The following is a 53,255-nucleotide window of genomic DNA, read 5'->3' as shown; positions in this document are numbered from 1 at the left end:
GTCGACGAGGAGTCCGACATCACATACTTCGCGGCCGAGGGCGGCGCGGTCGACGGCGCGACCGACTACGAGCCCCCCGCCGACCTGAGCGGCGTCCTCCTCGCCGACCGCGTCGTCGTCTGGGACGCCCCCGAGGGGCTGTACGAGCGCGGCTTCTACGGCCGCCCGCTCACCGGACGGGCCGCAGACGTCGAGGGCGCGCTCCAGCTCTCCCTCGTCGAGGCCGCGTCGCTGGTCGCGGACGGCCGGCTGGCGCTGTCCACGTCGGTCGGAGACGAGGGGGGTGTTGCCGGCGACGACGCCGCCCGGATCGTTGCCCGCGGCCGCGAGGTGGAGGGGGACCGCTTCGACCGCCGGCTCGCGGTGTACGAGCGCCTCCGCGGTGCCGACGCGGTGCCGAAGACCGGCTTCAAGTTCGGCGCCGACTTCCGGACGTACCTCGACGTGGAGACGGTCGAGGACCTGCCCCACTCCGAACACCTGGTGCGCGTCGTCGAGGCCGACCACCGGTTCTCGCCGCGCGAGCTCTCGCTCGACGTGCGGCTCGCCGGCGGCGTCCGCAAGGAGATGGTGTTCGCGGTGACGTCGGTCGGCGGCGGACGCGGCGCGCGCGCGGCGGACTGGGTCCGCGCCGCCGACGTGGAGTGGGTCTCGGTCGACCGACTGACGCCGTAGCCGACCGGCACCGGAGTTGAGGGATACCGCAGCCGACCGTCTCGCGGCCGACCGATCACCGCCCCGTGGCCGACCGGTCACCGCTCCGCGGGCCGTTCACGACACCGTCACAGTGTCGTCGAACAGCGCGGCGAACAGCTTGTTTTCGGCCGCGCGGAGGTGCTGCGTGAACGTCGTCTGCGAGATATCCATCATCGACGCCACCTCCTCTCCGGTGTGCTCGCGGGGCCACTCGAAGAACCCGGCGAAGTGCGCGGTGCGCACCGCTTCGCGCTGCCGGTCGGTCAGCTCGGACCGGTCGCGCAGAACACGCTCACCGACCTCTTCGAGGACGTGTCGTGGGGGCAGCTCGACTACCTCGTGGTGGACCTGCCGCCGGGGACGGGCGACGTCCAGTTGACGGTGCTTCAGAACCTCCCCGTGACGGGGACGGTCGTCGTCACGACGCCGCAGTCCGTCGCCGTGGGCGACACCCGTCGAGGCGTTCAGATGTTCGGGGAGTACCGGACGAACGTGTTGGGCGTCGTCGAGAACATGAGCGGGTTCGTCTGCCCGAGCTGCGGGGACAGACACGAGATATTCGGCGAGGACGGGGGGGCGGACGCTCGCCGAGTCGGTCGACGTCCCGTACCTCAAATCGCTGCCGCTGGACCCGGCCGTCCGCGCGGGAGGCGACGACGGTGAGCCGATCGTCTCCGACGGCGACGGCGAGGCCGCGGCGGCGTTCCGGGACCTGGCGGCCGCGGTCGCGAACAAGGTCGGCGTCCTCCGGCGTCACCACCGACAGCGGAAGAGCGAGGAGGCGGTCTGAGCGGCGCGCGCCGCCGTTCACGCCTCGATCTCGAAGGGGATCACGTAGGTCCTGTTGTTCGACCCGAGCGAGAAGACGTACTCGCCCGGCCGGTCGAGCACCGCGTCGCGCCGGTCGGACGCGTCCGACGCGGTCGGGTCGTAGCGGAGCGTCCACGTCCGCGTCTCGTCGGGGGCCAGTTCGATCACGGTCAGATTGTACGTTCCCGCCGGCGCGTTCGCCGCCGCCCGCCACTCGGGCGCCCCCGAGTCGGCGGCGTTCCGGAAGACGACCCACCGGTCCGGATTGATCGGGACCGGCTCGTCGCCCACGTTCGTGGCGACGACGCGGACGGTCTCCCCGTCCCGATCGAGGGACAGCGAGAGCCCGCCCGTCCGCTGGTCGGGACACACCGGATCGTCGACCCGTTCGCCGTCCGGTCCTATCGCGGGGCAGCCCGGAGCGCCGCCCGACAGGCAGCCGGCGAGGACGACGAGACACGCGACCGCGACGAGGGCGAGTCGAGACATTACCGTCACGACGGTGCGCCGTTTCAAAGGGGGTCTCGGAGGCTACGACGATCGCTTGAGCTACCGACCGGCCGCGGGCGCCGCGGAGAGAGCAGGAAGCTTTTTCCGGCGGTGACGCGCGTCGACACCCATGGTCGACCCCTCCACGTTCCCCGCCGAGTCGAGCGCGTACGACATCTCAACGGTGGACCTCAGCGACGACCGATACGAGGTCACGCAGTCGCTGGTCCGCAACAAGTACGCCGTCACCGACAGCGCCGGCGATGTCGTCCTGCGCGGGAAACAGAAGATGTTCAAGCTGAAAGAGGAGTTCCCGTTCGTCACGGCCGACGGCGAGGACGCCTTCTCGGTGAAGGCCGGCGGCATCATGGACGTCGCGGGCAACTACGCGATCACCGACGCGGGCACCGGCGAGGAGGTCGTCGTCTTGGACGAGGACCTCTCGCTTCTCGTCGAGAACTGGACGATTCGCGACCCCGACACCGGCGAGGCGCTGGCGACGATCCGGTCGAAAAACAAGGTGCTGTCCGCGCTCCGGCACCTCGTCGGCCCCGCGAACCTGATCCCGAACAAGTACGAGATATTCGACGCCGACGGCGGCCACGTCGGCGACATCGCGGGGCAGTTCTCGATGCGCGACGCCTACACGGTCACCATCGACGACGCGAGCGGCGTGCCGAAGGAGGCGGTGATCGCCGCCGCGTGTATCCTCGACGCCCTAGAGAACAAGTAGCGGCCGCGACCGAGGGGACGGCGCCGGCTACTCCCCGCCCAGCTTCGACTCGCCGACCGCGTCGTGACCGTCGATGACCTCGGTGCCGCCCATGTACGGGCGGAGCGCCTCCGGGACGGTGACGGTGCCGTCGTCGTTCTGGTAGTACTCTAGGATCGCGACGACAATCCGCGGGACCGCGAGCCCCGAGCCGTTCAGGGTGTGGAGGTACTCCGCCGACTCGTGGTGCTCCTCGCGGTACTGGATCCCAGCGCGGCGCGCCTGAAAATCCTCGAAGTTGGAGACCGAGGAGACCTCCAGCCAGCGGCCTCCCTGCTCCGGGCCCTCGTCCATGTCGTCCGCGGGTGCCCACACCTCGACGTCGTACTTTTTCGCCTGCGTGAACCCGAGGTCGCCGGTACACATCTCGAGGATGCGGTAGGGCAGTTCCAGGCGGCGGAGCACCTCCTCGGCCTCGTCGACGAGCCCCTCGAAGCGCTCGTCGCTCTCCTCGGGCCGGACGAAGTTCACCATCTCCACCTTGTTGAACTGGTGGACGCGGACGATACCGCGCGTCTCGGTGCCGTGTTCGCCCGCCTCCTGTCGGAAGTTGGGCGTGTACGCCTGGTACTTCAGCGGGAGGTCCTCGCCGAGGAGGATCTCGTCGCGGTGGAGGTTCGTGACCGGCACCTCCGCGGTCGGGAGCAGCCAGAGGTCGTCGTCGTCGTAGTCGTCCTCGTTCGACCCTTCGACGCGGTAGGCGTCCTCGGTGAACTTCGGGAGTTGCCCGGTGCCGCGCATCGACTCGGAGTTGACGGGGATCGGCGGGAACACGTCCTCGTACCCCTGCTCGCGGTGGACGTCGAGCATGAACTGGATCAGGGCGTGTTCGAGGCGCGCGCCGTCGCCCTTCGCGACGTAGAACCCGCCGCCGGCGACCTTCGCGCCGCGCTCGAAGTCGAGGATCTCGAGGTCCTCACCGAGGTCGTAGTGCGGCTCCACGTCGGCGGGGACCTCGCGGTGGTCGTCGAACCCCTCGCGGCGCACCTCGACGTTCTCCGACTCGTCCGCGCCGACCGGCACGGAGTCTTGGGGGATCTGGGGCAGTTCGAGCAGCGACGCCTCCAGTTCGCGCTCCAGTTCGTCGGCGCGCGCCTCGACCTCCTGGAGCTCCGACTTGAGCTCCTGGGAGCGCTCGATCGCCTCCTGGGCCGCCTCCTCCTCGCCGGCGGCTTTCAGCTCGCCGATCGTCGAGGAGACCTCGTTGCGCTCGTGGCGCAGGTCGTCGCCGCGCTGTTTCAGCTTTCGCCACTCCTCGTCGACGTCGAGTATCCGGTCGAGGTCGACGTCGACGCCCTTGTTGTCGAGCGCCTCGCGGACGACCTCGGGGTTCTCCCGGACGAACTGTCGAGACAGCATTTGTCGGGAGTTCCGCGGGGCGACCCAAAACCGTATCGGAGCGTCGTCACCGCGTGACAAGGATTCGGGCCGGAGCGCGGAACCGCGGGCCTCAGGGGATGAACGAGAACGTACCGAACGCCATCAGGAGGGCGAGCGCGGCGACGACGACGCCCATCACGCGCATCATCAGGATCCGCGTGTCGCTCGGTTCGATCCGCCCCGTCGATCCGTCTGGCGAGCGGGTCTGCCAGCTCGTCATCTTTCGCGGGAACGCCGCCATCGCCAGCGCGCCGGCGCTAACGAGGAGGGGGACGGCAACGAAGAACAGCCGGAATGGTGCGGGGAGCATGCGCGGGGGAGTCTCGACGCGAGGCAACAAAGTGTTATGGAATCGGGAGGTCCCGCGGAGTCGGGGCGCCCGGTTCGCGCGTCGCCGTCAGTACCCGCCCGGTAACGCCATCCCGACGGCGAGCGCGGCGAGCGGCACGGCGGCGACGACCGCGTACCAGAGGCCGGCGGCGCCGAGGAGGAGCCACGTCCCGACGCCGTATCCCGTCGGGTCCCAGTCGACCCCGAACCGCGGCAGCCCGGCGACCGCGGCCGCGGGGGCGACGAGGCCGACGAGGACGCCGCCGAGAAGCGCCGTTGAGAGGAACCCCGAACTCCACGCGGGCCCCGCCTCGCCGGCGCGCGCCACCGTGAGGCCGACCCCGACGAGGTACGGGACGGAGAGCCCGACCGCGACCGCAAGGTACGAGGGGAGGACCCGCCCCGCCGGGGGAAGCGCCTCGAACAGCGCCCGGAGGCGCGACGCCGCGAGGAACGGCGCGCACAGTCCCGCGGCGACGAGCCCGGGGAAGCCCAGCAGCGCGAGCGTCCACAGCCAGCCGACGACCGAATCGACGACCGCGGGAGCGAGGGAGGTCGGAACCGACGGAGCGGGGACGGGCGAGACCATGCGCGAGACGAGCCGCCGCGGGCGGCAAACCTCTTGTGGTGACCTGCGAGGCGTCGCCGTCGCGGTCGGCCGGCGGCCGCCCGGAACCACCAGCGTTTATCCCGCTCGCCGCGACCGGCCGACAACGATGCTCATCACGGGCGCGACGCTGGCCGACGGCCGGGTGCGAGACGTGCGTATCGGCGACGACGGACGGATCGACGCGGTCGCCGAGGGGCTCGGCGCCGACGGCGGCGAGCGCGTCCTCGAAGCCCGCGGGAGGCACCTCCTGCCGGGCGCTGTCGATGTCCACGTCCACTTCCGGGAGCCCGGCGGGGGGCACAAGGAGACGTGGACCTCCGGGTCCGAGAGCGCGGCCGCCGGCGGGGTCACGACCGTCGTCGACCAGCCGAACACCTCGCCCCCGACGGTCGACGGCGCGGCGTTCGACGAGAAGTCCGCGCTCGCGGCCGACTCGCTCGTCGACTACGGGATCAACGGCGGCGTGACCCCCGACTGGGACCCCGAGGAGCTGTTCGATCGGCGCCTCTTCGCGCTCGGCGAGGTGTTCCTCGCGGACTCGACCGGCGACATGGGGATCGACGCCGACCTGTTCGCCGACGCGCTCGACGAGGCGAGCGCCCGCGACGTGCCGGTCACGGTCCACGCCGAGGACGCGACGCTGTTCGACGACGGCGCGCTCAACGGCGACCTCGGCGGGGTCGGCACGGCCGCGACCGCCAACGCGTGGTCCGCCTATCGGACGGCCGACGCCGAGGTCGCCGCGGTCGAGCGCGCGCTCGCGACGGCCGCGGAGCGCGACGCCCAGCTCCACGTCGCGCACACCTCGACGCCGGAGGCGGTCGACGCCGTCGTCGAGGCCCGCGAAAGCGAGTCGGGAGAGGGCGACGGCGACGCTAGTACCGACGCCGCACGCGTCACCTGCGAGGTGACGCCGCACCACCTCTACCTCTCCCGCGAGCGGGCGCGGTCGCTCGGCACGTTCGGGCGGATGAACCCGCCGCTACGGTCCGAGGAGCGCCGCGAGGCGCTGTTCGCCCGCCTCGCCGCGGGCGACGTCGACGTGGTCGCGACCGACCACGCGCCTCACACGGTCGAGGAGAAGCGGCGGGGACTCGTCGACGCGCCGAGCGGCGTGCCGGGCGTGGAGACGCTGTACCCCCTGCTCCTGGAGTCGGCGCGGACGGGCGAACTGTCGCTCGAACGCGTCCGGAACGTGGTCGCCGCGAACCCGGCCGAGATATTCGGCCTCGACCGGAAGGGGCGGGTCGCGGCGGGGCGCGACGCCGACCTCGTCCTCGTCGACATCGCCGACCCCCGCGAGATCGAGGCCGCCGCGCTCCACAGCGCCCCCGCGTGGACCCCATTCGAGGGGCTCCGCGGGGTCTTCCCCGAGGTGACGCTCGTCCGCGGCGAGGTCGTCTACGAACGCGACCCGGCGACGGGGGCGGCGTCGTTCGGCGAGCCCGTCGGGCGGAACGTCAGGGAGTCGTAATCGCGGGGAACCGAAGGGAATCGCGGAGCGCTGTGCGGAAACCGCGCGTCCGGGCGATCGACGGCCGAGACGCCGAAATCGGCCGCGACGACGGATCGGGGGCGGCGGAACGCATATGCCGTTGCTCGCCTTAGCCGGTGTATATCGATGACCACGGGGAGCATTCGCACGGTCGCCTCGGGGCGGGAGCCCGACCCGGACGAGGTCGGCCGGACATGACCGACCCCGGAGAGTCGGGGCCGGTCGGGACGGGTCCCGCGGGGTCGGCCGACGCGGAATCGAGCGACGCCGAGGCCGCGGGAGCGACGACCAGGGCCGGCGCGGGGAGCGGACCGGAGACCCCCGCGGACGTCGCCACGCTCGCGGACCGCATCGTCGAGGAGGTCGAGGACGTGATCGTCGGCAAGCGAGGCGCGGTCGAACACGTCCTCGTCACCGTGCTGGCGCGCGGCCACCTGCTCGTGGAGGACGTGCCGGGCGTCGGGAAAACGACGCTCGCGAAGTCGGTCGCGCGCTCGATCGACGGCTCGTTCAAGCGCGTCCAGTTCACCCCCGACCTCCTTCCCTCCGACGTCACCGGCGTCAACGTGTTCAACCGCCGCACCGACGAGTTCGACTTCCAGCCCGGTCCGGTGTTCGCGAACGTCGTGCTGGGCGACGAGATCAACCGCGCCCCGCCGAAGACGCAGTCGGCGCTCTTGGAGGCGATGGAGGAGAACCAGGTGACGACCGACGGGACCACCCGCGAGCTGCCGGACCCGTTCTGCGTGATCGCGACCCAGAACGACGTGGAGCCGGGACAGACGTACGAGCTTCCGGTCGCGGAGGTCGACCGGTTCACGAAGAAGATCCGGCTCGGCTACCCGGACACCGAGGAGGAGGCCGCGATCCTCGGGCGGCTCACCGGCGACCACCCGGTCGACTCGGTCGAGCCGGTCGCGACGATCGCGGACGTGCGGGCGGCCCGCCGGGTCGTCGGCGAGGTCGAGGCCTCGGAGGCGGTCCGGGAGTACGTGGCCCGGCTCGCGGTGTTCACCCGGCGGAACGCGAAGCTCGGGGCGAGCCCGCGCGGGAGCCTCGCGCTGATCCGCGCGTCGCAGGCCCGCGCCGCGCTCGACGGCCGCGGGTACGTGATCCCGGACGACGTTCAGACCGAGGCGCCGACGGTGCTCTCGCATCGGGTCCGGACCGAGTCGGGCGGGACCGACGGCGCGGACGTCGTCAGCGACGCGCTCGACCGGATTCGCGTGGAGTGACCCGCCCATGACGCCCCCCTCGCGCCGATGACGCCAGCGCTCACCCGACGAGGGCGCGTCGCCGGCGTCGTCGGCCTCGTCGCAGCCGCCAGCGCGTTCGCAGCAGGCGGCCGCGCCTTAGACGCGATCGTGATCCCGGTCGCCATCGCGCTCGCGGCCGGCTACGTCCAAGTGTTGCGGGTCGACGTGCCCGCGGTCCGCCACGTGGCGCCCGCCGACGGATTCGTCGGGGAGACGCGGGAGGTCCGCCTGGAGTTCGGACCCGACGCGGTCGGGGGCGGCGACGCCTCCCCGTCGTTCCTCGCCGACGTGTCTGTCCGGGTAGACGAGGGGCTCGACGGGCCGACGGCGCCGATCCGAGCGTCCGTCGGCACTGAGCCGGTGTCGTACCGCGTGACGTACCGCGAGCGCGGCGAGCGGACCCTCGGACCGATCGACCTCACCGTGACCGACGTGTTCGGCCTCTTCGAGCGCGAACTGGTCGTCGACGAGACCGACGCCGTGACGGTGTACCCGCCCCGCGACCCGATACCGACGCGGTTCCGGCGGGCGCTGTACGCGGCCGACGCGGTCGACGTGAGCCGGCAACGGGAGGAGTTCGACCGGCTCCGCGAGTACACCCGTGGCGACGCGGTCCGCGACGTCCACTGGGCGACGACCGCCAAGCGAGACGAGATCGTCGTCAAGGAGTTCGCGGCCGAGACCGCGCGGAACCGGGTGACGATCGCGGGCGGGACAGACGTCGGCAGCGGGAAGGAACGACCGGTGTTTGCCGGTATCGACCACGGCGACACCGACCGGGCCGCGAGCGCGGTCGCGGCCGACGAGCTCGCCCGGGCGACGGTGAGTCTCGCGCTGGCGCTGCTCGACGACGGGGTCCCGGTCGACGTGCGGCTCCCCGGCGGTCGCGTCTCGGCGGCACCGGGCGGCCGCGGTCGACGAGAGGTGCTGGAGCTGGCGGCGGTGACCAGCCCGGGAGCTGTGGCCGACGACGAGGCCGACGTGACGGTCGTCGCCGGGGCGGACGGCGCCCGGTTCCGCACGGGCGACCGGGCGGTCTCCTTCGCGGACCTGCGCCGCGAGGCCGAGGAGGAGGGCACGCCGACCGGAGCCCACGGCCCGCGCCGAGCCGAGAGCGCGGCGGACCCCGGGGAGGTGGCGTCGCCGTGAGCCGCGGTTCGTCGCTCCGGGAACCCCGTTCACCGGGCGAGCCGACCGACGGCGACGGGCGGCTCGCCGACCCGGCGGTCGTCGGCGTCGCGGTCGTCACCGCGGCGTACCTCGCCGTGTTCTTCCAAATAACGAACGTCGTCGGCGGGACGGGACGGACCGCCGGCGTCGTCGCGCTCGCCGGCCTCGGCGGCGTCGCGCTGGCGCGGGCCGTCGGCGAGCGGACCGCGCTGTGGCTGGCCGGCCTCCTCCTCGCCGCGGGGCTCGCCGCCTACGTCCTCGCGATCCCCGAGAGCCGGCGAGCGCTGTTCACGGCGCGGAGCGTCGCCTTGGACCTCCTCGCGCTGTCGACCGGGCTCTCCGTGTTGCGGCTGGCGCTCGCGGACGTCTGGGTGCTCGCGGTGGCGCCGGTGCCGACGTTCCTCGTCGGCTACTTCGCCGGGCGCGGGCGACACGTCGCGGCCGCGTCGGTCGCGGGAGGGACGCTCGGCTTCCTCGTGTTGACCGGCGACGCCGAGACGGGAGCCGCGGTCGCCGGGGTCGTCGGCCTGGCGCTCGCCGTCGGCCTCGCGACGCTCTCGACGCCGAGCCGGCGCCGCGGCCACGCGGGGACGTTCGCCGTGGTGGTCGCCGCGATGGTCGTCGCGAGCGCGACCGTCACCGTGATCCCGGCGGGGGCGGCGGCCCCGCTGGGGCTCGACCGCGGGACGACGACGTTAGAGTCGAGCCTGAGCGGCGACGACGAGCTGGACGTCGTCGGATCGACGCGGCTCTCGCCGGAGGTGCGGTACACGATCGAGAGCCCGGTCGAGCGGAACTGGCACACCGGCGCGTACGACACCTACACCGGCGATGGGTGGGTGCGGAGCGGCGAGCGGTCAGCGGTCAACGGCTCGCTGTCGGGCCCGCCGGGCGCGAGCGACCTCGTCGAGACGCGGATCACCTCGGAGGCCGAGTCGACCGCGCTGCCGGCGCCGTGGAAGCCGGTCTCGGCTCTGGGCGGCGGCGCGGTCGAGGTCGACGAGCGGGGGAGCCTCCGGCTCGCGGAGCCGCTCGAACCGGGCGACGGGGCGGTCGTCCGGAGCCGCGTGCTCGACGCAGACCCCGCGGCGCTCCGGAACGCCAGCGACGACTACCCGACGGCCATCGAGGAGCGGTACACGCAGCTGCCCGAGAGCACGCCCGGGCGGGTCGGCGACCGAACAGAGGAGATCGTCGCTGCCGCGGGCGCGGAGTCGCCGTACGAACAGGCGGCCGCGGTCGAGGCGTACCTCCGCTCGGAGTACGAGTACACGCTGACCGTCGAGGAGCCCGAGGGAGACGTGGCGGACGCGTTCCTCTTCGAGATGGACGCCGGGTACTGCGTGTACTTCGCGACGACGATGGCGGCGATGCTCCGGTCGCAGGGGATCCCGACGCGCTTCGAGACCGGCTACACCCCGGGCCAGCGGGTGGGCGACGACGAGTACGTCGTCCGGGGACAGAACGCCCACGCGTGGGTGTCGATCTACGTGCCGGACCACGGCTGGGTGGCGTTCGACCCGACCCCGTCCGGGCCGCGCGACGAGACGCGGGCGACCCGGCTCGCGGAGGCGCGCGCCGACGGGGCGGAGAACGTCGACACGGACGCGTCCGTCCCGGACCGGACGCCGGACCCCGAACCGAACCAGACCGACGCGGAGACGACCGACGACGCGCCGAGCGGGGGGACGAACGACTCGACGGTCGGGAACGCGAGCGGCGGCGGCGCGGTCGGTCCCACCGACATCGCGCGGCTCGACGGGACCCGGACCGGAACCATTCCGGCGGCGGCCACGCGGTCGGCGAGGGGATCCGAGGCGGACGGGAGCGACGGCGGCCCGCTCGGGTCGCTCCCCGACCCGGAGACCGCGCTCTACTGGCTGCTCGTCGCGGGGCTCGGCGTCGCGGGGGTCCGCCGGACGGGGCTCGCGGGACGAGTTCACCGTCGGATCGGTCCGGCGCTCCCGCGGCGGCGGCGCGATCCGAGGGCGGACGCCGAGCGCGCGTTCGGGGACCTCGAACGGCTGTTGGCCGGGCGCTACCGCGAGCGGCGCCCGGGGGAGACGCCGCGGAGCTACGTCGACGCGGTCCGGACGCTCGGCGCGGACGAGCGCGTCGAGACCGTCGCCGCCGCGTACGAGCGCGCCGCGTACGCCGGGTCGGTGACGCGCGCCGAGGCCGACGAGGCCCGGCGGGCCGTGCGCCGGCTCGCGCTCGAACGGCTGCCGCTCGTCGGGCGGTTCGTCCGCTGAACGGGGGGCTTCCCGACACTATTTAATATGGGCATCCTGTAGACTCAGGCTGTAATGTCGGAAGTCTGCTCGACGTGCGGACTGCCCCAGGAACTCTGCGTCTGCGAGGACGTCGCGAAAGAGTCCCAGCAGATCAGCATCCGCATCGACGAGCGCAGGTACGGTAAGGAGGTAACGGTCATCGAAGGATTCGACCCGAAGGACGTGGACCTGAGTTCCCTCTCGTCGGATCTCAAGTCGAAGTTCGCCTGCGGGGGCACCGTCGAAGACGGCGCCATCGAACTCCAGGGGAACCACTCGGGTCGCGTGGAGGACTTCCTCCGCGACAAGGGCTTCAACGTCGCGTGACCGTCACCTGACCGTCCGCCGTCGAGCGTCGGTTCGAACCGCAGTCGGCTCTCGTTTTTACCATGAGTCGCGTCCGGGAGCGACGGCACCGTCGACTCACGCGGCCGGAACGGACCGTCTCAGGCGACTACCGCGGCGCGGCCGACGACGAACGCCACCGCCGCGAGGAAGGTTCCGTACTTAAATCGGCGCTGCGCGGCGGCCGGGTCGGCGAAGCCCTCGTAGGCGGCGTACAGCATGACCGCGTCGGCGACCGCAACGACCGCGAGGTACGCCGCGCCGAGCGTCCCGGAGAGGTACGGTAGCGGGCTGACGGTCACGGCAACGCCGAGCGCGGCCGCGCCGATCCACAGCGCGCGGCGCTCGCCGACCGCGATGGGGAGCGTCGCGAGCCCCTCCTCGCGGTCGCCCGCCACGTCCTCGACGTCTTTGATCACCTCGCGGGTGAACGTCGAGAGACCGGCGAGCGCGGCGAGGACAAGGACCGCGCGCGGGTTCCCGACCGCGGCGCCGCCGAACAGGAACGTCGAGCCGACGAGGTAGGCGACCAGAGCGTTGCCGAGCCCGGGCGTACCCTTGAAGACGCTCGTGTAGGTGACGAGCGCGACGAGGTTCACCGCGGCGATGCCGATCGCGAGGGTCGGGAGTCGGACCGCGAACGCGACCGCGACCGCGAACCAGAGCGCGGCGGTCGCCAGCGCGGTCCGCGGCGAGACGGCGCCGCGGGGGATCGGCCGGCCGGGGCTGTTGACGGCGTCGATCTCGCGGTCGAAGTAGTCGTTGATCGCGTTGCCCGCGGCGACCGCGAAGACGGTCGTCGCGGCCGCCAGCGCGGTCGGGAGGACGGCGCCGCCCGCGCCCGCGACGAACGCGCCGGTGGCCGTGAGCCCCCCGGCGGCGACGCAGTTGCCGAGGCGCGCGAGCTCGACGATACCGCGGAGCGCGTCTCGCACGTCGTCCGCCTACTCCCGCCCGCGAGGAATAAACGGTGCGGGATCGGTCGCGCTGCGCCGCCGGCCCGGCTCGGGTCGTCCAACCGGTCCGCGGGAATCCGCCGAAAAGTAAAACCGGCGCTGCCCGTACCGGCTGTCATGTCCGACGCCGCCGTCAGCGGGGACCGCCGCCTGCGGGTCGACCTCGACGTCGACCTCGTCGACGACAGCGGGTGTCCGATCGTCACCGAAGCCACCGAGGCCGCCGGGGTGGCTGTCAACGCCGTCGGCGAGGAGTGCGTCGTCGACGTGACGACGCCCGACGGCGACGTGCGCCGTGGGACAGGCGAAGTGGGCGAGGATTGCCTCTGTCACGCCTTCTCCCGGCTCGGCTACGCCCCGCACTTCCGGCGCGTCGAGGACGGGACGATCCTCGTGACCGCGTACGTCGACGACCGCGACGCCGTCCGCCGACTGGTCGAGGAGCTCCGCGAGGTCGTCGACCGGGTGCGGCTCGTCCGGCTCGCGGTCGTGGAGGGCCCCGACGCGACCGAGCAGGTCACCTTCGACCTCTCCGCGCTGACGCCGAAACAGCGCCGCGGCCTCGAACTCGCGGTCGTCCGCGGCTACTTCGACGACGACCGCGACGTGCGCCTGAGCGACCTCGCGGACGAGCTCGGGATCAGCAAGTCGGCGCTCTCACAGCGGCTCCGCACCGCGCAGGCGAAGCTGGTGACCGACGTCTTCGACGGCGTCGAAGGGTGAGCGCGGTCCTCTTGAAGGGATACACACGTGAAGCGGGACGCGGAGGTGGCGTCGACGCGTCGGGCCGGGTATGACCGACGACGAGCCGCCGGTTCCCGAACCGGCCCGAGACGACGCCACCGTCGAACTCGTGCGCGACGCCATCGGCGTCGCGCGCGGCGAGGTGCCCGCGGAGCGGTTCTCGACGAAGTACGGCACGGGGATCGAGTCGGACGGCGGCCCGGAGTGAGGCCCGCCGCCGGACGGCGACTCAGTCGTCCGCGGGCGCGGACCGGTCGGGGCCGTCGATCCGTGCGAGGGCCTCCTCGCCGGCGCGCTCCGACTCCGTGAGGTAGCACTTCGGGTCGGGCGCGAACGGGTCGCCGTGCGCGGAGAGCGCCCGGAGCCGCGAGCCGCCGCGACAGATCGACTGGTACGCGCAGTCGGCGCACCGCCCGGAGAGGTGTTCCTCCCGCTCGCGGAGCCCGGAGAGGAGCGGGTTCGACTCGTCGGACCAGATCGCGCCGAACGAGCGGTCACGGACGTTCCCGGGCGAGTACCCCTGCCAGAACTGCGTCAGGTGGACGTTGCCGACGGGGTCGACGTCGGCGACGCGCTCGCCGGTCGGGTCGCCCCCGTTGCGTTCGAGGTACCGGTAGATGAGCCGGGCGCGATCCTCCCCCATCTCGCGGTCGGCGTACTCGACCAGGTGGCCCGCATCGGCGTAGTTGCCGACGAGCAGGGTCTCTATCTCCTCGCCTCGGTCGTGGTACTCGCGGGTGAGGTCACAGAGGTCGGTGACCGCCTTCCGAGTGGCCTCCGGGGAGAGGTCGACGTCGGAGATGTCGGCGCCGCGGCCGCCGTAATCGAGGTGGTAGAAGCAGAAGCGGTCGACGCCCACGTCGGCGAGCAGGTCGACGACGCCCGCGAGGTCGTCGACGTTGTGCTCGGTGATCGTGTACCGCAGTCCGGTCTTGAGCCCCACGTCGAGGCAGGCCTCGATCCCGCGCACGGCGGCGTCGAACGCGCCCTCCTCGCCCCGGATGCGGTCGTTGCGCTCGGGGAGTCCGTCGACCGAGACGCCGGCGTACTTGAGGCCGGCCTCCTTCAGTTCGCGGGCGCGCTCCCGGGTGAAGAGCGTGCCGTTCGTCGAGAGCACCGGCCGGATTCCGCTGTTGTCGGCGTACGCGACCAGCTCGGTGAGGTCCTCGCGGACGAGGGGCTCGCCGCCGGAGAAGAGGAGGACCGGGACGCCGAACTCGGCGAGGTCGTCGACGAGCGCCTTCCCCTCCGCGGTGGAGAGCTCGTTCGGCGCGCCCGCCTCGTCGGCGCCGGCGTAGCAGTGCTCGCAGTAGAGGTTACACCGCTTCGTGGTGTTCCAGACGACGACCGGACGCTGCTGTACCTCCTCGGTGATCTGCGGCTTCTTCGAGCCGTCGGCCGCGTCGTAGCGGAGCCCGTCGCTCTCGGCGTCGAGCCCGCAGAGCAGCTTGCTGACGGATATCATCGCTGGTCCCCCGCGTCGTCGGCGTCGACCGCGTCGGCCGGGGGCGCGCCGCCGCAGGAGACGGTCGGCGTCCCCTCCGTCTCCTCGTAAACGCGCGGTTCGTCGGCGTCCCCGTCGCCATCGTCGCTCTCTCCGGCCTCCGTCCCGTCGTCCGCGAGCGACCCGGCGGAAAACCGGGAAACCTCTGCGGCCGGGCACACCCACACGTCGCGGGCGTACCACGCGAAGAGCTTGCTCGCCTCCTCGTGGGCGGCGTCCGGCGTCGGGGCGGCGACGGTTCCGACGTGGCGGAGCGGGTCCGACTCCGCCTCGCGGACGAACACCTCGAAGCGGCGACCGTCGGCCGACCGCGGCCCGTTCGCGCCCTCGCTTCGGTCCGGCTTCTCGACCATACCCCACCGTACGGACGGTTCCCCGAACGGGGTTTCGCGCGTTCCCACGGCCGCGAAATTCGACCGAACGGGTTCGGGCGAGACGGTAACGCGGAGGGGTCGCCGTCCGAGTCGAGCGACGGCGGCAGACCTGCCGCTCCCGGCTCCGAGAGGATCGAGGACCGCGTACGCCGCGATCCCGTGTGAGAGCGGCCGTTACCGAAGGAGAAACCCGATCAGATGACGCGGTTCTGCAGGTAGTCGAGGTGTTTCGCGTTGTAGACGATCTTGACCTCGTCGGTGGCCGGGCTCCCGATACAGGTGAGCCGGACGTTCTTCTCCTCGACCTCCTCGTCGGAGAGGATCTGCTGCATGTCCATCTCGATGTCACCTTCCTTGACGATGGACGCGCAGTTCGCGCACGCGCCGGCGCGGCACGAGAAGGGCCAGTCGTAGCCCTGCGCCTCGGCCGATTCGAGGATGTATTCGCCCTGGTTCACTTCGAGGGTGCCGTAGTCCTCTTCGTCGAGGCCGGCGTCTGCGGCCTCCTCGAAGAGATTATCGTCGTCCATCGACCAGCCGTGGTCGTCGAGCACTTCGTAGTTGAGGTATTCTACTGTGGGCATCACCTGACGGTTTGGTGCCCACCTCATTAGGCTTTGCTGTTCCCCGTCCGCCGCCGCCGAGACGAGAGCCCGACGACCGAACGAGTTCGCTTCCGCGGCCGAACGAGTTCGGCACGTTCCGTCGCCTCGTCCGGGGATCGGGGCGTCGTCGATCGGCCGGGTTCCTCACCGCCGGCGACCTCCGTCCGATCGCGTGACTGCGCGTTATCGCGACTGATACGAGGTGAGTAACAATAAATAGCGTACGACGCGCAGGACGTACCGATGGAGGAGTCCGTCGTCGCCGACTTCGTGGGCCGCGTTCACGCGGCGAGCCTGTCCGCCGACGAGCCGGCGACCGGTCGCGTCCTGTTGAGCCAGCGACGGCTGGTCCTCGCGACCGACGACGGCAAGGAGACGATCCCCCTCTCGCGGGTGTTCGACGTCGTCGTCGGGAGCGTCCCCGGCGACCTGCGCTCGTTCTTCAACGACAGCGTCACCGTCGCGTACGAGCGCGACGGGTCGCGGCGCTCGGCGCTCGTGGAAGGCGAACCCGACGACATGGACAAGTTCGTCAGGCTGCTGTTCACGTCCCTGTTGCGGAACGTCACCGTGACGGTGCGACACCCAGCGAAGGTCGGCGGCCGCGTCACGGACGCGACCGACCACCGCGCCTCGGTGTCGGTGTCGCCGGGCGAGATACGGTTCAACAACTGTCCGGACCCGTTCACGGTCGACCTCTCTTCGGTGATCGACTACGAGCGGACGGACCGCACCCTCGGCGGGAAGAAGCGCCCCGCGCTCGTCTTCGAACACGTCGTCGACGACCAGACGGTCACGTCGATCACGACCGTGCCGAACGAGCGCGCGCTCAACATCCTCGGCCGGTACATCAAGATCGAGTACGACGAGGCGATGGAGGACTTGGAGTCCTTCGACCCGACCGAAGAGCAGCTGGAGATCCTCGTCTCTATCTACTCCGCGGGCGGCGAGGCGAACATCGCGGACGTCGTCACCGGAGACGTCGCCCAGACGTCGATGATCCTCGACACGCTCCGAGAGGAGGACCTCGTCGCCGACGGCGACAGCGGGACCACGCTCACCCGCAAGGGACAGATGATCGTGAGCTCGTACCTCGAATCCGTCAACGCCTGAGCGCCGCACGCGGAGTTTGGGCCGGACGCGGCGCGCGCTCGGGGGAAGTTTCATAGTCGTGTACCCGTAGATATCTCTCATGCGAGACAGCAACCACCCCGGCGGCGAGTCGCCGCTCGACGCCGTGGTCCGCGAACGGGGACTCGACGCGCCCGACGGGGCGGGGAAGCCCGATCCGACCGGGGACTCGACGTGTCCGGGCGACGCCGGCGGTTCGGGGCCGCGAGTCGCCCGCGTGCCGGAGAGCCACACCCACGACACGTTCTCTGTCGAGGGGATCGAGACCGACCGCCGCGAGGGGTTACTGGAGACGGTCCTGCGCGACGTCGACGGCGTCAGCGCCGCCTCGGCAACGCGGCGCAACGGGACCGTCGGCGTCCACCACGACCCGTCGCTCTCGCGGGACGCGCTCCGCGGGGAGCTCGAATCCTGCGGCCTCGTCGTCGCGCCCGGCGACGAGGCGTTCGAGTCCCGGCGCGCCTCGCAGTTCGCGTCGGCGCGCGTCGCGGTCGCGACCCTGTTCGGCCTGATGGTCGCGACGCCGTACATCGCGGTGCTGTACCCGACCCGGGTCGAGTGGCTGTTCTACGACCCGGTGACCGTCCAGTACCTTCAGTCGATCCTCGACTCGCAGATGACGACGCACTTCTTCATCAACCTCGGCGCGCTCTCGGGGCTCGCGTTCCTCGTCGCCTGCGGCCCGACGATCCGTCGCGCGGCCGCGGCGGTGCGCGACGGTGAGTTCACCAACGAGGTCGCGTTCGTCGGGGGGGTCGCCGCCCTCTACGGCTACAGCACGCTCACCGCGTTCACCGGGCTGGAGGGCGCGGTCCACTACGACCTGGTCGCGTACGCGGTCGTCGTCGCGACCTTCTGGACGCAGTTCGGCGTCACGGACACCGCGGTCGATCCCGCGTCGCGCGGCGAGTCCGCCGCGGAGCCGGCCGACGCCGACGCGGACGAACCGGTCGCGATGACCGACGGCGGGCGCTGACGCGTCACGGCGGTCGTCACTTTTACCCTCGCGCGCTGATCCCGCTCTCGACCGTTTCCGATTCCGCTCGCTGACCCGCCCGCTCGCCTTTTACCGTTCGTGCGTCGCTTCCGGAGAGTCACTCCGCCGCGTCCGCGCCCGCGACGGGCGTCCCGCTCTCGTCGACGGTCACGACGCCGTCGACGGTGACCTCGTCGCCGACGGCGAGGACGTCGCCCCACGATCGCTCCTCGACGACGGTGTTGACCATCAGCCGGAAGTCGTGGTCGAAGCGGTCGCTCGCGGTCCACTCGGGCAGCGTCTCGCGGCGCTTCCGGACGAACCGCTCGCGGAACCCGTCGATCTCGGCCCCCGTGTCCGGGTCGCGAGAGGGGACGACGCAGCGCTGACACGGGTTGACGCCGATCAGCGCCGTGTCGCCGACCGCGACGCGGACGCCCTCCCCGTGGTCGGCGAACAGCCGGTCCTCGAAGAACGCCGGGCAGTCGTCCAACACGACGTTCGGGCGGAGCCGCCGGCGCATCTCCGTCGCGTCCGCCACGTCCTCGAACCACGAGGCGACGGTCGCCAGCGTCGCCCGCGAAACCACCGTCGGCCCGCGCGCGGCGCGGTCGTCGGGGAAGCCGCCCGCGTCGTCTCGCACGAGGTCGACCGCGTACCCGAGGTACTCGCCGACCCAGTCGGCCAGCGCGTCGCCTTCGTCGGGGAGCGGGAAGGTGCGCTCGTCGGCCGGGGCGCGTTCCGTCGCCGGTCGCGAGAGCGTCACGGCCGTCGGCGTGGCGTCGGGCGGGCCGGCGAGTTCGTACTCGGCGCTGAGCCCGTGGATCGCCGGCTCGCTCTTCCCGTTAACGTAGCCGCCGCCACCGCTGACGGAGGCGCGCTCCGGGTCGACGCCGGCTTCGACGAGCGCGTACGTGCGGTCGCCGCGGAGCGCGCCCTCGGGGCCGATCGCGGCGCGGTCGACGGCGACGCCGTCACAGGACTTCAGGGGATACGCGAGGAGTTCGGCGACGCGTGTCATACCGCGAGTTCGACGGGCCGGATAAAAAGCGATCGGCCGACGGGGGCGTCCCCGCCGGACGGTGGTCGCGCGCGACGACGGGTCAGAACAGCCCGGCGATGAACCCGACGCCCATGACGACGAGGACCGCCGCGGAGAACGCGGGCAGGTACGGGGTGTACCGCTCGACGCGCTCCCGAGAGCGGTGGTAGCCGGCGATCAGCAGCAACGTGAGTCCGACGATACCCGCGATGACGGTGAGCGCGTAGGCGCTCATCAGTTCGAGACAGTAGTTCGACCCGGCACAGAGCGCGATGATCTCGAACTCCTCCTCGTGGGCGAACCCGAGGACGAACGCGAACCACGCGATTCCGAGCAGGCCGCGGTCGGCCCCCTCGTCGAAGCCGCCGTGCGAGTGGCCGCCGACGAACGGGAGAAGCCGCTTCAATCGAGCGAGGCGTCCGTCGTCGTCATCGTGGTCGTGGCTGTGGTCGTGGTCGTGGCTGTGGTCGCGATCGTGGCCGTGGGCGTGAGCGTCGTGATCGTCCGACGCCTCAAGAGAGCCGTGAGAGTGCCCGTGGACGTACTCGCGGACGCCGAGCCCGATCAGCAGCGCGCCGGCGACGAGGCTGACCGGCCCACCGATCTGGACGCCGCCGAGCACCGTGATCGGCTCGTTGACCTGCGTGAGATCGAAGTAGCTCTTCGCGTAGAAGAAGACGACGACCATCGCGATGCTGCTCACGAGGTGGCCGAGGCCGATGATGGCGCTCGCCGCGAACCCGTACAGCCACTTGTTGGTCTGGTCGAGGGCGTAGGAGGCGGCGACCGGCCAGCCGTGGCCCGGTTCGACGCCGTGGACCGCGCCGAGGAGGACCGCGCCCGCGAGCGGCCCGAACAGTTCACTTGAGAGCATACGCGGCGCTCCGAGCGGGCGGGGTTTAGCGGTTGTTAGTACCGAACCGGGTGAATCGTCATAACGAACCTCTTGTACTCGCGGGATCCACGACGGCACAATGCGAACGAGCTTCAACGTCCCGGACGACCTCGTCGACGAGTTCGATCGGACGTGGCGGGAGGAGGAGATCGAGAACCGGTCGCGGGCGGTCCGCGAGGCGATGCGCGAGTTCGTGGAGTCGCACTCGCGGCTCGAAGACACGACCGGCGAGGTGGTCGCGCTCGTCGGCTTCGACTACCGCCACCACGAGGTCATCCGGGAGCTCCACGGCGCGCAACACGAGTATCAGGACGTGATCCTCAACACGAGTCACACCCACCAGGGCGAGTGGTGTCTGGAGTCGCTGTTCTGCCGCGGCGACGCCGAGCGCGTCCGACAGCTCACGTACCGGCTCCGCGACTTCGACGCCGTCCGTCGAGTGAAGGTGATGCTGATTCGGGACGGCCCCGACTGACCGGGACGAGGTTCCCGAGTGGTAATCGAGGAACGTTCGCCGCGGCGATGTCGTCATCGTCGAGTTCGATCCGACGGAGGGCTCGGAGCAGAGAGGGACACGGCCCTGCGTAGTCGTCCAGAACGATATCGGGAACGAGAACGATCCGACGACCATCGTCGTTCCGATCACGACATCACGGGGAGACGAACTGTGTCCCTTCGAGATGCGTATTCCGGTCGCGGAGTCGCCGCTTCGGGAGGATTCGGTCGCGCTCTGTAGTCAAATTCGCACGGTGCCTATCGAACACCGCATTACCAACAGCAGTGGTTCCGTCCCGGAATCTCGAACGAAGGAAGTCGACGAGGCGCTCAGGTATGGCCTCGGCCTGATCGATCCCTAGCGATTCTCTCGCTGTTCGACCTTGTTCAATTCGATCAACAGCCGGAAGATTGCCTTCACGAGGTTCGCGTCCACGTCGAAGCGCTCGGCGTTCTCCCCGGCGCGCTCCATCACGCGCTCCTCCTGCCCCTCGTCGGTGGTCGGGAGGTCGCGCTCCTCCTTCACTGCCGCGACGGTGTCGGCGACGTACGTCCGGCGGGCGATCAGCTCGACTATCTCGCGGTCGATGTCCTCTATCTCGTGTCGCAGTTCGTCGAGGCTCCGGTCCTCCGCGTTGGGTGTGTCGCTCATTGGTAGTAGGGTCAGTGATCTGTCGCGGGCGCTCACTCGACGGTCGCGCCGTCGGCTCTCGTCGTCGTTCGCCGCAGCGTTCCGGGACGGTCGGCCCAGGCGTCGGCGACCGCGTCGAGGTCGGTCTCGGGATCGGCCGGGTCCGCGACGGCGACGACGCTCGGGCCGGTCCCCGACAGCGACACCGCGGTCGCGTGCGGCATCGCCTCGACCGCGGGGTCGGCGTCGAAGCCGAGCGCGGCGGAGAACGCCAGTCCGTTCACCGTCATCGCCTCGCCGTACCGCCCGTCGAGCACGAGGTCGGTGACGAGGTCAGCCATGGGCGCGACGGCCTCGCAGCGCGCCACGTCGGCGTCCGCGCTGTAGGCGCGCTCGGGCGGCGTCCAGACGAGAACGTCCCAGTCGACTGTCTCGCGGGCGCGGAGTTCGTCGGCGTCGTTGTCGGTGACGGTGACGCCACCGAGCATCGACGCGGTCGCGTCGTCGAACGCGCCGGTGACCGTGACGCCGACCTCGCGGGCCGCTCGCACGCCAAGTCGACAGGCCTCCAGGCGGGTCACGTCGACCGCGGGGTCGTCCGGGTCGTCGCCGACCGCGTCGTCACTTGCGCGGCCGCCGTCGCCGACCGCGTCGTCACTTGCGCGGCCGTCGTCGCCGACCGCGTCGCCACTTGCGCGGCCGCCGTCGCCGACCACGAGCCCGAGCGCGTCGCAGGTCGCGAGGACGGTCGCGTTGGCGGCCGCGCTGGAGCTTTTCAGCCCCGCCGCAAGCGGCACGTCGCTGTCGGTCCGGACGGTGCCGCCCTCGCCGTCGCCCCAGCGGTCGGTCGCGAGGCTCACGCAGCGCTCGATCAGGTCGGTGTCGGCGTCGGGGTCCTCGGCGATCTCGCCCGCGACGCCGTCGGCCGCGGGGTCGAGGTCGACCGCCGCGCGCGTCTCGACGTCGATGCCGAAGGCGGCGCCCGTGCCGGTCGCGAGCGCGTTCAACACGGTCCCGGCGCCGAGCGCCGCCGCCCGTCCTTCCATGGGTTCACGGCTCGCGAGCGCGGACAAAGAGGTAGCGATCACGGCGAGTCTCTCTGTCAGGGAGGCCGGCCGCACCGGTTCCGGGGTATCAGAGCGGTTCCGCGCGCCTGACGGCCGCGTCGACCGCGTACCGCTCGGCGTCGGGTCGGACGGGCGTCCCGCCGGTCTCGAACCGGATCGTCACCTCGAACGACCGCGATCTCGTCCCGTCGAACCGGTCGTCGCGGGGGAAGCGTCGCGTGACGTACGCGAACCCGACCGCCTCGCGCTCGTCTGAGCCCCGCGGGACGGCGTACGCGTCGGCCCGGAACTCGATCGTTCCGTACTCGAACCGCCCCGCGTTCTCGACGGTCAAGCGGGCCCTGACCCGCGTCCAGCCGCCGCCCTGCGTCACGTCGCGGACCGTCGCGTCGGTGACGACGAGCCCTGACCCGTCGGGGTTGACCTCGTCGGGCGTCGCTTCCTCGGCGCCGCCGTCGGACCCGCCTCCGTCGCCGTCGGACCCGCCTCCGTCGTTCGCGTCCGAGCCGCCGGTCGTCCCGTTCTCGGTCTGCCGAGGGGTCGAGCCGCCCTCCTCCGAGGTCACCAGACAGCCGGCGAGCAGCCCGGCGACGCCGACCGCGACGACGCCCCGCCGCGACGCTCGCCGGACGGGTCGGTCGGCGTCCCGGCCGTCCGCCCCGTCCGCGGAACGGGTCATCGCATCACCGTCCCGAGGACCCCGGTCGACGCGCCGACGGCCGCGGCGACGAACGCCGTCGCGACCGTCGGCACGAACGCGTCCGCCAGCCCGTGCGCCTGCGCGGCGGCGTCGCCCTGCGAGACGACGATCATGGTGACCGCGACCAGGCCGTACGCCAGCGCGCCGAGTCCCGTCCCGAGCCCGCATGTCACAGCCGCGGCGGTGACGCCGCGGGCACGGGACCCGACGAGGACGCCGAGGACGCCGGCCAGCGGGACCGCGCCGACGAGGACCGCCGCGGTCACGGCGAGGTACGACTGGGCGACGAACACGGGTCCGAAGCGCGCGGTCTCGCCGGTCGCGGCGGTCGCCAGCGCCGCCTCCGCCCAGCCCGTCGCGGCCGCGCCGACGATGCCGGCGCCGGCGCCGACGAGGGCGAACGCCGCGGCCACGAGGCCGATCTCGTTCGCGTTCACGCGCCGGTCACCCACCCGTGCCGTAGTCGGCCGTGCCAGCCCGTCCGCTCCTCCCACGCGTCGCCGGAGAAGCCGGTGGCGAGTAGGAACTCGCCCGCTCGGACGAGGTAGCCGTACTGGACGCCGGCGTGCTCGTCGAAGCCGTACCGCTCTCCCTCCGCCTCGCGGTGATAGAAGCGGTACCAGGGGGTCGGGCCGCCGTCGTCCCCAATTCCCCCGGCGGCGGCCGTGCCGTTCTCGGTCGCCGAGCCGTTCCCGGTCGCCGAACTGTTCCCGCTGAAGTCGGAACCGGCGAGCGTCGCCTCCGGGTCGATCGGCGCGCGCCCCTCCGTGGCGCCCTCGTCGAGGGCGGTCGAGAGCCGCGCGTCGGCGGTCTCCGCGTCCGGGTACCGCTGGACGTACACCGGGACCCCGTCCAGTTCGCGGGCCCAACCGCGGAACGTCTCTTCGGGCCGATTCCCCGCCGGCGGGCGGCGGGCGAACGAGAAGAACAGCTCCTCGACGCGGTCGGCGGGCCGCGGGATCGGGCCGAGGCGGGCACGCAGTTCGCGCCGGCGATCGGCACTAAGGGCGTCGCCGTAGATGCGCGGGACGCGGTCGCGGTCGATCTCATCTCGGTCGTACGGCCGGTGCGCGAACGTCGAGAAGCCGCGGCTCGCGACGGCGAGTTCGACGAGCGTCCCGGTCGTGACGCGACCCCGCTCGGGATTGTCCGGCGGGAGCGGCGCCAGCAGCCTCCGGAACAGGCGGTTGTGGATCGGGTTCCGCGAGAACTGTGCCTCGACGTAGAGGGAGGTTCCCATGCCCGCCAGCCCGGTGCGCAACCGGTCGAGTTCTTCGAGGGCGCGGTCCACGTCGCCGCGGGGCGCGAACTCGCGTAAGACCTCGACGTGGCGGTCGACTCGGTCGCGGATCCGGGACCCGGGCGAGAAGTGCGGTTCGAGGGCCTCGGCCGCGCGGGACGCCGCGGTCTCCCCCGCGGCGGCGACCGCGTCGACCTGTTCGGTCGCGATCGCCGCCTCCTCGTCGACGGTCGCCCGGACCGACCGGACCGTCGAGACCGCCTCGGCGACAGCGTCGCGGTAGGTCGCGACCGCGTCCGGGTACTCGGTCGCGAACCACACCGCGTCGTCGACGACCTCGCGCGTCGCGTCCGCGAGCGCGGCGTTCGTCACCGGCGGGTTGCCGTCGGCGTCCGCCGGGTCGTCGGAGGGGGGGTCCTCTGGCGGGTCGTCGGCGTCGCCCCCGTCTCCCCCGTCGCCCGGCGCGTCGGCGGCCTCGGGCGCGTCGGGATACTCGACGCCCTCGACGCCGAGGCACCCGGCGGTCCCGACGAGGGCGGCGCCGACGCCTAAGAGCGCCCGTCGCGTCCGTTGCATGACACGCACTCCCCGCGGCAGGAACTTAAATGTGGTACGCCGATTCTCGCTGTTGAGGGCGCGCCCGCAGTCCGGCGGTCCGACCGGCAGCCGAGCGACGCGTTGGGGCCGAGGGCCGAGCGCGTCCCTTTTGAGGCCGGCACCCCGAGCGTCGCGTATGTCCGCGCCATCACGCAGCGACGTGCCGCCGACCTCGATCGGCGTCGACCTCCGCGAGGAGGGCGTCGTCGTCGAGTACCTCGACGGCCGAACGACCCTCTACCGGGGCGCCCCCGACTCCGCCGAGGGGTCGGTCACCGCCGGTCCCGGCAAGGAGACGCACGTGCTCGTCACCGACCCGACGGAGACGGAGGGCGTGATGACGTACGTGAACGATTACAAGACCGACGACGAGATCCTCGAGGAGTCCGGCGTCGGTCGCGTCATCGTCGAGGACGGCGATCGCGACGAGGTGTTCCCCGGCGTGATCGTCGGCCGGGACGGTAAGCGCAACGAGGTCGTCGCCGATCCCGAGGTCGCCGGCGGGCGCGTGTTCGTCTTCGTCGAGGACGGTTGGACCGAGGGGAGCTACGAGATCGTCGAGGGCCCGGAGGACGGGCTCGACGCGCACCGGTGACCCCGACGCCGACGGGACCCTTCTGATGAGCCTCGCGAAACCCTGGCGCGAACTCGACCGCTCGACCGTCGGGAGCGCGCCCGATCGCTACGCACTCTACGAACTCGGCGATGCCGACGGCGACACGGTCGGGTTCGGCACGGGCGTCCTCCGCGACGAGCTGAAGGAGGCGCTCGCGTACGGCGACGCCGCGACGGTTCGGTGGGAGCTCGCCGACTCGCCCGACCACGCCGAGCGGCTGCTCGCGGACCACGTCGAGGAGTGACCCACTCGTCCGGTCCGCCCGTCCCGACCGACCGGGAACGACCGACAGACGAAAGGCCCGCGGCCGCCGAGGAGGCGACATGAGCGACGAGGCCGAGACCGACGGCGGCGACGAGGTGCTCCGCGCCAGCGACATCGGCGGCGAGGGGCCGCCGATCGAGGAGAAGCCGTACAAGATCGTCTTCGAGGCGAACAAGTGCTTCGGAGCGGGGAAGTGCGCCGAGGTCGCGGACAACTGGGTGATGGACGTGGCGAGCGGGATGGCGAAGCCGGAGGCGTACTACATCGGCGAGGAGGACCTAGCCGAGAACGTCAGCGCGGCAGAGGCGTGTCCCGCGAAGAAGGACGCGGGTGTGATCCACGTCGTCGACCGGCGGACCGACGAGGAGATCGCGCCGGACCCGCACAGCGACGGGACGCTCTCGGTCGACTGGTAGGGCCCGGGCTTCCGAAAGGGGTTTCACCCCGCCGCCGGTAGCCGAATCCGCGCGGGGGTGGCTGAGCCTGGCCAAAAGCGGCGGACTTAAGATCCGCTCCTGTAGAGGTTCGAGGGTTCGAATCCCTTCCCCCGCACTCCTGCGGCGAGCACTTCGCGAGCCGCGGGTGGAGACAAGGAACGGTTCGAACTAGGGAGCGGGAGGTGAGCGAGCCGCGACGCGGCGAGCGAACGGGAGCGACTGGAGTTCGAATCCCTTCCCCCGCACTCCTGGGGCGAGCACTTCGCGAGCGGCCCGCGAATTAACTGGCACCGTCCACCTGCTCGGCGAGCAGATCTCCGCTCCCGATTCCGAATGTCGATACTGGTGGGACCCGCGTCACGGCCCGAACGACCGACCTCGGAGGACCGGAAGCGGTCGCCCGAGCCTAAAGCTATCAGATTCGATAATCTCTCCCGCACAGTTTTGTGAGGGCGGTCGGAGCAGGGGACATGGAAGTTCCGCCCACCGTCCGGGAACACGCCGGCGTGCCGTTACTCGTCGGGATCGGCGGGGGGTTGTTCGCGACGCACGTGTGGCACGCGATCGGCGAGGAAGAGAGCGCCGCGACGTTCCTGTTGGGTATCGTCGCTCCCATGCTCTTCGCCGCCGGCGTCGTAGGCGGCGGCGTCTGGCTGTGGAGGCGGGACACGGACGGCGAGTACGCGCTCAGAGTCGGGAGTTGGTCCGCGGTCGGAGCCGCCGTCCTGGCCGTCGGTGGGGTCCTCGTGATACTGTATCAGCAGCAGTACGGCGTGGTGATGGACGAGCAGGCGTTCGTCGTCGTCAACGCCGCGTCGGGCGGAGCCCTCCTCGGATTCATCGTCGGCGTGTACGACATCCGGCAGCGGAGAGCGGAGGAGAGAGCGACCCGACTCACCCGGCAGCTAACCGTCCTCAACCGCGTCCTCCGTCACGACATCCGTACCAACGCCAACGTCATTCAGGGGAACGCGAGTCTCCTGACCGAGGAGTCGGTCGACACCGACGAGAAGGCCGACACGATCCGACAACAGGCGACCGATCTGGTGAAACTGGGGAAACAGGCCCGGAGCGTCGAGCAGATCCTGACCACGGAGGAGGTCGACCGAGAGTCACAGGAGCTCACCCCCACCGTCGAGGCGTGCTGCGAGCGAGTCCGGCGCGACAATCCGTCGGCGGAGATCGACGTCTCGCTGCCGCCGACGGTGCCCGTCGTCGCGCACCGGCTGATCGACTCGGCGCTGGCGAACGTCATCGAGAACGCGGTCGAACACAACGACAAGGAGACGCCGCGCGTCCGCGTCGAGACCGAGCCCGTCTCGCGGAATGGGACCGACTACGTCGAACTGCGAGTCGCCGACAACGGGCCGGGGATCGCCGAGAGCGAGATCGAGGTGTTGAAGCGCGGCTACGAGACGGACCTCGAACACACGAGCGGGCTCGGCCTCTGGCTCGTCAGCTGGATCGTGGCGCGCTCGGGCGGAGAGGTCCGCTTCGAGGAGAACGATCCCGAGGGCAGCGTCGTCTGCCTGCGACTGGCGCGGGCCGACGGCGGCGCGCGGTCCGTCGGGGGATCGGACACCGCCGCGCCCGCCGTGTAGCGGTCGCCGAGAGCCGTCTCTGCGTTCGACGACTGCTCTCGCCGCTCGGTCAGCGGATCGGCGCGCCGCCATCGGGTGCCGGATTCGGAGGGAGTCGCACGCGCGGCCCCGTGCTCGCGACCGCGGCGGGCGACGCCGGCGGCAACGGCGGGGCGGAGTGGGGCGGTCGCGCTAACAGCAGAACACGAACGGGTAGACCAGGGCGACGCGGTCGCCCGCCTCGAGCTCCGTGTCGAACCCGTTCTCGTTCTCGTTGAAGTGGCCGTTCACGAGGATCCGGGCGTACGTCGTCGTCTGCTCGCCGACCGGGTTCTCCGTCCACGTCCCCGGCGGCTCGTCCGGCGCCGGCGCCCAACCGCTGTGAGTCGCGTCCGCCTCGGTCTCCGCGATGAGCGTCTCCTGGAGCTGCGGATACTCCTCGAACAACTCGTCGAGGAACGCCCGGAGCGTGTCGCCCTCGAACGCGTACTCGAACTCGTGCTCGTCGAGCTCCGTGCGGACGTGGCCGGTACACCGGACGGTGACCGTCGTCTCCGCCTCGGTCGCGGCGGTCGGCGCATCCTCCGGGTCCGTGCCGTCCGCCGCTGTCGGGGGCGACTCCGCCAGTTCGCTGGTCTGAGTCATGTGTCGGCGTACGCCGCCGCCTCGGGTAAGACAGAGTGCGAACATGTTCGCCGGGATAGTGCCGACGGGACGCGGGCACCGTCGGCCGTCGCCCTCTGCGCGCGGGTCGAGCCGCCCGCCTCACTCGTCGAGCCGGTCGGAACGCTCCGACCACCCGGTCGCGTCCGTCGCGAGGTCGTGGACCTCCTTCCGGATCCCCGCGTAGTTGTCGACGATGTCCTGCGTGGTGACGATCCCCTCCGGCGTCGTCCCGTCGACGACGACGAGCTTCTTGACGCCCTCCGACCGCATCCGCTTCGTCGCCGTCCGGAGCGTCGCGCTCGGTCGGACCGTGACGAGGGGAGCGCTCGCCGCCTTCCGGACCGGAATCGCCGACAGCGGGTCATCGGTCGCGTAGCCGGCGCGGAGCACGTCGCTCTCCGTCAGGATCCCGGCCGGCGTCCCGTCGTCGGTGACGACGACGCTGCCGACCCGGTTGCGGAGCATCCGCTCCGTGGCGTCTCGGACCGCGGCGTCGGCCCCGCAGGTCACGAGGTCCGTCGTCATCACCTCCTCGACGAGCATACACTGGGGTACCGCGTCGGCGTACTTGTAGGTGTCTTCGCGGGGCGCGAAACCGGGCGCGGCGCGGAACCGGGCGCGGCGCGGAACCGGGGCTCGGCCCCGCGCGGCGCGGCCGCCGCCGCTCAGTAGTGCCAGGGGTACTCGCGGAACCGCGGCTCCCGGCCCTCAAGGAACGCGTCGCGGCCCTCTTGGGCTTCCTCTGTCATGTACGCGAGCCGCGTCGCCTCGCCCGCGAACACCTGCTGGCCGACCATCCCGTCGTCGGCCATGTTGAACGCGTACTTCAGCATCCGCATCGCCGTCGGCGACTTCCGAGTCATCTCGTCGGCCCACTCTAGGGCCACCTCTTCCAAGTCCTCGTGCGGGACGACCTCGTTGACCATGCCCATGTCCGCCGCCTCCTCGGCGGAGTAGGTCTTCCCGCGGAAGAACACCTCGCGGGCCTTCTTCTGGCCGATCTGCTTCGCGAGGTAGGCGGAGCCGAACCCGCCGTCGAACGAGCCCACGTCGGGGTCGGTCTGGAGGAACTGCCCGTGCTCCTCGCTGGCGAGCGTCATGTCGCAGACGACGTGGAGCGAATGACCGCCGCCGACCGCCCAGCCGGGGACGACCGCGACGACGGGCTTCGGCATGAACCGGATCAAGCGCTGGACTTCGAGGATGTGGAGCCGCCCCGCCCGCGCCTCGCGGACGAGGTCGTCGTCGTCGTCGCCCGCCTCGTCGTCGTCGCGGTACTCGTAGCCGGAGCCGCCCCGGACGGACTGGTCGCCCCCCGAGCAGAACGCCCAGCCGCCGTCCTTCTCGGACGGGCCGTTGCCGGTGAGGAGGACGCAGCCGACCTCGGCCTGCTTGCGCGCGTGGTCGAGCGCAGCGTACAACTCGTCGACCGTGCCCGGCCGGAATGCGTTGCGGACCGCGGGGCGGTCGAAGGCGATCCGGACCGCGGGGACGTCGACGGCGCGGTGATAGGTGATGTCGTCGAACTCGTCGGTGACGGGCTCCCACGCGTCGGGATCGAAGATCTCCGAGACCATGCCGGATCGTACGTCCGGACCGTTGATAAACGGCGTCGGATCGACGGACGGAGAACGCGACCGCGCCCGGACCGGGGTGAAGTGAAGCCGTTCGGCTCAGAACGGTGCGCGCTCGGTGCGCCGCACGGCCGGAAGCGGGAGCCGGCTCCGGAGTCCGAGGGGGACGCGGGAGCCGCGACTCGCCCGTCGGGACCCGTCAGTCGTTCTGCGCGTACGCGCCCTTCGGGTGGCCCTTGTGCTGGAGGTTGCGGTTGTCGCGCTTCCGCGTCGCCGTCGCGGGGATGACCTCGCGGGACGGGTCGATCTCGGACCGCGGCATCCCGGTGTACCCGTGGTCGGGATGCTCGGAGCAGTGTGCCATCGCGTCGTGCGAGCCCTCCCACGGGCCCTCGTCACAGCCGTCCGCCGTACAGACGAACACTATCTCCTCTGACATGCTAACCGTGGCTTCCGGGTCGGTGTACAAAAACCCCGCACCAAAATTATCAGAATTGATTATGGGCTGTGTCCGAGGCGGACCGACGGCGCGGCGGAGGGTCAGTCTCCCGCGGCGGGCGCGCCGAACAGCTCGACGCTCGTCCCGTCGTGTCGGCAGTCCTCGAGGGCGTGCTTGGCCGCGAATCCGGCCTCATGGGCGGACGGGCCGCGGCCGACGCCGACCTGGAGCTCGATGTCCACGTCGTCCTGTACGTGGGTGACCGCCGACGAGAACGCCGCCTCCGGGAGGTCGGGACAGACGGCCACGACGTTGTCGCCGCCGACGAAGAAGGAGAGGGCGCCGTGCGCCTCGCGGAGGTGGCGCATCAGCGAGCCGTACGCCCGTTCGATGTTGATGAACGTGTCGAACTCGTTGAGCCGGTCGGTGTACTTGCCGGTCGCGTTGACGACGTCGAAGTGCGCGATCTGGAGGTCCGACCGCTCCGTCTCCGAGAGGTACTCGCCCGCGAGCACCTCGGTCCGACTCTCGTCCTGCGCGCTGCCCGCGGTCTGGAGCCGCCGGTTCGCCGCTTCGAGCGCGTCGACCGGGCGCTCGGCGACGGCGGTCCCGAGGCTGATACTGACCGGGTAGCGGTTGCCGATCGACTCTTGGAGGGTCGCGTGGGCCGCGCCGTCGACGCCGTTGGTCACCGCGATCATGTTGTCGAAGCGAGTGAAAAAGACGTAGGCGTCGCGGTGGCCGAGGAACTGGGCCACGTCGGCGAAGAGCCGCGACTGGAGCGTCTGGAGATCCATCTCACGGCGCGGCTCCGGCGTCGTCGTCCACGGCCCGTAGTTGTCGATCTGGACGAGGGTCACCTGAGTCGTCGTCACAGTGAACGTCGGTACGGAACCCGGCCGCTTTACCCTTCCGTTATCCCGAAGGTGGGATCGGTACCGAGTTCGTGATCGGCGCGGCGGCGGCAGCGGTCCGTTCGCGGACGCGAGCGCAACTCCTAGGACCGTGGCGCCCCCACCACGAATATGGATTTCAGCGGCGCCGTCCTCGACGTCGACGGCACGGTCGTGCGGGGCGACGATCCGATTCCGGGCGCCCCCGCTGGGTACCGCCGCCTCCGGGAGGCCGGCGTCGAGACGCTGTTCGTCTCGAACAACCCGACGAAGGCGCCGCGGGCGTACGTCGACCGGCTCGGTGGGGCGGGGTACGACATCGACGCGGACCGCGTCTTCACCGCGGGCAGCGTGACGACGCGGTACCTGCGGGAGCACCACCGCGACGACGACCTGCTCTGTATCGCCGACCCCGGACTGCTCGACCAGTTCGCCGAGGCTGGGCTCTCGACGACCGACGACGTGGACGCCGCCGACGCGCTGGTCGCCTCCATCGACCGCGAGTTCGACTACGAGGACCTCTGTACCGCGCTCTGGGCCCTAGAGCGCGACATCCCCTTCATCGGTACCGACCCAGACGTGGTGATCCCGGCCCCGGAGCGCGACGTGCCCGGCTCCGGCGCCGTGATCAACGCGATCGCCGGCGTCGCGGAGCGCGACCCCGACGCCGTCCTCGGCAAGCCCTCGGACACCGCGATCGAGATGGTGCGCGAGCGGCTCCCCCACCCCGCCAAGGAGTGTCTCGTCGTCGGCGACCGGCTCGACACCGACATCGCGCTCGGCGAGCGCGCCGGGATGACGACCGTCCTCGTCCGGTCGGGCGTCACCGACGACGCCGACCTCGCGGCGTCCGAGATCGAGCCGGACCACGTGCTCGACCACCTCGGTCAGATCGACCGAGTCGTCGGCTGAGGAACCCCGAAGCGGTCGGTACCCGTTCGCCGCGTGGGAAACAGTTATGTGCGGTCGAGCGTACCGTTCTCGCATGGGAGTGGTTGACTCACACGAGGACCGGACCGGAGACGACGAGGAGGACCCCGAGGAGTCCGTCCGCGTGGTGGAGGGACACGCGGTCCAGTTCAACGAGTACCGGTACTGACGGGCGAGCGCGTTCGGGCCTGACGGGCGAGGGAATGCGGTTGTGACGCCTGGATCGGTGTCCGCGCTGTCCTGACGGCCGGCGCCGGCGTCCGCGCGGGCCGCGACCGACCGCCCGACGGCTGTCGGGACCGTTAAGTGGTCGTCGCGGGTAGCCGAGGGTGTGATACCGAGGCTCCGACGCGCGAGTACCTTCGCCGCGGTGGCCGCGATCGCGGTCCTCGCGCCGGCGCTCGACACCGCCGCAGCCGTCCCCTTCTTCGCCGTCGCCGGGGCGGCGTTCTTCGGCGTCCGCGACGGCGAGTGGTTCGAGACGCTCGCGCTGCCGGGCGACCGCGAGGCGGAGCGCCTCTACGGCCTCGTCTCCTTCGCGCTCGCCGGCGCGGGCCTCGCGCTGTTCGCGTCGCTGCCGCGCGCGCCGCTGCCGTACGAGGCGTTCGCGGCCGCGACGCTCGCGGTCGGCGCCGGCCGCCTCGGCCGGACGCTCGTCTCCCGCCGGACCGCGGACGAGTTCCCGCTCGTCGCTGGCTACGTGGTCGCCGGCACGGCCGCCGCCCTCGCCGGACAGATCGCGGTGCGCCTTCAGACCGGGGCGCCGGTCGACGGCGCGACGCTCCCGGTCGCGGTGTTCTTCGCGGCGGCCGCGGCGCTGACGGCCGCGCTCGTCCGCTCGCTGGTGTTCTCGCGGGACGCTCACATCACGACGATCCTCGTCGCGTTCGTGACGTGGGGGTTCATCGCCCTGGATCCGACCGTCGACGCCCCCCTCGTCGTCGCCGGCCTCGCGGTGACCGGCGCGCTCGGGTACGTCTCCTTCGCCATCGGCACCGCCTCGGTCGCGGGGATGCTCACCGGGGTCGTCTCGGCGCTGCTCGCGGTCGTCCTCGGCGGCGTCGGCTGGTTCCTTACCCTCATGTCCTTCTACGCGTTCGGGGGGCTCGCCTCGAAGTACCGGTTCGACGAGAAGGCGGCCCGCGGGGTCGCCCAGGAGAACGAGGGGGCCCGCGGCACCGGGAACGTGCTCGCGAACTCGGCGGTCGCGCTCGCGGCGGTGGTCGGCTACGCGGTCGCGCCGCACCTCGCCGTCCCGGCCGCGCCCTTCGGCTTCGCGTTCGCGGGCGCGACCGCGACCGCGATGGCCGACACGCTCTCCTCGGAGATCGGCGGCCTCTACGACGGCCCGCGGCTGGTGACGACGCTCCGCCGCGTCGAGCCCGGGACCGACGGCGCGATCACCTGGCAGGGCGAACTGGCCGGCCTCGCCGGCGCGCTGCTCGTCGGCGCCCTCGCCGCCGGCGGGTCGCCGCTGATCAGCCCGGTGGTCGCCGGCGGCGTCGCGGCGGGCGGGGCCGTCGTCGCGGCCGGCGTCACCGGGATGACCGTCGACAGCCTCCTCGGCGCCCTGATCGAGGGGGATCGCGTCGGGAACCAGTCGGTGAACTTCCTCGCGACGCTCGCCGGCGCCGTCGTCGCCGTCGCGCTCTGGGCGGTGGTGTGAGATGACGGGCGACGGCGACGGCGCCGGGCGGAAACCCGACGCCTCCGGCGATCCCGACCCACGAGTGCGCCCCGGCCGACCCGCCGACGCCGACCGGATCCGCGGGCTCCAGTCGCACCTCAGGCAGCCGAGCCCGGACCTCCTGGAGTACGGCCTCGCGGTTGGCGCCGCCCGCGTGAGCGTCGCCGAGGGACGCGTCGTCGGCTACCTCCTCCCCGTGGACGCGCCGAACCGCCCGGGGCTCCACGTCGCGGAGCTCGTCGTCGCGCCCGGCTTCCGGCGCGAGGGGCGCGCCCGCGGGCTCCTCGACGCGGCGATCGCGGACGCCGACGGCCCCGTCACGCTCCAGGCCCACCCCGACAACGACGCCGCCCGCTCGCTGTACGAGTCGCTCGGCTTCGAGGTCGTCGACCGCCGACCGGACGCGTACGCCGACGGCGACGCGCTCGTGCTGCGATACGTCTCGTAAGGGGTCGGCGGCGCGCTCGTATGCGGGGACCGCAGGCACAAGGACTATTCGAGCGCCACGCCTCCGGACAGCCATGAGTGACGCCGACGCGGAGACGGGGTCGATCGAGGTCGACTTCGGCGAGGACGGGCTGGTGCCGGCGGTCGCCCAGGACGCCGACTCCGGCGAGGTGTTGATGCTCGCGTACGTCTCGCCGGAGGCGCTGGCGCGTACCCGCGAGACCGGCGAGGCGCACTACTACTCCCGGTCCCGCGAAGAGATCTGGCACAAGGGAGATACCTCGGGCCATACCCAGTCGGTCCGGGAGGTCCGGGTCGACTGCGACGCCGACGCGCTGCTGTACCTCGTCGACCAGGCCGGCGGCGCCTGCCACACCGGCCACCGCTCCTGTTTCCACCGGACGGTCGACGGCGAGAACGTCGGCGAGCGCGTCTTCGACCCGGACGAGGTGTACTGACCGATGTCGGGGGAAACCGCCGGCGCCACGTCGGGAGGCGCCGAGGGCGACGAGGACGACCCCGTCCGCGGGGCCGGCGAGGCGGCCGCGCGGCTCCGGGAGCGCTACGACGAACTCCGCCGGATCGAGTCGCGGATCGACGACCACGGGCGGGACCGGGTCGAGGCGGCGGCCGACGCGTACCGCCACGCGCACCGGATCCTCGACCGATACGAGGAGGACGCGGTCGGCTCCGGCGACTTCGAGTCGTACGTCCGGTTCCGCGGCGAGTTCGGGGACGCGGTCGACGTCGACGACGACCTGCCGGCCGCCGAGGCGTTCGAGGCGGCGGACGAGGCGGTCGACAAGCGGCGCCTCTCCGACGAGGACTTCGCGACCGCCCGCGAGGCGCTGGAGCCGGCGGGGGAGTTCGTCGACCTCCTGGAGGCGTACGACGACGCGGTCGACGACTACCGGGCGGGCCGGAAAGCGGCCAAAGAGGCCCGCAAGCGGCTGGAGTCGCGGGTGGAGGAGCTCCGTGAGGTCGCCGACATGGCCGACGCGGACCTCGACGCGGACCTCGACCGCCTCCGCGGGCCGATCGATTCGTACGATGAGGCGGTGATGGAGGCGTTCCGGGAGTTCTTCAAGTCGGCGTCCGCCCGCGAGGTGTTCGACTTCCTCGACCGCGCGGACGCGACTCCCTTCGTCGACGTCGACGTGCCGCCGACCGACCTCGCGGAGTACGTCGAGACGCACGCGGCCGGCGAGGAGCCGCCCGCGACGCTGCTGGAGTACGCCGACTACACGAACTCGAAGCTCGACCACTACGTCGACGACCCGGGCGCGCTCCGCACGGCGGTCGCGGTCCACCGGACGTACCTCGAACGGCTCGACGGCGAGCCGCTGACGCTCGACTGGCCGCCGAAGCCGGGCGACGAGCTCGCCTACGAGATCGACGAGCTGGTCCCGCTCGTCGGGCGGATCGCCGACGACGACGCGGTCGCGACCCTGCGCTCGGTCCGCGAGCTCGCGCGGAGCGACGAGTACGGGCGCCTCCGCCGCGCGGCGGAGGTGCGCCACGCGCTCGACGACGGGGACCTCGCCCTGATCGAGCGCGGCGAGGCCGACGAGCGGCTCGCCGAGGCCGAGCGGACGCGCTCGGTCGTCGACGACGTGTTGAGCGAGACGGAGCGGTGAGCGGCGCGGGCGGCGACCGGATCCCCCGCCGTCGAGTGCGGATTTTTAAGCCTCGTCGCGGCGGAGCACGGGTATGACCCGATTCGACGCCGCGACCGAGGACGAGCGGCTGAAGCTGTTCGCCGACGCCGCGGCCGCGCACCGCGCGCGCTCCGGCGACGTGATGACCGTCGACGTCGACCCCGACAGCGACGACACCAACGGCGGCGAGGTCCCGCCGTGGATCCAGCTCGCGGGCACGGAGCTAATTCTCGACTGTACCGACGAGGAGCTGGAGCGGCTGAAGGCCCTGCTCTCGGAGTTCCCGGAGTTCCGCATCGACGAGCTCGTCAGCCCGGAGGAGGCCGAGGGGACGAACGCGGTCGTCACGGCGCGCTCGGACGCGAACCGCGTCGCCGGGTTCGTCGAGCGCGCCTTCCGAGAGGTGTACGAGCTCGACGCCGAGTACCGGGCGTGGGTGACGGCGATCTGACGCGGGCGATCGGCAAAGGCGTCACCGACCGGCCGGGCGTTACCGGCCGACCCGAACGTCACCGACCGCGGGTCACTTCGCGAAGTAGCTCGTGAAGTAGCCCGAGAGGAAAGAGCTGATCGCGACCGCGAGGAGGAGGTCGGTCGTGTCGTGGTCGCCGTCGTCGGCCGCGAACCAGGTGACCGCGACGCCGATGCCGAGCGAGATCAGGCCGTTCGCCGTGTCTTCTTTGACTCCCATACCCCCCGTTGGCGGCGGAGCGACAAAACCGATGCGGCGGGTCCGGTCTCGTCCGCACCGCGGCGAGTCGGCGCGGTCGCGCTAGCGCCCTCACCGCCGCTCAGTGGAACCCGCGGTCGACGTCGTCGTCCTCGATCAGGTCGTCGAGCTCGGCGGTGAGCAGCTCCTCGGCCTCCTCGAAGGTGTCGGAGAGTTCGTCGAGCTCGTCGGGCCGTCCGTCGAACTCGTACTCCATCGGGCCGAAGGCGGGGGAGTCGACCGCTTCCATCACGTCCTCAAAGAGGTGGTCCGGGTCGGTCGGCGCCTCGGCGTGGACTCTCAGCGTCTCGGTGAGCCGCGTCGCCATCTCCTCGGCGTGGTCCTCGTCCTCGGGCGCCGTCCGGACCGCGAACCGCCCGTCGCTGTCGGCGTCGGGCAGGAGCGGGTCCAGCCCGTCGTCGACCTTGCGGGCGACCTGCGCTCCGACGCCGCGGAGGTCGCGAGGGTTCTTCGCGTACGTCTTCAGGTGGTAGAGGCCGACGCTCGGGTGACCGAAGTAGAGGTCCTCTCCGAGGCCGCCGCGGCGGGAGCCGGCGACCGCGCGCCAGCCGTCGGGGTCGGTCGAGTCGCTCGCGACGTCCGCGAGGATGTCGTCCCAGTCTCGCACGCGCATGTCGGTCGACAGTACGGAAACGCGGGCGCAAGAGCGTGTCGGTGGCGGCGGCGCGCGCCGGAGCGGGTCGTCAGGGCGCGTGGAACGAGGGCGGTCGGCGGGACTACTGGTACGCCTGAATCCCGGTGAGGTCCTCGCCGAGGATCAGGGTGTGGATGTCGTGGGTCCCCTCGTAGGTGTAGACGGTCTCCATGTTCGCCATGTGGCGCATCGGGGAGTAGTCGGCCGTGATCCCGTTGCCGCCGAGCATCTCGCGGGCGATCCGCGACTGGTCGCGCGCCGTCCGCACGTTGTTGCGCTTGGCCATCGAGACGTGCTGTGGCCGCAGCTCCCCCGCCTCCTTGAGGTCGGCGAGCCGGTGGGCGAGCAGCTGCGCGAGCGTGATCTGCGTCGCCATCTCCGCGAGCTTCTCCTGTTGCATCTGGAAGCCGCCGATCGGCTTGCCGAACTGCTCGCGGTCCGTGGCGTACTCCCGGGCGGTCTCGAAGCAGTCCTGCGCGGCGCCGACGGCGCCCCACGCGATGCCGTAGCGGGCCTGTGTCAGACACGACAGCGGTCCCTTCATCCCATCGACGCCGGGGAGGCGGTTCTCGGCGGGCACGCGGACGTTCTGGAGGCTGATCTCGCCCGTGATCGACGCCCGGAGGCTGAGCTTCTCGTCGATCTTGTTCGTCGTGACGCCGTCGCGGTCGGTCTCGACGAGGAACCCGCGGACGGGCGTCTCCTCCTCGCCGTGGTCCTTCGCCCACACGACCGCGACGTCCGCGATCGGGGAGTTCGTGATCCACGTCTTCGAGCCGTTCAGGACGTACTCGTCGCCGTCGGGCTCGGCCATCGTCTCCATCGCGGAGGGGTTCGACCCGTGTTCCGGCTCCGTGAGCCCGAAACAGCCGACCGCATCGCCGGTGCCGAGCCGCGGGAGCCACTCCTCTTTCTGCTCGTCGCTGCCGAACGCGTGGATTGGGTACATCACGAGGGCCCCCTGAACGCTCGCCATCGAGCGGAGTCCGGAGTCGCACGCCTCCAGCTCGCGCATCAGCAGGCCGTACGCAGTCTCGCTGACATCGGGTAAGCCGTACCCGTCGAGGTTCGGCGCGTAAAAGCCCATCTCACCCATTTTCGGGATGAGGTCCGTGGGGAACGTCCCCTCGATCCAGTGGTCGCCCATGTCCGGGACCTCCCCGTCGACGAACGAGCGCGCGGAGTCGACGAGCAGGCGCTCCTCCTCGGACAGGGTCGACTCCATGTCGAAGTAATCCAGCATACCATCGCTATCGAACCCAAGAATAAATAACCATAGTTGTGTCCGCCACCCGACCGGAGCCGCGGGCAGCGGTGGTCAGGGAGAGACGGGCGACCCCGGCGAGAGGCCTATCGGGAACGGTTCGGCACCGGTCACGCGTCCGCGTGGCACGAGTAGCCGCACGCGGACGTGGAGCCCGCCCGATCTGCGGGTCTCCCACCCGTAGTTTTGTATCGCGGTTACGAGGGGTTCCCCATGGAGTTTCCCGACCGTTCCGAGGTCGACGGGCTCATCGATCCGCAGCCCCTGCCGGAGTTCGCGCGGGTCCGGTACGAGCCGCGGGCCGAGCGCCTTGACGGGGTCGCGGAGACGGCGCGCGAAGAGCTGGACGAACTCGCGCTCGACGGCCTCGACTCGGGCGCCACCGTGGCCGTCGGGGTCGGCAGCCGCGGGATCGACCGGATCGACGAGGTCGCGGCGGCGGTCGTCGAGCGGATCGCCGAGCGCGGCTTCGAGCCCGTGGTGGTGCCGGCGATGGGGAGCCACGGCGGCGCGACTCCGGAGGGGCAACGAGAGGTGCTGGCGGCGCTCGGAGTCACCGAGGAGCGCGTCGGCGCGCCCATCGACGCGCGGATGGGAGCCGAGCGGCTGGCGACGGCGGGCGTCGGCGACGCCGACCTGCCGGTGTACTTCTCCGAGGCGGCGCTCGCGGCCGACGCCGTCATCGTGGTGAACCGGGTGAAGGCTCACACCAACTTCACGGGGGAGATCGAGAGCGGGCTGACGAAGATGACGGTCGTCGGGCTCGGTAAGCAGCGCGGGGCGAAGTCGTTCCACTCGACGGCGCTCGCCGAGGGGTACGTCGAGACGCTGACGGCCGCGCTCGACGTGATCGAGGAGGAGACTCCCCTCGTCGGGGGAATCGCGCTCGTCGAGAACTTCGAGGAGGAGATCGGTCACCTGGAGGCCGTCCCGGCGGGGTCGTTCCTCGCCCGGGAACCGGAGCTGTTGGAGCGCGCGAACGACGAGATGCCGACGCTCCCCGTCGACGACGTGGACCTCCTGGTCGTCGACGAGATCGGGAAGGAGATATCAGGGGCGGGGATGGACACGAACGTCATCGGGCGGTACCGCGTCCTCAACGCGCCCGACCCGGAGACGCCCGACGTCGACCTCATCTACGTCCGCGGGCTCACCGAGGCGACGAAGGGGAACGGCAACGGGATCGGGCTCGCGGACCTCACCCGGCGGTCGGCCGTCGACCAACTGGACCTGAAGAAGTCGTACGTGAACGCGCTCACGAGCGGGTCGCTCGCGAAGTCGAAGCTCCCCGTCGTGGCGCCCGACGACGAGTTCGGGCTCCGGACCGCGGCGGCTGCGTTGGGGGCGTACGACCCCGAGACCGCCCGGATCGTCTGGATCCGAAACACGCAGGACCTCGGCGAGTACCGCGTCTCCGACGCCGTGGTCGACGACCTCCCGGAAGGGGCTGACGTGGTCGGCCGCGAGACGGTCGCGTTCGAGGACGGGACGGCGCGGTTCGAGGCGGCGGGCGGCGACGCATCGGGCGCCTGACGCCCAGTACGGCCGCGTCGAGCGTGTCGGTCGCTCCGCCGCTTGCCTGCAAGAAAATGTTTTCACGGCGTACGCGGGATAGGAGAGACATGGACCTACAGATCGACGGGAACGCGGCGCTCGTCACCGCATCGTCCAGCGGGCTCGGCAAGGCATCGGCGAAGGCGCTGGCGCGGGAGGGCGTCGACGTCGTCATCAACGGCCGTGACGAGGAGCGACTGGCGGCCGCGAAAGAGGAGATCGAGGCGGTCGCGACCGGCGAGGTCGTCGCACAGCCGGCCGACCTGACGGACGCCGCCGAGGTCACCGCACTCGTGGAGGCGACCGTCGACGAGTTCGGCACTGTCGACCACCTCGTGACGAGCGCCGGCGGCCCTCCTTCCGGCTCGTTCCTCGACACCGACGACGAGGACTGGCAGCACGCCTACGACCTGCTCGTGATGAGCGTCGTCCGGCTGGCGCGGGAGTCGTATCCCCACCTCAGGGAGGGCGACGGCGGCACCATCGTGAACATCACCTCCCGCAGCGTGAAGGAAGCCATCGACAGCCTCGTGCTGTCGAACGCGGTCCGGATGGGCGTCATCGGGCTGGAGAAGACCCTCTCGAAGGAGTTCGCTCCGGAGGTGCGCGCGAACGCGGTCCTGCCGGGCCCCCACGAGACGACCCGGATCCGGGACCTCGTCGAGGCCGCCGTCGAGCGGGGCGAGTACGACTCCTACGAGGAGGGGCTCGACGACTGGGCGGGGAACCCCCTCGAACGCATCGGCGACCCGATGGAGCTCGGCAACACGGTCGCGTTCCTCTCGTCGCCGAAGTCCGGCTACGTCAACGGTACCGCGCTCCCGATCGACGGCGGCTCCACCGGAGCGAACCTATGAAGCCGGTTGCGTTCGACGAGGCGGAGACGTACGAGCCGGAGGAGGGCTGGCGGCGCGTGTCGATGGCGGGCAGCGACCGGTTCTCCTTCGAGTGGTTCGAGAAGCCGCCGGGCCACAGCTCGCCGATGCACGACCACGAGAACGAGCAGGTGTGCCTCTGTCTGGAGGGCGAGCTGACCGTCGCGACCGAGGACGACGAGGTGACGCTTCAGAAGAACGACTCCGTCCTCTTAGCGCCCAACGAGCCCCACCGCGTCGAGAACACGGGCGACGAGCTCGCCGTCGGCCTCGACGTGTTCGCGCCCGGACGCTCGTTCGACTTCTGGACCGACCGCGAGGAGTGAGATGAGTGGACCGAGGACGAGATGAAGTACCTCGCGCGCACGGCGACCGGCAACCCCCTGCTCGGCGACGAGACGGGGTACGTCCCGCTCGGCGCCGTCGAGCCCGACCTCGAGACGGTCCGCGACGCGCTCCCCCGAGCTGCCGCGGGGACGCTCGGCAGCGTCGCCAGCGCGACGGCCGACCCCGTCCCGGCGGCCGACCTGTCGTTCGGCGCGCCGCTGGCGTCGTTCGGGAAGCTGTGGGGGATCGGCCTGAACTACGCGGAACACGCCGGCGATCTCGACGAGGAGCGCCCGACGGAGCCGGCGAGCTTCATGAAACCGTTGTCGGCCCTGACCGGGCCGGACGGCCCGATCCGCCTGCCGCCGCGGTCGCAGAGCGAACGGGTGACCGCCGAGGCGGAGCTGGCCGTCGTGATGGGCCGGACGTGCCGGGGCGTCGACGAGGGCGAGGTGAGCGACGTGATCGCCGGCTTTCTGCCCGTGATCGACATGACCGCGGAGGACGTGCTCCAGCAGAACCCCCGGTTCCTCACCCGGGCAAAGAGCTACGACACGTTCCTCGTGCCCGGCGCCGCGATCGCGGTGCTGGAGGGGCCGCTCGACCTCGACGGGCTCTCGGTGCGCACCGAGGTCAACGGGGAGGTGCGGGCCGAAAACGAGATCCGTAACATGCTGTTCCCGCCGGCGGAGATCGTCTCGTTCCACGCCGACGCGATGACGCTGGAACCGGGGGACCTGTTCAGCACGGGGACGCCCGGCGCGGCGCCGATCGCCCCCGGCGACGAGGTGCGGGCGGTCGTCGAGTCGATCGGGTCCGTCACCGCGCCGGTGACCCGGTAGGCGAGCGCCGACCCGACGCGGACGCGATCCCGGCTCACCGACAGCGTTTTTCGACGGCGCCGCCGAGCGGGGACGTGAACGTTCGGGGGCCGATCGTCTCCGTCGGGGAGGCGCGGACGGTGTCGACGTCGTACGGCGAGCGCGACCTCCGCGAGGTGCGGGTCCGGCCCGACCGCGGCGCGGGCGACCCGGTCGACGTGACGCTGTGGGGGAAGTGGACAGAGGTCGCCGAACACGCGGAGCCGGGGATGGAACTGCTCGTCACCGACCCCGAGGAGGACGAGTACCGCGGGGAGACGGGGTACGCGACGACCGACGAGTCGTGGGTCGTCCTCGAACCCGACTTCCTCGTCGACGTGACTGGCATCCGGTCGTGGGTCCAGTGCCCGCGGATGTACTACCTGAACAAACTGTCGGGGATTCCGCTCAACTACCCCGTCGTCAAGGGGACCATCGTCCACGAGGTGTTCGGCGACCTGCTCCGCGGGATGGACCTCGACGAGTCGGTCGCGGAGCGCGTGGCCGAGGCGGGCCTCGAACTTGGCCTCCTCGGCTACGAGACCGCGGAGGTGGAAGACGAGGTGCGGCGCAACGCCGCCGCGGTCGAGGGGTGGCTCGCGCAGGGGACGCTCGCCGACGAGGACACGTGGCGCTCGGAGTTCTCCCTCATCTCGCCCACGTTCGGGCTGAAGGGGCGCGCGGACGCGCTCCGGCGCGGCACGCCGGTCGAACTGAAGACGGGGAAGAACACCAAGCGGGAGCCGCGGTTCCACGACAAGGTGCAGGCGGCCTGCTACGCGCTCATGCTCGACGAGCGCGGCGTCGACCCGGACATCGGGACGCTGCTATACACGAAGAACACGGCCTTGGACCGCAACGAGGAGTCGGGCGACCTCGCGCCGGCCAAGGAGTTCACCGTCGGCCGGGGGTTCCTGGAGTTCGTCGTCCGCGAGCGAAACGCCCTCGCGGCCGCCGAGTGGCGCGCGCTCAACGAGGCCGGCGAGCGCCCCGCGGTGCCGACGGGGTACGAGGCCGACGCGACCTGCAGCTACTGCTTCGAGCAGGACGCCTGTATGGTCGTCTCCGGCCGGCTCGACCAGGAGTCGAAGGCGGGCCAGATCGGGACGCCGGTGCCCGAGGAGGAGCGCGACTACTTCGACCGGTTCTACGTCGCCCTCGAAGAGGAGCGCCGCGAGACTCACGCGGAGTACCGGAAGCTGTGGGAGCAGACGCCCGAAGAGCGCGCGGCCGACGACCGCGCGCTGATCGGCTTGGAGCCGGTCGCGCAGACGGAGATCGACGACGCCCGGTGGGAGCTTCGCGCGAAGAAGCCGGGCGACGCCGTCTCGAAGCTCCGCGAGGGCGACGTGGCGCTCGCGAGCGACGGCGACCCCGTCTCCGGCCACGCGGAACTGGGCCGGATCACAGCCCTCGGGAGCGACGAGGTCGTCGTCGAGACGGACGAGCCGGTGGAGCTGCGGCGGCTCGACGTCTACCCCTCCGAGATCTCCGTCGACCGCTCGCTGACCGCGCTCCACGACGCCGTCCTGAAGGGCGATCCCGACCGCAAGGACGTGATATTCGGCCGGCGGAACCCGTCGTTCCGGGACCCGGCCGAGCGCCCACCGGGCAGCCCCGGAGCCGACGACCCGGACGCGCCCGACGCCTACATCGACAACAACGCGGCGCAGAACGAGGCGGTCGAACTCGCGGTCGACGCCGAGGACTGCGCGCTGATCCACGGCCCGCCGGGGACGGGGAAGACGTACACAATCGCCCGGACGATCCGCGCGCTGGTCGCGGAGGGGAACCGGGTGCTGCTCTCCGCGTTCACGAACCGCGCGGTCGACAACGCGCTGGAGGCGCTCCGCGACCAGGGGTTCGACGACGTGCTTCGAGTGGGAACCGAGACCGGCGTCCGCGAGGACATGCGGGACGTGCGGCTCGTCCAGCGCGGCGAGCCGAACGCGAAGGCCGCCGAGTTGCGGGACGCGCCGGTCGTCGCCGCGACGACGGCGGCCTGCGGTTCCCGCGTCATGCGCGAGTGCGAGTTCGACGTGGCTCTCGTCGACGAGGCCTCCCAGCTCACCGAGCCCGGGACCCACGCCGCCGTCAACCTCGCCGACCGGTTCGTCCTCGTCGGCGACCACGAGCAGCTCCCGCCGGTCGTCCGCGCGGAGAACGACCTCCGGACCTCGCTCTTCCAGCGGCTCATCGAGACGTACCCCGACGCGAGCGTGATGCTCGACCGGCAGTACCGGATGAGCCAGCGGATCCAGGCGTTCGCCTCCGCGGAGTTCTACGACGGCGCGCTCCGCCCCGCGACCCCCGAGGTGGCCGGGCAGACGCTCGCGGACCTCGGCGTCGACCCCGACGCGCTCGCGCCCGACCTGACCGGCGGCGTCGGGTTCGTCGACCCGGACGGCGAGCGCGACGGGAACCGGAACGTCCGCGAGGCGGAGCGCGTCGCCGCGATCGCCGACGCCTACGTCGCCGCCGGCGTCGACCCCGACGACATCGGCGTGATCGCCCCCTTCCGGGCGCAGGTCGCGGAGATCGGCCGCCGGACCGACGTGACGGTCGACACCGTCGACCGCTTCCAAGGCTCCTCGAAAGAGGTGATACTCGTCTCGCTCGTCGCGACCGGCGACCTCGACGGGCCGATATTCGAGGACCACCGGCGGATGAACGTCGCGCTCACCAGGGCGAAAAAGCAGTTGACGCTGGTGGGCGACGCCGACGCCCTCGCCACGGACCCCTTCTACGCCCGGATGCTCGACTGGGCGCGGAGGTGAGGAGCGACCCTACGACTCGTCCGCGTCGGTGACGATCCCCGGCTCCTTGCTCGCGATCACGACGATCCGGTCGGTGAGGTCCTCGATCGTGTTCGCGAGCTCGTCCAACAGGATCGCGAGCTCGCGGTAGACGAGCGGCTCCTCGATCGCGTCGTCGGCGAACGCGGTCTCGATGGCGTCGTTGCGCAGCTCGTCGCACTCGCTCTCGAGGGCGCGGATCGACTCGATCCCCTCGGCGAGCGTCTCGGTGGCGTCGGCGCGCGCGAGCCCCCTGACGAACCCCTCGACGACCTCGGCGAGGACTTCGGTCATCTCGGCGATCCGGGCGGCCATCTCGCGCATGTCGGCGAACGGCTCGACGCCCGCGGCCGGGCGCATCATGGCAACCTCCTGGACGATCCGCTCGGTGTGGTTCGCGACCACGTCCAGCTCGTTGTAGAAGTCGAGCAGCGCGGACTCGTTGAAGTTGATCCGGGTGTTCAGCAGGCCGATGTCGTCCGGCCCGGCGTCGGTGATGAGCCCGGTGAGCCCGCGGACGAGGTCGTCGCACTCGCTCTCGACGGCGGCTATCTCGTCGACCGTGTCGCGGGACGCGCCCTCGCTCGCGTACTCGTCGAGCGCCCGCGGGAGGAGGGCGACGCAGTCGTCGATCCGGTCGAGGTACGCGACCGTTTGGGTCTCGAGCCGTTCCCCGAAGTCGGCGTCGGTGGACATGTGCGAACCCACGCGCGTCGGCGGTAAAGAGGTTCCCTCGCGTGTCGTCGATCGTGAGGGTCAGGCGGTCGCACGCCGCGGATCGGCGGTGCCGCGGACCCGCGTCCTACAGCTCGGCGGCGGCGTCGAGCGCCGCCTCGACCTCCGGGGCGTCGAACCACTCGCGGTCGGTGTACGCGTTCGCGCCGGCCGCGTACAGGTCCGAGACCGCGTCCACGACCGCCGGCGGGAGCGGGTCGGGGTCCGGGTCGCAGAGCTCGCGCCAGTCGTCGATGTCGCGGTCGGCGACCGCGTCCTTCGCCTCGCCGACGGCCGCGACCCAGTCGGGGTCGTTCGCCTTGTACCACTGGCGGACGACCTCCTTCGAGATCCCGCGGCCGCCGTACGAGAACCGGTTCTCGTCGAAAGTGCCGACCACGTCGGCGACCCGGAGTTCGCCGTCGACGTAGAGGCACTCGATCTTGCCGTCCTCGTGGACGAACCCGGTCGCCTCGGCGCGCTCGGTGACGACGCGGTTCACGTCGCGCGCGAGCGATTCGAGAGCGTCGACGGCGGCGGCGCCCGCGATCTCGTCGGCCTCCGCCCGGGTGAGATAGCGGTCCTGCTGCTCGTACTTCGTCGAGAACTCCACGACCGGCTCCGGGAGGTCGACCGGCTCGGCGGGCCAGTCGCCGTCGGCGAGGTCGTCGAGCCCGAGGTCGGCGGGCTCGGCGCGCTTCCGCAGGCTGGACCCGACGGGGACCCGGTTGCGGAAGACGACCTCCAGCGGGACGAGGTAGTTCCCCCCGCCCGCGGCGTGGAATGCCTCGTAGTCGTAGCCGGCGTGGGGCCCCTCGTACGACAGGTCGGGCACCTGCGTCAGGTCGATGGCCATCTCGGTGGGCGGCGCGGTCGCCTCGGCGAGGGGGACGGGGTCGGGCTCGGTCCCGTCGTCCGCGACGGTACCCGGGTCCACGACCCCGCGGTAGTGGGTCGGGACGCCCGCGTCCTCCAGTAGTTCGAAGTTGAACGCGCCCATCGCGCAGAGGCTCGCCCCCTTGTGGGGGATCGCGTCGGGCATCTGTCCCCAGTCGAACACCGAGTAGGCGTCGGTGAAGGCGAACCGACCTCGGCCGAGTCCGTCGGCGGTCGCCGGCTCGTCGACGCGGAATTCCTTGACGCTCGTCATGACTCACACCGCGACCGCCTCCCACATGAACCTTTCAGTTACGTGCGTACCTCGGACATGTTTTCCGAGGTTTGATCCACATATGTGCGGTATCTCGGTCGCGATGTGGACCGGCGCCCGCGCGCTCGCATCGAAAGCGACACCGGGATCCGCCCCCCAGTCCGGGGCATGAACGATGCGCGCGAGGTCGTCGTCCTCCGGTACGGCCACCGGCCGGGGCGCGACGACCGCATGACGACGCACGTCGGGCTCACGGCGCGGGCGCTCGGGGCCGACCGGGTGATCTTCCCCGACAACGCGGGCCAGTCGGCGGAGACGGTCCGCGACATCACCGGCCGGTTCGGCGGGCCGTTCGCCGTCGAACTGCGCGACGACCAGAAGGCGATCGTCCGGGAGTTCGACGGGGTCGTGGTCCACCTCACGATGTACGGCGAGCGCGTCCAAGACGTGGAGGCGGCCGTCCGGGAGGCGGTCGGGCTCGACGAACCAGAAGCGCCCGAGGAGTCGTCGCCGCCGCGCGACCTCCTCGTCGTCGTCGGCGGCGAGAAGGTGCCGTGGGCGCTGTACGAGCGCGCCGACTTCAACGTGGGCGTGACGAACCAGCCGCACTCGGAGGTCGCGGGGCTCGCCGTCTTCCTCGACCGCCTGTTCGACGGGGCGGAACTCGGCCGCGAGTGGGTCGACGCCGACCGGCGCGTCGTCCCGGAGGCGACCGGGAAGACGGTGATCGACGCGGGGACCGAAACCGACAGCGCCGGGGACGACGAGGCCGGAGACGACAGCCCCGGGAACGACCGAGCGTCCGAGCGCCGCGACTGACCCGGCTACTCTCCCGCGTCGCCGCGCTCGGCGTCTCGCTCGACGACCTCCGGAGTCCCGCTCAGGATGCCGCGGAGCCCCGACATCGGCTCGCCGACGGTGACCCCGTGCTCCGTGATCTTGAACTCGCGGATCGTCCGCTCGAAGTCGCTCGTCCGCTTCTTTAACACGCCGATCGCCTTGCGGAGCTCGCCGCCGACCTCTAGGTGCCGGAGGAAGAGGATGTTGTCGGCGAGGTAGCTGATGTTCTCCATGGTCGCGCGGAACTCCCCCGTGACGTTCCGCGTCTCGTCGATGAAGAGGCCGGTGACGCCCGCGTTCTTGAGATAGCGGCCGAGCGCGTGCATCTGCTGGAGCATCTGCTCTTTCTCGCCGCGCAGGGTCAGCCGATACCCGGAGATGCCGTCGATCATGACGATGTCGGCCCCCTCCTCCTCGACCTCGTCGCGGACCATGCGGGCGAACTCCTGTGGCGACCGCTCTAACGCCTCCACCTCCGTCACCTGAAGCGTCCCCTTCGCCAGCATCTCGTCGACGGGGATGTTGACCGCGCGCGACCGGGCGAGGAACGTCTCCCGGTTCTCCTCGAACAGGTAGATCACGGAGCGTTCCCCGCGGCCCGCGGCCTCCTTCATGAACTGGGTGCTGAGCGTCGTCTTCCCCACGCCGGTCGGGCCGCTCACGATGGTGACGGTGCCGCGCTCGATCCCGCCGTGGAGCAGCTCGTCGACCTCGGGGATCCCCGACGAGACCTGCTCGAACGCCAGCTCCTCGTCCCGCGTGCCGGGCTGGAGCGCGGGAAACACCTCCATTCCCGCGTCGGTGATCCGGTAGGCGTGGTCCCCGCTCTGCGTCGACGACCCCCGGAACTTGGGGACGCTGACCGTCTTGCCGTACGCCCCCGCGTCGAGCCGGACCGTCCCGTCCGTGATGAACTCGAGGTCGTCTGTCGGGAGCGACCGCGTGTTCTGGACGGTGAACAGCACGGTCGCCCCCCTGTCTTTCAGGAACCGCATGAATCCGACCACCTGCTTGCGGAACTGGTAGTCGTCCGAGAGGAGGAACCGGAGCTGCGTCAGCGGGTCGACCACCACCCGGTCGGGGTCGACCGCCGTCACGCCCTCGACGATCCGCTCGGTCAGCGGCTCTCGCTCGACCTCCGAGGGCGCGAACACCTCGTACGACTCGTCCTCGACGAACGCGTCCGCGCCCGGGCTCAGGTCGAGGAACTCGATCGAATCGGTGTCGAAGCCGAGCGCGTCAGCGTTCGCCTTCAGGTCGCGGAGGTCCTCTTCGAGGTTGACGAAGAGCGCCGTCTCCCCCTCGTCCACGCCCCGCTGGAGGAAGTGGAACCCCAGAATGGTCTTCCCGCTCCCGGCCTGTCCGCGGACCATGTAGCTCCGCGTGGGGACGAGCCCGCCCGACAGCACTTCGTCGAGGCCGTCGACGCCGGTCGACGCCCGCTCGGATAGCGACGTTGTCATACCGTGGTACTCGCCCCCGACCGTGATATATATGGGGTAGTTCTTAGTGGCTCCCCGACTCAGATACGACGAGATGGATTCGAAGTCGGACGCGGAGTCCGGGGGCGATGACGGCGGCGGGCCCCCGGACCGCCCCGCCGGGGACGACGCCGGCCCCGCTCTCTCCCGGGCCCCCGACGGCGACCGCGCGACGGTCCTCCTCCTGATGGACGCCGACCGCGACCGCGGGCTCCTGTCCGACGCGCTGTCCGACCGGTACGCCGTTCGGACCGCCGAGTCGCCGGACGCGCTGAACGGCGAGTTCGACTGCTGTCTCCTCGACGCCGGCGCCTTCGAGGCCGCCGCGGACGCGATCGACGCTCGACGCGAGCGCGCCGAGCCCGCGTTCCTGCCGTTCGTACTGCTGGTGAGCGAAGGGTCGCGGGCGGGGCTCGGCCACGCCGCGTGGGAGCGCGTCGACGACGTCATCGAACTCCCGGTCGGACGCCGGGCGCTCGTGACGCGCGTCTCGAACCTGGTCGAGCGGCGGCGGACGTCGCTCCGGTTCCGGCGGACCGTCGCGGACCTGCGGCGCAAAGAGCGGGCGATGGACGAGGCGCCCGTCGGGATCACCCTCGCGCGGGCGACCGACGGCGACGACAGCCCGCTCGTGTACCACAACCGGGAGTTCGAGGAGCTGACCGGCTACGGCGACGAGATCCTCGGCGAGGACTGTCGGTTCCTTCAGGGCCCCGACACCGGCGAGGAATCCCGGGCGAGGATACGGCGGGCGCTCGACGAGGACCGACCGGTCGAGGTCGACATCCTCAATTATCGGGCGAACGGCCAGAAGTTCTGGAACCGGCTCTCCATCGCGCCGCTGCGCGACAAGGAGGGGAACGTGACGAGCTACGTCGGATTCCAGGCCGACATCACCGAGCGGAAGATCCGCGAGCGGCGGCTGGAGGTGATGGCCCGAGTGCTCAACCACAACCTCCGGAACAAGATGAACCTCATCGAGGGGTACGCGGACCTCCTCCGCGACGACCCCGACGAGGAGTCTCGGCGTCGGTCGCTGGACGTCATCGCCGAGACGGCCTCGGACCTCACCGGGATCGCGGGCGCCGTCCAGACCGTCGACGAGACGGTCTCACCGCCCGGGCTCGACGCCCCGATCAACCTCCGAGACGAACTGGTCGAGCTCCGAGACCGGCTCCGCAGCCGCTACCCGGACGCGTCGGTGACCATATCGCTACCCGACGACGGACCGATAGAGACGACCGCCGTGGGCCTGCCCGTCGCCGTCTCCGAGGCGGCCGAGAACGCGGTGAAGCACAACGACGCGGCGACGCCGTCGGTCGAGGTGCGCGTCGAGCGCCGTCCGCCGGAGTGGATCGCGATCGAAGTCGAGGACGACGGTCCGGGGATCCCGGACCACGAGACGCAGGTGCTGGAGGCTGGCGAGACCTCGCTGACCCACGCGGACCGGCTCGGCATATGGCTCATGTACTGGGTCGTCGCCAAGGCGGGCGGCGAGTTCGACATCGACACCGACGGTGAGGGGACGACGGTCCGCCTGGAAGTCCCGGTGCGGCCCTGAGTCGGCCGATACACCGAGCCGCTTCCCCTACAGTGTCCGCTTCGAGCGGAGCCGCGCGAGCCGCGTCCGGGCCTCCTGCCGGCTCGTCCCGCGAACCCGCCCCGTCTCGGCGTCGGCCATGGAGACGAAGGAGAGCCGGTCGAGGAGCGGGGGCCAGTCGCCGGCGCCCGCGGCGTCACCGGCGAACGCGACCGCGTTGGCGAGCCCCTCGCGCTCCTCGCTTCCGACCCGGGCGACCAGCGCGTCCGCGGCCCGCCGCCCGCCGGCGACGGAGAGCCGATCGCCGACCGTCGCGGGGACCCACGCCGGGAGGAGCAACAGCCAACACAGGACGCCGGCGGCCGCGTACGCCCACGACGGGATGCGCTCGCGGTCCGGCTCGTACCCGTGGATCCGGTTGACGCGCCGGTCGGCGGCGGTCCGGTCGCCGCGGCGTCCCACGAGCAGCGTCGCGAGCAGCGCCGCGGTCTCGACGGCCGCCAGCGCCGGCAGCGTCGCGGTGGTGAGGAGGGCCCGCCGCGTCCGGAGCCGGACGAGCGCGTGGCGCAACGCCGCGTCGCGGTCCGCCTTCGGCAGGGCGAGCAGCCGCGTGGAGACCACCAGTCGCGCCCCGCGGTAGCCGTCCGTGACGGCGACGTTCGCGGCGTCGGCGCGGACCGCGGTCACCGGCGGCGCGTCGACGCCGACCTCGCCCGCGAGGTGTTCGACGCGGTCGGCGACGAAGTCCGCGCGGCGGTCGTCTAGGTCGGCACGGGGGAGCCGCGCGATCCGCCTGTCGACGAGCGCGGGACCGAGGAGCGCGGAGAGCGCGGGGCCGACGGCGACGGCCGCGAGCAGCCCGCCCGGCGCGCCGAGCGGGACGGTCCCGAGCCCGCCGGGGCCGAGCAGCGCGGCGAGCGGAACCAGCGGGACCGCCGCCAGCACGACCGGGACCGCGAGGAGCGCCAGGGCGCCGAGCGCGCGTCGCCCCCGTCCGTCGACCGAGTCCGCCATACGGGCGAGTGTGAGTGACGGCGCGTAAAGCTCTGCCGGACCCGCGGGTCCGTCGGCGGCGGCGCAGGGCCCGCTTTTCGGGCGGGCGGGACGCGTCGCGACCGCGCCTTTCGGAGGTTTTAACCGGATTCCACCACCAGTTTCCCGTAATGGCTTTTGAGGATCTACTGAACGACCCCGTCATCCAGAAGTACCTCCACGAGCTGGTGGGGCCGACGGGGATGCCGGTCGCGGCCGCGCCGCCCGACGGCGAGGTCACCGACGAGGAGCTGGCCGAGGAGCTCGGCTTGGAGCTCAACGACGTGCGGCGCGCGCTGTTCATCCTGTACGAGAACGACCTGGCGACGTACCGCCGCGTCCGCGACGAGGACTCCGGCTGGCTCACGTACCTGTGGACGTTCCACTACGACAACATCCCGGAGAACCTCCAGGAAGAGATGTACCGACTGCTCGAGGCCCTAGAGGAGCGCGAGGAGTACGAGCGCACCCACGAGTTCTACCTCTGTGAGGTGTGTTCGATCCGCTTCGAGTTCGGCGAGGCGATGGACTTCGGCTTCGAGTGCCCCGAGTGCGGCTCGCCGCTGGAGGCGATGGAGAACGACCGGCTCCGCGAGGCGATGGACCGGCGCATCGAGGAGCTGCGCGACGAGCTCAACGCGGACGTGACCGCCTGATGGTCGTCCTCGCAACCAAGTGCTACGTCGAGGGCGACGCCCGCGACCGCGCGCTCGACGGCATGGACTCGCTCGTCGCCAACGACGTCGGCGAACTCGACGTCGACTGGCAGGTGGGCGTTCGGGACGACGAGTTCGTCCAAGTGGACGTGACCGGGGAGGACGCCCCGGTCGCGCGCAACGTCCTCGGGGAGACGTGGGGCGAGGTCGTCGCCCACGACGGCGGCCTCGAAGCGGGCGAGACGTACGTCGGAACCCTCGAATCGTGGGACGACGTGGGTATCACCCTCGATGCCGGCGTCGACGTGTTCGTCCCCGCCGACGAGCTGGGGCTCGGCGTCGGCTCGCCGGAGCAGGTCGTCGAGCGGTTCGGGCTCGTCCAGCACCTCCCGGTGCGGTTCGTCTACGGCGGCGATCCGGGCGACCCGGACGCGGACCAGAGCCGGCTCGCCGACGCCGAGCGCGACCGGCTGTACGACTGGCAGCGCGGCGACGGCCGGGTGAACGTCAACTCGGCGACCCGCGGCGAGACGCGGGCGACGGTGAACCGCGCGGGCCACGCGCAGGACATCGTCACCGTCGAGCGGTTGGGACTCCTCGAACAGAGCATCGTCTGCGCGGAAGGGACCGACCCGCCGGGACTGCTCGCCGCCATCGGCTCGTACCTCCCGGCCGAGATGCGCTGCGTCGTCTAACCTGATCACACGTGAACAGACGCTTCGCGCTCGCGGTGGCGGCGATCGCTCTCCTCGCGGTCAGCGCCGGCTGTCTCGGCTACGCGACCGGCGGCGGCGAGGTGACGAACGAGACGCTCGACGCCGAGCCGCCGCACGGGTACGACTTTGACACGGACCGCGACGCCGCGTTCAACCTCACCACGGACGCCAGGTACACCGTCGTGTACGCGGTCGACGACCGGGAGGAGATCCGGCTGTACCGGCAGACGCCGTACGCCGGCGACCAGCCGCTGGAGTTCGAGGCGTTCCGCTACCAGTACCCCGACGGGGAAGTGATCACGGGCAGCGAGTT

At 71.5% G+C, this 53,255-nt stretch carries 60 protein-coding genes, 1 tRNA gene and 2 pseudogenes (2 of these 63 cut by a window edge); 35 read left to right on the top strand and 28 right to left on the bottom strand.

Features of this window, described 5'->3' with window-relative positions; genetic code table 11:
* Nucleotides 1-675: the 3' portion of a tRNA-intron lyase gene (gene endA, locus EXE52_RS11230; protein ID WP_089308135.1), read on the top strand. Its footprint begins 489 nt before the window's first position; only the last 675 of its 1,164 coding nucleotides appear in the window; its start codon lies off the left edge, out of view; its stop codon occupies nt 673-675.
* Between the two features lie 96 nt (nt 676-771).
* Here endA and EXE52_RS11225 read toward each other — a convergent pair whose 3' ends face one another.
* The gene (locus EXE52_RS11225) at nt 772-939 is read right to left on the bottom strand and encodes a helix-turn-helix domain-containing protein (protein ID WP_394334811.1); all 168 of its coding nucleotides are present in this window, start codon (nt 937-939) and stop codon (nt 772-774) included.
* Between the two features lie 12 nt (nt 940-951).
* Between EXE52_RS11225 and EXE52_RS11220 the strand changes: the two are divergent.
* Nucleotides 952-1,486, top strand: a pseudogene (locus tag EXE52_RS11220) (P-loop NTPase); the annotation flags it as partial.
* Nucleotides 1,487-1,503: 17 nt separating this feature from the next.
* On the opposite strand, the gene EXE52_RS11215 reads toward EXE52_RS11220, so the two are convergent.
* Nucleotides 1,504-1,995: a hypothetical protein gene (locus EXE52_RS11215; RefSeq protein ID WP_089308136.1), complete on the bottom strand. Its 492-nt coding sequence runs from the start codon at nt 1,993-1,995 to the stop codon at nt 1,504-1,506.
* A gap of 130 nt (nt 1,996-2,125) precedes the next feature.
* On the opposite strand from EXE52_RS11215, the gene EXE52_RS11210 reads away from it, so the two are divergent.
* Nucleotides 2,126-2,728, top strand: coding sequence for a hypothetical protein (locus tag EXE52_RS11210; RefSeq protein WP_086215414.1), 603 nt, complete (start codon nt 2,126-2,128; stop codon nt 2,726-2,728).
* Nucleotides 2,729-2,755: 27 nt separating this feature from the next.
* On the opposite strand, the gene serS is transcribed toward EXE52_RS11210, so the two are convergent.
* The 3 genes from serS to EXE52_RS11195 form a co-directional block, all read right to left on the bottom strand.
* The gene (gene serS, locus EXE52_RS11205) at nt 2,756-4,126 is read right to left on the bottom strand and encodes a serine--tRNA ligase (RefSeq protein WP_089308137.1); all 1,371 of its coding nucleotides are present in this window, start codon (nt 4,124-4,126) and stop codon (nt 2,756-2,758) included.
* Between the two features lie 91 nt (nt 4,127-4,217).
* Nucleotides 4,218-4,457: a hypothetical protein gene (locus EXE52_RS11200; RefSeq protein WP_049931593.1), complete on the bottom strand. Its 240-nt coding sequence runs from the start codon at nt 4,455-4,457 to the stop codon at nt 4,218-4,220.
* Between the two features lie 87 nt (nt 4,458-4,544).
* On the bottom strand, nt 4,545-5,066 hold the full coding sequence (locus tag EXE52_RS11195) for a hypothetical protein (RefSeq protein ID WP_089308138.1): 522 nt from the start codon (nt 5,064-5,066) through the stop codon (nt 4,545-4,547).
* A gap of 127 nt (nt 5,067-5,193) precedes the next feature.
* On the opposite strand from EXE52_RS11195, the gene EXE52_RS11190 reads away from it, so the two are divergent.
* The 5 genes from EXE52_RS11190 (at nt 5,194) to yciH (ending at nt 11,608) form a co-directional block, all read left to right on the top strand.
* Entirely contained in the window at nt 5,194-6,561 is a 1,368-nt protein-coding gene (locus EXE52_RS11190; RefSeq protein WP_089308139.1) for a dihydroorotase, read from the top strand.
* A gap of 215 nt (nt 6,562-6,776) precedes the next feature.
* A complete protein-coding gene (locus EXE52_RS11185) occupies nt 6,777-7,817 on the top strand; it encodes a MoxR family ATPase (RefSeq protein ID WP_089308140.1) in 1,041 nt (346 codons plus the stop codon).
* Nucleotides 7,818-7,844: 27 nt separating this feature from the next.
* Nucleotides 7,845-8,987 carry a DUF58 domain-containing protein gene (locus tag EXE52_RS11180; RefSeq protein ID WP_089308141.1) on the top strand — a complete coding sequence of 381 codons (1,143 nt, stop codon included), beginning with the start codon at nt 7,845-7,847 and terminating at the stop codon, nt 8,985-8,987.
* Entirely contained in the window at nt 8,984-11,260 is a 2,277-nt protein-coding gene (locus EXE52_RS11175) for a transglutaminase domain-containing protein (RefSeq protein WP_089308142.1), read from the top strand. Before EXE52_RS11180 ends, EXE52_RS11175 begins: the two co-directional genes overlap by 4 nt.
* Before the next feature lie 54 nt (nt 11,261-11,314).
* Nucleotides 11,315-11,608, top strand: a complete 294-nt coding sequence (gene yciH / locus EXE52_RS11170; protein ID WP_004596695.1) for a stress response translation initiation inhibitor YciH — start codon at nt 11,315-11,317, stop codon at nt 11,606-11,608.
* 119 nt (nt 11,609-11,727) lie between these two features.
* Here yciH and EXE52_RS11165 read toward each other — a convergent pair whose 3' ends face one another.
* A complete protein-coding gene (locus EXE52_RS11165; RefSeq protein ID WP_089308143.1) occupies nt 11,728-12,561 on the bottom strand; it encodes a geranylgeranylglycerol-phosphate geranylgeranyltransferase in 834 nt (277 codons plus the stop codon).
* A gap of 138 nt (nt 12,562-12,699) precedes the next feature.
* On the opposite strand from EXE52_RS11165, the gene EXE52_RS11160 reads away from it, so the two are divergent.
* Together EXE52_RS11160 and EXE52_RS18285 are read left to right on the top strand one after the other, a co-directional pair.
* A complete protein-coding gene (locus EXE52_RS11160) occupies nt 12,700-13,305 on the top strand; it encodes a helix-turn-helix domain-containing protein (protein ID WP_089308144.1) in 606 nt (201 codons plus the stop codon).
* 70 nt (nt 13,306-13,375) lie between these two features.
* Nucleotides 13,376-13,534, top strand: coding sequence for a hypothetical protein (locus EXE52_RS18285; RefSeq protein ID WP_155120037.1), 159 nt, complete (start codon nt 13,376-13,378; stop codon nt 13,532-13,534).
* A gap of 21 nt (nt 13,535-13,555) precedes the next feature.
* On the opposite strand, the gene EXE52_RS11155 is transcribed toward EXE52_RS18285, so the two are convergent.
* From EXE52_RS11155 to fer, 3 genes are all read right to left on the bottom strand, one after another.
* The gene (locus EXE52_RS11155) at nt 13,556-14,791 is read right to left on the bottom strand and encodes a TIGR04347 family pseudo-SAM/SPASM protein (protein WP_089308145.1); all 1,236 of its coding nucleotides are present in this window, start codon (nt 14,789-14,791) and stop codon (nt 13,556-13,558) included.
* On the bottom strand, nt 14,788-15,183 hold the full coding sequence (locus EXE52_RS11150; RefSeq protein ID WP_089308146.1) for an Htur_1727 family rSAM-partnered candidate RiPP: 396 nt from the start codon (nt 15,181-15,183) through the stop codon (nt 14,788-14,790). Before EXE52_RS11150 ends, EXE52_RS11155 begins: the two co-directional genes overlap by 4 nt.
* Before the next feature lie 215 nt (nt 15,184-15,398).
* On the bottom strand, nt 15,399-15,788 hold the full coding sequence (fer, locus tag EXE52_RS11145; protein ID WP_049931604.1) for a ferredoxin Fer: 390 nt from the start codon (nt 15,786-15,788) through the stop codon (nt 15,399-15,401).
* A 264-nt stretch (nt 15,789-16,052) separates the two neighbouring features.
* On the opposite strand from fer, the gene EXE52_RS11140 reads away from it, so the two are divergent.
* Both EXE52_RS11140 and EXE52_RS11135 read left to right on the top strand, forming a co-directional pair.
* Entirely contained in the window at nt 16,053-16,922 is an 870-nt protein-coding gene (locus EXE52_RS11140; protein ID WP_049931605.1) for a CheF family chemotaxis protein, read from the top strand.
* Between the two features lie 79 nt (nt 16,923-17,001).
* Nucleotides 17,002-17,916, top strand: a complete 915-nt coding sequence (locus EXE52_RS11135; RefSeq protein ID WP_049931606.1) for a hypothetical protein — start codon at nt 17,002-17,004, stop codon at nt 17,914-17,916.
* A 118-nt stretch (nt 17,917-18,034) separates the two neighbouring features.
* Here the strand turns inward: EXE52_RS11135 and EXE52_RS11130 are convergent, their stop codons facing one another.
* Both EXE52_RS11130 and EXE52_RS11125 read right to left on the bottom strand, forming a co-directional pair.
* Nucleotides 18,035-18,937: an MOSC domain-containing protein gene (locus EXE52_RS11130; protein ID WP_089308147.1), complete on the bottom strand. Its 903-nt coding sequence runs from the start codon at nt 18,935-18,937 to the stop codon at nt 18,035-18,037.
* Nucleotides 18,938-19,019: 82 nt separating this feature from the next.
* Entirely contained in the window at nt 19,020-19,832 is an 813-nt protein-coding gene (locus EXE52_RS11125) for a hypothetical protein (RefSeq protein WP_049931608.1), read from the bottom strand.
* 100 nt (nt 19,833-19,932) lie between these two features.
* Here EXE52_RS11125 and EXE52_RS11120 point away from each other — a divergent pair, with 100 nt between their 5' ends.
* Both EXE52_RS11120 and EXE52_RS11115 read left to right on the top strand, forming a co-directional pair.
* Nucleotides 19,933-20,328: a CopG family ribbon-helix-helix protein gene (locus tag EXE52_RS11120; RefSeq protein ID WP_089308148.1), complete on the top strand. Its 396-nt coding sequence runs from the start codon at nt 19,933-19,935 to the stop codon at nt 20,326-20,328.
* A gap of 31 nt (nt 20,329-20,359) precedes the next feature.
* Nucleotides 20,360-20,710: pseudogene (locus EXE52_RS11115) on the top strand (type II toxin-antitoxin system PemK/MazF family toxin); the annotation flags it as partial.
* Here EXE52_RS11115 and EXE52_RS11110 read toward each other — a convergent pair.
* The 5 genes from EXE52_RS11110 to EXE52_RS11090 all read right to left on the bottom strand — a co-directional run bounded on the left by EXE52_RS11110 (nt 20,707) and on the right by EXE52_RS11090 (nt 24,562).
* Nucleotides 20,707-21,000 carry a chorismate mutase gene (locus EXE52_RS11110; protein ID WP_049931610.1) on the bottom strand — a complete coding sequence of 98 codons (294 nt, stop codon included), beginning with the start codon at nt 20,998-21,000 and terminating at the stop codon, nt 20,707-20,709. The pseudogene EXE52_RS11115 and the gene EXE52_RS11110 overlap by 4 nt on opposite strands.
* Nucleotides 21,001-21,032: 32 nt before the next feature.
* On the bottom strand, nt 21,033-22,025 hold the full coding sequence (locus tag EXE52_RS11105; protein ID WP_089308150.1) for a shikimate kinase: 993 nt from the start codon (nt 22,023-22,025) through the stop codon (nt 21,033-21,035).
* A gap of 88 nt (nt 22,026-22,113) precedes the next feature.
* Complete coding sequence (locus tag EXE52_RS11100) at nt 22,114-22,725, bottom strand: hypothetical protein (RefSeq protein ID WP_089308151.1); 612 nt, start codon at nt 22,723-22,725, stop codon at nt 22,114-22,116.
* A complete protein-coding gene (locus EXE52_RS11095; protein WP_049931614.1) occupies nt 22,722-23,183 on the bottom strand; it encodes a hypothetical protein in 462 nt (153 codons plus the stop codon). Before EXE52_RS11095 ends, EXE52_RS11100 begins: the two co-directional genes overlap by 4 nt.
* Nucleotides 23,180-24,562, bottom strand: a complete 1,383-nt coding sequence (locus EXE52_RS11090) for a hypothetical protein (protein WP_089308152.1) — start codon at nt 24,560-24,562, stop codon at nt 23,180-23,182. Before EXE52_RS11090 ends, EXE52_RS11095 begins: the two co-directional genes overlap by 4 nt.
* A gap of 157 nt (nt 24,563-24,719) precedes the next feature.
* Here EXE52_RS11090 and EXE52_RS11085 point away from each other — a divergent pair, with 157 nt between their 5' ends.
* From EXE52_RS11085 to EXE52_RS11065, 5 genes are all read left to right on the top strand, one after another.
* Entirely contained in the window at nt 24,720-25,178 is a 459-nt protein-coding gene (locus EXE52_RS11085; RefSeq protein WP_049931616.1) for a DUF5796 family protein, read from the top strand.
* Between the two features lie 25 nt (nt 25,179-25,203).
* Nucleotides 25,204-25,443: a hypothetical protein gene (locus EXE52_RS11080; RefSeq protein ID WP_049931617.1), complete on the top strand. Its 240-nt coding sequence runs from the start codon at nt 25,204-25,206 to the stop codon at nt 25,441-25,443.
* 79 nt (nt 25,444-25,522) lie between these two features.
* Nucleotides 25,523-25,879, top strand: a complete 357-nt coding sequence (locus EXE52_RS11075) for a ferredoxin (protein ID WP_089308153.1) — start codon at nt 25,523-25,525, stop codon at nt 25,877-25,879.
* A 51-nt stretch (nt 25,880-25,930) separates the two neighbouring features.
* Nucleotides 25,931-26,015: transfer RNA gene (locus tag EXE52_RS11070), tRNA-Leu, on the top strand.
* Between the two features lie 355 nt (nt 26,016-26,370).
* Complete coding sequence (locus tag EXE52_RS11065; protein WP_089308154.1) at nt 26,371-27,501, top strand: ATP-binding protein; 1,131 nt, start codon at nt 26,371-26,373, stop codon at nt 27,499-27,501.
* Between the two features lie 171 nt (nt 27,502-27,672).
* On the opposite strand, the gene EXE52_RS11060 is transcribed toward EXE52_RS11065, so the two are convergent.
* From EXE52_RS11060 to EXE52_RS11040, 5 genes are all read right to left on the bottom strand, one after another.
* Nucleotides 27,673-28,125, bottom strand: a complete 453-nt coding sequence (locus EXE52_RS11060) for a MoaD/ThiS family protein (protein ID WP_089308155.1) — start codon at nt 28,123-28,125, stop codon at nt 27,673-27,675.
* A gap of 120 nt (nt 28,126-28,245) precedes the next feature.
* Nucleotides 28,246-28,689 carry a CBS domain-containing protein gene (locus tag EXE52_RS11055; RefSeq protein WP_049931622.1) on the bottom strand — a complete coding sequence of 148 codons (444 nt, stop codon included), beginning with the start codon at nt 28,687-28,689 and terminating at the stop codon, nt 28,246-28,248.
* Between the two features lie 122 nt (nt 28,690-28,811).
* Complete coding sequence (locus EXE52_RS11050; RefSeq protein ID WP_049931623.1) at nt 28,812-29,723, bottom strand: 1,4-dihydroxy-2-naphthoyl-CoA synthase; 912 nt, start codon at nt 29,721-29,723, stop codon at nt 28,812-28,814.
* Nucleotides 29,724-29,919: 196 nt separating this feature from the next.
* Complete coding sequence (locus tag EXE52_RS11045) at nt 29,920-30,159, bottom strand: hypothetical protein (RefSeq protein WP_049931624.1); 240 nt, start codon at nt 30,157-30,159, stop codon at nt 29,920-29,922.
* Between the two features lie 101 nt (nt 30,160-30,260).
* Nucleotides 30,261-31,034: a GTP cyclohydrolase III gene (locus EXE52_RS11040; RefSeq protein ID WP_049931625.1), complete on the bottom strand. Its 774-nt coding sequence runs from the start codon at nt 31,032-31,034 to the stop codon at nt 30,261-30,263.
* A gap of 150 nt (nt 31,035-31,184) precedes the next feature.
* On the opposite strand from EXE52_RS11040, the gene EXE52_RS11035 reads away from it, so the two are divergent.
* The 6 genes from EXE52_RS11035 (at nt 31,185) to EXE52_RS11010 (ending at nt 36,225) form a co-directional block, all read left to right on the top strand.
* A complete protein-coding gene (locus tag EXE52_RS11035; protein ID WP_089308156.1) occupies nt 31,185-31,964 on the top strand; it encodes an HAD-IIA family hydrolase in 780 nt (259 codons plus the stop codon).
* A 349-nt stretch (nt 31,965-32,313) separates the two neighbouring features.
* Nucleotides 32,314-33,648, top strand: a complete 1,335-nt coding sequence (locus tag EXE52_RS11030; protein WP_089308157.1) for a DUF92 domain-containing protein — start codon at nt 32,314-32,316, stop codon at nt 33,646-33,648.
* A gap of 1 nt (nt 33,649) precedes the next feature.
* Entirely contained in the window at nt 33,650-34,117 is a 468-nt protein-coding gene (locus tag EXE52_RS11025; RefSeq protein WP_049931629.1) for an N-acetyltransferase, read from the top strand.
* Between the two features lie 73 nt (nt 34,118-34,190).
* Nucleotides 34,191-34,574 (top strand): phosphoribosyl-AMP cyclohydrolase, encoded by a 384-nt coding sequence (gene hisI, locus EXE52_RS11020; RefSeq protein WP_049931630.1) that lies wholly within the window; start codon nt 34,191-34,193, stop codon nt 34,572-34,574.
* Nucleotides 34,575-34,577: 3 nt separating this feature from the next.
* Nucleotides 34,578-35,753, top strand: a complete 1,176-nt coding sequence (locus tag EXE52_RS11015) for a hypothetical protein (RefSeq protein WP_137703723.1) — start codon at nt 34,578-34,580, stop codon at nt 35,751-35,753.
* A 73-nt stretch (nt 35,754-35,826) separates the two neighbouring features.
* A complete protein-coding gene (locus EXE52_RS11010; RefSeq protein ID WP_086215441.1) occupies nt 35,827-36,225 on the top strand; it encodes a hypothetical protein in 399 nt (132 codons plus the stop codon).
* Between the two features lie 72 nt (nt 36,226-36,297).
* On the opposite strand, the gene EXE52_RS18515 is transcribed toward EXE52_RS11010, so the two are convergent.
* The 3 genes from EXE52_RS18515 to EXE52_RS11000 all read right to left on the bottom strand — a co-directional run bounded on the left by EXE52_RS18515 (nt 36,298) and on the right by EXE52_RS11000 (nt 38,381).
* The gene (locus EXE52_RS18515; RefSeq protein ID WP_167373073.1) at nt 36,298-36,465 is read right to left on the bottom strand and encodes a hypothetical protein; all 168 of its coding nucleotides are present in this window, start codon (nt 36,463-36,465) and stop codon (nt 36,298-36,300) included.
* Nucleotides 36,466-36,565: 100 nt separating this feature from the next.
* Nucleotides 36,566-37,117 carry a hypothetical protein gene (locus tag EXE52_RS11005; protein WP_049931633.1) on the bottom strand — a complete coding sequence of 184 codons (552 nt, stop codon included), beginning with the start codon at nt 37,115-37,117 and terminating at the stop codon, nt 36,566-36,568.
* Nucleotides 37,118-37,220: 103 nt separating this feature from the next.
* Nucleotides 37,221-38,381, bottom strand: coding sequence for an acyl-CoA dehydrogenase family protein (locus tag EXE52_RS11000; RefSeq protein ID WP_089308159.1), 1,161 nt, complete (start codon nt 38,379-38,381; stop codon nt 37,221-37,223).
* 234 nt (nt 38,382-38,615) lie between these two features.
* On the opposite strand from EXE52_RS11000, the gene EXE52_RS10995 reads away from it, so the two are divergent.
* The 5 genes from EXE52_RS10995 to EXE52_RS10975 all read left to right on the top strand — a co-directional run bounded on the left by EXE52_RS10995 (nt 38,616) and on the right by EXE52_RS10975 (nt 44,795).
* Nucleotides 38,616-39,935 (top strand): DUF362 domain-containing protein, encoded by a 1,320-nt coding sequence (locus EXE52_RS10995; RefSeq protein WP_089308160.1) that lies wholly within the window; start codon nt 38,616-38,618, stop codon nt 39,933-39,935.
* Between the two features lie 89 nt (nt 39,936-40,024).
* On the top strand, nt 40,025-40,813 hold the full coding sequence (locus EXE52_RS10990) for an SDR family oxidoreductase (protein ID WP_089308161.1): 789 nt from the start codon (nt 40,025-40,027) through the stop codon (nt 40,811-40,813).
* Nucleotides 40,810-41,157 carry a cupin domain-containing protein gene (locus tag EXE52_RS10985; RefSeq protein WP_089308162.1) on the top strand — a complete coding sequence of 116 codons (348 nt, stop codon included), beginning with the start codon at nt 40,810-40,812 and terminating at the stop codon, nt 41,155-41,157. The genes EXE52_RS10990 and EXE52_RS10985 overlap by 4 nt, the downstream gene beginning before the upstream one ends.
* 21 nt (nt 41,158-41,178) lie before the next feature.
* Nucleotides 41,179-42,000 (top strand): fumarylacetoacetate hydrolase family protein, encoded by an 822-nt coding sequence (locus EXE52_RS10980; RefSeq protein WP_089308163.1) that lies wholly within the window; start codon nt 41,179-41,181, stop codon nt 41,998-42,000.
* A gap of 74 nt (nt 42,001-42,074) precedes the next feature.
* A complete protein-coding gene (locus EXE52_RS10975; RefSeq protein ID WP_089308164.1) occupies nt 42,075-44,795 on the top strand; it encodes an AAA domain-containing protein in 2,721 nt (906 codons plus the stop codon).
* Between the two features lie 9 nt (nt 44,796-44,804).
* Here EXE52_RS10975 and EXE52_RS10970 read toward each other — a convergent pair whose 3' ends face one another.
* Entirely contained in the window at nt 44,805-45,509 is a 705-nt protein-coding gene (locus EXE52_RS10970) for a DUF47 domain-containing protein (protein ID WP_089308165.1), read from the bottom strand.
* 106 nt (nt 45,510-45,615) lie between these two features.
* Entirely contained in the window at nt 45,616-46,677 is a 1,062-nt protein-coding gene (locus EXE52_RS10965; RefSeq protein WP_086215449.1) for a phosphoribosylaminoimidazolesuccinocarboxamide synthase, read from the bottom strand.
* A gap of 168 nt (nt 46,678-46,845) precedes the next feature.
* Between EXE52_RS10965 and EXE52_RS10960 the strand changes: the two genes are divergently transcribed.
* Nucleotides 46,846-47,496: a tRNA (cytidine(56)-2'-O)-methyltransferase gene (locus EXE52_RS10960; protein WP_089308400.1), complete on the top strand. Its 651-nt coding sequence runs from the start codon at nt 46,846-46,848 to the stop codon at nt 47,494-47,496.
* A 5-nt stretch (nt 47,497-47,501) separates the two neighbouring features.
* Here the strand turns inward: EXE52_RS10960 and EXE52_RS10955 are convergent, their stop codons facing one another.
* Complete coding sequence (locus tag EXE52_RS10955) at nt 47,502-48,980, bottom strand: ATPase domain-containing protein (protein WP_086215450.1); 1,479 nt, start codon at nt 48,978-48,980, stop codon at nt 47,502-47,504.
* A 73-nt stretch (nt 48,981-49,053) separates the two neighbouring features.
* On the opposite strand from EXE52_RS10955, the gene EXE52_RS10950 reads away from it, so the two are divergent.
* Nucleotides 49,054-50,559 (top strand): PAS domain-containing protein, encoded by a 1,506-nt coding sequence (locus EXE52_RS10950; RefSeq protein WP_089308166.1) that lies wholly within the window; start codon nt 49,054-49,056, stop codon nt 50,557-50,559.
* Nucleotides 50,560-50,586: 27 nt separating this feature from the next.
* On the opposite strand, the gene EXE52_RS10945 is transcribed toward EXE52_RS10950, so the two are convergent.
* Complete coding sequence (locus EXE52_RS10945; RefSeq protein ID WP_089308167.1) at nt 50,587-51,552, bottom strand: hypothetical protein; 966 nt, start codon at nt 51,550-51,552, stop codon at nt 50,587-50,589.
* Nucleotides 51,553-51,701: 149 nt separating this feature from the next.
* Here EXE52_RS10945 and EXE52_RS10940 point away from each other — a divergent pair, with 149 nt between their 5' ends.
* The 3 genes in view from EXE52_RS10940 to EXE52_RS10930 are tightly spaced (at most 11 nt apart) and all read left to right on the top strand, a layout consistent with a single transcriptional unit that may run on beyond the window.
* The gene (locus EXE52_RS10940) at nt 51,702-52,226 is read left to right on the top strand and encodes a transcription factor (protein ID WP_049931644.1); all 525 of its coding nucleotides are present in this window, start codon (nt 51,702-51,704) and stop codon (nt 52,224-52,226) included.
* Nucleotides 52,226-52,921 (top strand): DUF2110 family protein, encoded by a 696-nt coding sequence (locus EXE52_RS10935; RefSeq protein WP_049931645.1) that lies wholly within the window; start codon nt 52,226-52,228, stop codon nt 52,919-52,921. Before EXE52_RS10940 ends, EXE52_RS10935 begins: the two co-directional genes overlap by 1 nt.
* Nucleotides 52,922-52,932: 11 nt before the next feature.
* A protein-coding gene (locus EXE52_RS10930; protein WP_086215454.1) for a DUF5803 family protein crosses the window boundary here: on the top strand, nt 52,933-53,255 show its start. The gene runs 460 nt beyond the window's last position; only the first 323 of its 783 coding nucleotides appear in the window; the start codon lies at nt 52,933-52,935; its stop codon lies off the right edge, out of view.

The sequence above is a fragment of the Halorubrum sp. CGM4_25_10-8A genome (genome assembly GCF_005435025.1).
Taxonomy (GTDB): Archaea; Halobacteriota; Halobacteria; order Halobacteriales; family Haloferacaceae; genus Halorubrum; species Halorubrum ezzemoulense.
This window is presented reverse-complemented; position numbering and strand designations above follow the sequence as displayed.

What these genes read in the sequence shown, in the direction of transcription:
- EXE52_RS11215 (WP_089308136.1), bottom strand. Translation starts at nt 1,995, where the DNA reads ATGTCTCGACTCGCCCTCGTCGCGGTCGCGTGTCTCGTCGTCCTCGCC.
- EXE52_RS11210 (WP_086215414.1), top strand. Translation starts at nt 2,126, where the DNA reads ATGGTCGACCCCTCCACGTTCCCCGCCGAGTCGAGCGCGTACGACATC.
- serS (WP_089308137.1), bottom strand. Translation starts at nt 4,126, where the DNA reads ATGCTGTCTCGACAGTTCGTCCGGGAGAACCCCGAGGTCGTCCGCGAG.
- EXE52_RS11200 (WP_049931593.1), bottom strand. Translation starts at nt 4,457, where the DNA reads ATGCTCCCCGCACCATTCCGGCTGTTCTTCGTTGCCGTCCCCCTCCTC.
- EXE52_RS11195 (WP_089308138.1), bottom strand. Translation starts at nt 5,066, where the DNA reads ATGGTCTCGCCCGTCCCCGCTCCGTCGGTTCCGACCTCCCTCGCTCCC.
- EXE52_RS11190 (WP_089308139.1), top strand. Translation starts at nt 5,194, where the DNA reads ATGCTCATCACGGGCGCGACGCTGGCCGACGGCCGGGTGCGAGACGTG.
- EXE52_RS11185 (WP_089308140.1), top strand. Translation starts at nt 6,777, where the DNA reads ATGACCGACCCCGGAGAGTCGGGGCCGGTCGGGACGGGTCCCGCGGGG.
- EXE52_RS11180 (WP_089308141.1), top strand. Translation starts at nt 7,845, where the DNA reads ATGACGCCAGCGCTCACCCGACGAGGGCGCGTCGCCGGCGTCGTCGGC.
- yciH (WP_004596695.1), top strand. Translation starts at nt 11,315, where the DNA reads ATGTCGGAAGTCTGCTCGACGTGCGGACTGCCCCAGGAACTCTGCGTC.
- EXE52_RS11160 (WP_089308144.1), top strand. Translation starts at nt 12,700, where the DNA reads ATGTCCGACGCCGCCGTCAGCGGGGACCGCCGCCTGCGGGTCGACCTC.
- EXE52_RS18285 (WP_155120037.1), top strand. Translation starts at nt 13,376, where the DNA reads ATGACCGACGACGAGCCGCCGGTTCCCGAACCGGCCCGAGACGACGCC.
- EXE52_RS11155 (WP_089308145.1), bottom strand. Translation starts at nt 14,791, where the DNA reads ATGATATCCGTCAGCAAGCTGCTCTGCGGGCTCGACGCCGAGAGCGAC.
- EXE52_RS11150 (WP_089308146.1), bottom strand. Translation starts at nt 15,183, where the DNA reads ATGGTCGAGAAGCCGGACCGAAGCGAGGGCGCGAACGGGCCGCGGTCG.
- fer (WP_049931604.1), bottom strand. Translation starts at nt 15,788, where the DNA reads ATGCCCACAGTAGAATACCTCAACTACGAAGTGCTCGACGACCACGGC.
- EXE52_RS11140 (WP_049931605.1), top strand. Translation starts at nt 16,053, where the DNA reads ATGGAGGAGTCCGTCGTCGCCGACTTCGTGGGCCGCGTTCACGCGGCG.
- EXE52_RS11135 (WP_049931606.1), top strand. Translation starts at nt 17,002, where the DNA reads ATGCGAGACAGCAACCACCCCGGCGGCGAGTCGCCGCTCGACGCCGTG.
- EXE52_RS11130 (WP_089308147.1), bottom strand. Translation starts at nt 18,937, where the DNA reads ATGACACGCGTCGCCGAACTCCTCGCGTATCCCCTGAAGTCCTGTGAC.
- EXE52_RS11125 (WP_049931608.1), bottom strand. Translation starts at nt 19,832, where the DNA reads ATGCTCTCAAGTGAACTGTTCGGGCCGCTCGCGGGCGCGGTCCTCCTC.
- EXE52_RS11120 (WP_089308148.1), top strand. Translation starts at nt 19,933, where the DNA reads ATGCGAACGAGCTTCAACGTCCCGGACGACCTCGTCGACGAGTTCGAT.
- EXE52_RS11110 (WP_049931610.1), bottom strand. Translation starts at nt 21,000, where the DNA reads ATGAGCGACACACCCAACGCGGAGGACCGGAGCCTCGACGAACTGCGA.
- EXE52_RS11105 (WP_089308150.1), bottom strand. Translation starts at nt 22,025, where the DNA reads ATGGAAGGACGGGCGGCGGCGCTCGGCGCCGGGACCGTGTTGAACGCG.
- EXE52_RS11100 (WP_089308151.1), bottom strand. Translation starts at nt 22,725, where the DNA reads ATGACCCGTTCCGCGGACGGGGCGGACGGCCGGGACGCCGACCGACCC.
- EXE52_RS11090 (WP_089308152.1), bottom strand. Translation starts at nt 24,562, where the DNA reads ATGCAACGGACGCGACGGGCGCTCTTAGGCGTCGGCGCCGCCCTCGTC.
- EXE52_RS11085 (WP_049931616.1), top strand. Translation starts at nt 24,720, where the DNA reads ATGTCCGCGCCATCACGCAGCGACGTGCCGCCGACCTCGATCGGCGTC.
- EXE52_RS11080 (WP_049931617.1), top strand. Translation starts at nt 25,204, where the DNA reads ATGAGCCTCGCGAAACCCTGGCGCGAACTCGACCGCTCGACCGTCGGG.
- EXE52_RS11075 (WP_089308153.1), top strand. Translation starts at nt 25,523, where the DNA reads ATGAGCGACGAGGCCGAGACCGACGGCGGCGACGAGGTGCTCCGCGCC.
- EXE52_RS11065 (WP_089308154.1), top strand. Translation starts at nt 26,371, where the DNA reads ATGGAAGTTCCGCCCACCGTCCGGGAACACGCCGGCGTGCCGTTACTC.
- EXE52_RS11060 (WP_089308155.1), bottom strand. Translation starts at nt 28,125, where the DNA reads ATGACTCAGACCAGCGAACTGGCGGAGTCGCCCCCGACAGCGGCGGAC.
- EXE52_RS11055 (WP_049931622.1), bottom strand. Translation starts at nt 28,689, where the DNA reads ATGCTCGTCGAGGAGGTGATGACGACGGACCTCGTGACCTGCGGGGCC.
- EXE52_RS11050 (WP_049931623.1), bottom strand. Translation starts at nt 29,723, where the DNA reads ATGGTCTCGGAGATCTTCGATCCCGACGCGTGGGAGCCCGTCACCGAC.
- EXE52_RS11045 (WP_049931624.1), bottom strand. Translation starts at nt 30,159, where the DNA reads ATGTCAGAGGAGATAGTGTTCGTCTGTACGGCGGACGGCTGTGACGAG.
- EXE52_RS11035 (WP_089308156.1), top strand. Translation starts at nt 31,185, where the DNA reads ATGGATTTCAGCGGCGCCGTCCTCGACGTCGACGGCACGGTCGTGCGG.
- EXE52_RS11025 (WP_049931629.1), top strand. Translation starts at nt 33,650, where the DNA reads ATGACGGGCGACGGCGACGGCGCCGGGCGGAAACCCGACGCCTCCGGC.
- hisI (WP_049931630.1), top strand. Translation starts at nt 34,191, where the DNA reads ATGAGTGACGCCGACGCGGAGACGGGGTCGATCGAGGTCGACTTCGGC.
- EXE52_RS11015 (WP_137703723.1), top strand. Translation starts at nt 34,578, where the DNA reads ATGTCGGGGGAAACCGCCGGCGCCACGTCGGGAGGCGCCGAGGGCGAC.
- EXE52_RS11010 (WP_086215441.1), top strand. Translation starts at nt 35,827, where the DNA reads ATGACCCGATTCGACGCCGCGACCGAGGACGAGCGGCTGAAGCTGTTC.
- EXE52_RS18515 (WP_167373073.1), bottom strand. Translation starts at nt 36,465, where the DNA reads ATGGGAGTCAAAGAAGACACGGCGAACGGCCTGATCTCGCTCGGCATC.
- EXE52_RS11005 (WP_049931633.1), bottom strand. Translation starts at nt 37,117, where the DNA reads ATGCGCGTGCGAGACTGGGACGACATCCTCGCGGACGTCGCGAGCGAC.
- EXE52_RS11000 (WP_089308159.1), bottom strand. Translation starts at nt 38,381, where the DNA reads ATGCTGGATTACTTCGACATGGAGTCGACCCTGTCCGAGGAGGAGCGC.
- EXE52_RS10995 (WP_089308160.1), top strand. Translation starts at nt 38,616, where the DNA reads ATGGAGTTTCCCGACCGTTCCGAGGTCGACGGGCTCATCGATCCGCAG.
- EXE52_RS10990 (WP_089308161.1), top strand. Translation starts at nt 40,025, where the DNA reads ATGGACCTACAGATCGACGGGAACGCGGCGCTCGTCACCGCATCGTCC.
- EXE52_RS10985 (WP_089308162.1), top strand. Translation starts at nt 40,810, where the DNA reads ATGAAGCCGGTTGCGTTCGACGAGGCGGAGACGTACGAGCCGGAGGAG.
- EXE52_RS10980 (WP_089308163.1), top strand. Translation starts at nt 41,179, where the DNA reads ATGAAGTACCTCGCGCGCACGGCGACCGGCAACCCCCTGCTCGGCGAC.
- EXE52_RS10970 (WP_089308165.1), bottom strand. Translation starts at nt 45,509, where the DNA reads ATGTCCACCGACGCCGACTTCGGGGAACGGCTCGAGACCCAAACGGTC.
- EXE52_RS10965 (WP_086215449.1), bottom strand. Translation starts at nt 46,677, where the DNA reads ATGACGAGCGTCAAGGAATTCCGCGTCGACGAGCCGGCGACCGCCGAC.
- EXE52_RS10960 (WP_089308400.1), top strand. Translation starts at nt 46,846, where the DNA reads ATGAACGATGCGCGCGAGGTCGTCGTCCTCCGGTACGGCCACCGGCCG.
- EXE52_RS10955 (WP_086215450.1), bottom strand. Translation starts at nt 48,980, where the DNA reads ATGACAACGTCGCTATCCGAGCGGGCGTCGACCGGCGTCGACGGCCTC.
- EXE52_RS10950 (WP_089308166.1), top strand. Translation starts at nt 49,054, where the DNA reads ATGGATTCGAAGTCGGACGCGGAGTCCGGGGGCGATGACGGCGGCGGG.
- EXE52_RS10945 (WP_089308167.1), bottom strand. Translation starts at nt 51,552, where the DNA reads ATGGCGGACTCGGTCGACGGACGGGGGCGACGCGCGCTCGGCGCCCTG.
- EXE52_RS10940 (WP_049931644.1), top strand. Translation starts at nt 51,702, where the DNA reads ATGGCTTTTGAGGATCTACTGAACGACCCCGTCATCCAGAAGTACCTC.
- EXE52_RS10935 (WP_049931645.1), top strand. Translation starts at nt 52,226, where the DNA reads ATGGTCGTCCTCGCAACCAAGTGCTACGTCGAGGGCGACGCCCGCGAC.